Origin of the sequence: Xenorhabdus griffiniae (genome assembly GCF_001028135.1) — a bacterium.
In the GTDB taxonomy this organism is placed as follows: domain Bacteria; phylum Pseudomonadota; class Gammaproteobacteria; order Enterobacterales; family Enterobacteriaceae; genus Xenorhabdus; species Xenorhabdus bakwenae.
In genome coordinates, this window is record NZ_LDNM01000016.1 from 1 (window position 1) to 57,671 (window position 57,671).

Below are 57,671 nucleotides of genomic sequence, written 5' to 3' on the forward strand. Positions count from 1 at the left end.
ACAGCTCTTTACTCGAAGCAACCTGTTTATTTTTGACTAAAAAACATTCGTGATCTTGCCCTGATGTGTTTCCCATTGTTGAAGGCAGTGAAAATTTAAAGAGTCATGGAAAATCGATCGCCGTAGAGGGGATGCACACAGCGTGTGGTGCCAAACTGATCGCCAGCCAAAAAGAGTTTCTCGCTTAATAAAACCATACTGACGCACTGCGCTTGTCTTCTCCATGTTATCGGGCTAATACATTAGCCGATAACATGGAGAGCTGAAAAAAACAGGTGGTGATGAGTCCGTCATGTTTTAACTTGGTTAATCAACGGCTGAAATTCTTCACATTACCCCATCGCGTTTAAATCATCATGTACAAGAGCAACGGTACAAGGCACTTTCAGGACTGTCGCCTCAAGTACATCAGGAGTGGCTGCTATGACGTGATTGATCTCATCCATAAACTCCAGCAATTCTGGCTCCAGATCAGTTAGGGCAACCCCTTGTTGCAGTTGTTTTTCAACCAATTCGCAAATGGCTTTCAGTTTAGGAACACCGTTATAGCAACAACTGCCGTGCAGTTGGTGGACATGGTGCTGAAAGTGTTTGCGGATTGCTTCACCATCGGTGGTTAAAGCCTGTTTAATCATTCCCTTCATGTCGGGCAATGATTTTACCAGCATTTCCAGCATCTCCCGCGCCAATGATTCTTTGCCGGCGGTTTGCTTTAATGCCATCTCCCAGTCAATAGCGTGTAGTTTTTTCCGGGGGCAATATTGATTCAGCAATGCTTTCAGGCAGTTTTCATCCAAGGGCTTGGAAAGACAGTCAATAAACGGTGCATTCTTCGCCTCGTGGCAGGCAAAGGCTGTAACCGCCACAATCGGCGTCTCTTTATGCGGGGGCAATTGTCGGATCTGCTCAGAGGTTTGGATACCATCCATATCTGCCATCTGAATATCCATCAAAATCAGATCCAGCGAATGCTGTTTCGCTATTTCCAGCGCCTCCATGCCATTACTGCACAGAAAGGTATTTTCAACCAGTTCATGCAGCAGTGTACCGATCAATTTCAGGTTAGCGGAATTATCGTCTACTGCCATAACGGTCATGGGTAAACGCGATGATGCAGAACAGATTGGCCGATGTTCTGGCAATGACCCGAATGAATACGCCTCTTTTTCCAGCCAGATATCAAAGTAAAATACCGTTCCTTTAGCGACTTCACTGGTAAAGTCAATGTCTCCTTTCATTTCACTGACCAGTCGCTTAGTGATGCTTAATCCCAGTCCGGTTCCCCCATAATGGCGGGTAATGCTGGCATCTGCTTGATTGAAGGCCTGGAACAGAATCGGACGGTATTCGGGTTTGATACCGATACCTGTATCAGTCACGGTAAAATCGATCTGGACAAGATGGTGGTGGTGCTGGCGTAATTTGATATCCAGCGTGACACAGCCTTTATCCGTGAATTTAATGGCATTACCAATCAGGTTAGTCAGTATTTGCTGTAAGCGAATAGGATCGCCAATCATCAAATTGGGTAACTTCTCATCAATATGGTAATGCAGGGGAAGATTTTTCGCGTTGGCAGCCGGTGTTAGCAGTTCGATAACTTCATTGACGGTATCCCTTAGCAGAAAAGGGACTTGATCCAATACCAGTTTATTGGATTCCAGCCGTGAGAAATCCAGAATATCATTGATGATTTTCAGTAGGTTATTGGCTGATCTATCAATGACATACAGATACTCCATCTGCTGTGGTGTAATGGGAGTTTTTAACATCTGGCGGGTAAAGCCAATGACGCCATTAAGCGGCGTGCGTAATTCGTGGGACATATTGGCCAGAAATTCCGTTTTGATCCTGACCGCCTCTTGGGCGCGTTTTTTAGCGATAGTCAGTTCAACATTCTGAATTTCTAACTGTTCCATCGTAATTTGCAGGTCGGAAGTGGCTTGATCGATATGAAGCTGCATCTCATCTTTGTATTTCGAGAGCGATTCTGCCACGGTGTTGATACCATTCTGGAGTGCGGATAACTCCCCAGGCATGGCGCCTGTTACACGGCTGTTCAGTTGTCCCTGCCGGATACGATCAACGGCTTCAACCATGCAGTTCAGGGGCTGGGTGACTTTGCGCACCAGCACATGGGCAAACAGTGCTGTTCCTCCAAGACACAGAATCAGTAGAACGATGGAGGTAGCAATCTCCTTGTATTGCTGGAGCTGGGCGGCGCGTAAGTCTAAATCAATAGCGATATAGCCAACCGGCAGCGCATCGCTGGTGGAAGTGTTCCAGGGGTTAGGGGAGGCGGTTTCTGAGGTAATTGGCATCTTCAGGATGATACTGTTGCCGTATTCCGTTTTGGACAAGGTTGTGGGCATGGCTTCGTTGGCTGTGAGCCTCAAGCGATTGACATCATACTTGTCATTCGAAATATCGAATAACTTGTTATGCTTATCAAAGATCGCAATTGCCCTGACAATTTCAGAGTTTCGGCGGTGCAGGCTGTTTATCAGTGCGTCAACTTGCTGGCAATTGTCCAGATTAATGCCAACCTCGCTGGCGATGGATAAGGGTTCAATAATGCTGATCCCACTGCGAACTATCAGGCTCTTTAACTCGTAATAGCGGTATGAGATAAATGATATACTCACAAGCGTTCCGACCAGTAAAACAGGAACCAATATCAGGCTCATCATACGGGTGCGTAGGCTATATTTGGTCATAAGCGTCCATTGTGGGAAAATCAGAACTCAATTTTTCAACGTCAGTCAGAATCATGGTGCAATTTTACTCCCCAAATCGTCGTTCCGTAAACCGGGGCATTATTTCCGTTACCGCAGATAACCTTGATGCACAAGGGCAAGGCATTGCTCGTCATCAGGGAAAAACTATTTTTATTGCAGGATTATTGCCGGGTGAGCAGGCACAAATCCAACTGACAGAAGAAAAACGGCAATTTGCTAAAGCTAAGGTCGTGAAAAGGCTCTCAGATAGCCCGCAGCGCGTAGCACCTCACTGCCCACATTTTAAAGTGTGCGGCGGGTGCCAACAACAACACGTTGCCACTGAGCTGCAAGTTAAAACTAAAGCCAGTGTACTGGAACACCTGATCCAACGGGAAACCGGAATTAGCATCAGTGCCGAATCCATCATTCGCAGCCCGGAATATGGCTACCGGCGCAGGGCCAGGCTCGGCCTGCAATATCACGCCAAACAACAGACATTGTTGATGGGATTTCGCCAGCGTCAGACCAACGATTTGGTGAATATTAAACGCTGTCCTGTTATGCGTCCTGAATTAGAACAATTATTGCAGCCGCTGTACCTGTGCCTGAATAGCCTGTATGCAGTAAAACGCTTAGGGCATGTGGAATTGGTTCTGGCTGAGAGTGGGCCACTCGTCGTGTTGCGCCATCTTGATCCACTTAAGCAGGAAGATCAGGAAACACTGCGCATTTTTTCGGCGCAGTACAATGTCGCTATTTATCTGCTTGGTGATGAAAAATCCCTTGAACCCTTGATGGAAGGGCAAACCGCACCGTGGTATCAGGTGAATGGATTGAAATTGGTGTTCAGCCCGCAAGATTTTATTCAGGTGAATGATGCCGTTAACCAACAAATGGTTGCACAGGCGTTGGCGTGGCTGGATTTACAATCAACAGACAGGGTATTGGATCTGTTTTGTGGCATGGGAAATTTTACCCTGCCGATCGCCACGAAAGTACAGGCAACCGTGGGTGTGGAAGGGGTTGCTGAACTGGTGGTGAGCGGGCAATATAACGCCCGGCTCAATAAACTTAATAACGTCGATTTTTTTCATGAAAATCTGGAATCGGATATTCACCAACAGCCCTGGGCCGCACAAGGGTTCAATAAAGTGCTGCTGGACCCTGCCCGCGCTGGTGCGGCGGGTGTTATGGCACATATTGTAAAATTGGTCCCTGAAAAAGTGGTTTACGTTTCCTGTAACCCCACAACACTCGCGCGGGATAGCAAGGTCTTGTTGGCGGCGGGTTATCATCTTGTCAGTGTGCGGATGCTGGATATGTTTCCACACACCGGCCATCTAGAGTCTATGGCGCTGTTCAGCAGTGAGCCAATAGATATCGAGTAGGGAGAAATTATGGTTGCGGTAAGAAGTGCGCATCTCACACCGGCAGGTGAATTTGCGGTCAATAAGTGGATCGCGAGTTTAAACATTACTAACCCACAATCCAGTGAAAAGTTGGTTGAAACCTGGCGATATTGTCACGAAAAAGTCCAGGGTCACCCTAATGCGGAACTGTTGCTATGGCGCGGTGTGGAAATGGTGGAGATCCTGTCCACATTGAGCATGGATAATGACAGTATGCGTGCTGCGCTGCTTTTTCCCATCCTTAATGCCGGACTACTCGATAGCGAAACCGTGACAGAAACATTTGGCAAGGGCATCACGAATCTGGTGCATGGTGTATTGGACATGGATGCCATTCGCCAACTGAAAGCCACTCATACCGATGCGACTTGCTCGGTACAGGTCGATAATGTTCGCCGGATGCTGCTGGCGATGGTGGAAGATTTTCGTTGTGTGATTATCAAGCTGGCGGAACGCATTGCCCATTTGCGGGAAGTGAAAGAGGCCAGTGAAGATGAGCGGGTGCTGGCTGCCAAAGAGTGTTCCAATATCTATGCTCCGCTTGCCAACCGGCTGGGAATTGGGCAGCTCAAATGGGAGCTGGAAGATTTCTGTTTCCGCTACTTGCATCCCGATGAATATAAGAAAATTGCTAAGTTACTGCATGAGCGCCGAATTGATCGTGAACAGTATATCGAGAAATTTGTAACGACTTTGCGTAAATATATGCTGAAAGAGGGCGTCCGTGCTGAAATATACGGGCGTCCGAAGCACATTTACAGCATTTGGCGCAAAATGCAGAAAAAATCCCTCGCCTTTGATGAACTATTTGACGTGCGCGCTGTGCGGATTGTTGTCGAGCGTTTGCAGGATTGCTACGGAGCGCTGGGAATAGTGCACACTCACTATCGTCACTTGCCGGATGAATTCGACGATTACGTTGCCAACCCGAAACCGAATGGTTATCAATCGATTCATACCGTCGTCTTGGGACCGAATGGTAAAACGCTTGAGATCCAGATCCGTACTCGTCAGATGCATGATGATGCAGAACTTGGCGTCGCGGCGCATTGGAAATACAAAGAAGGCACTGCGATTGGTGGTAAATCCGATAGTTATGAAAGCCGTATTGCCTGGCTGCGGAAACTGATCGCATGGCAGGAAGAGATGGCGGATAGCGGCGAAATGCTGGATGAAGTGCGCAGTCAGGTGTTTGACGATCGCGTTTATGTCTTTACGCCAAAAGGAGATGTGATTGATTTGCCAATTGGCTCCACGCCGTTGGATTTTGCCTATCACATTCACAGTGATGTCGGCCATCGCTGCATTGGGGCAAAAATTGGCGGACGTATCGTACCATTCAGCTATCAGCTTCAGATGGGTGATCAGATTGAAATCATTACCCAGAAACAACCAAATCCAAGCCGTGACTGGTTAAACCCTAACCTTGGCTATGTGACGACCAGCCGTGGGCGCGCCAAAATCCACAATTGGTTCCGTAAGCAAGATCGTGACAAAAACATCATTGCCGGCCGCCAGATGCTGGACAATGAACTGGCCCATCAGGGGATCACGGTCAAGGAAGCAGAGAAAGAGCTGATTGCCCGTTATAATGTCCACACGTTGGAAGAAGTATTGGCGGGCATTGGCGTTGGTGATATCCGCATTCACCAGTTAGTGAATTTCCTGCAAAGCAAATTCAATAAAATTACGGCGGAAGAAGAAGATCGCGAAGCGCTTCGCAATCTGGAGAACAAAACTTATACGCCCCGTAATACCAGCAAAAATAATGGCCGTATTGTCGTGGAAGGGGTAGGCAACTTAATGCATCACATTGCCCGTTGTTGCCAGCCTATCCCCGGTGATGAAATTATTGGATTTATTACACGCGGGCGAGGGATCTCCATCCACCGTGCTGATTGTGATCAGTTGGCGGAACTCGAAGCCAGTTCACCGGAAAGGATAGTCGATGCCGTGTGGGGGGAGAGTTATTCCAGCGGCTATTCACTGGTGGTACGCGTTGTTGCCAATGACCGCAGTGGATTATTGCGTGACATCACGACCATCCTCGCCAATGAGAAAATTAATGTGTTGGGCGTCAGCAGCCGTAGTGATGTTAAGCAACAGCTTGCCACCATTGATATGAACATTGAAATTTATAACTTGCAAGTGCTTGGGCGGGTATTGGCGAAGCTCAATCAGTTGTCTGATGTGATTGAAGCCAGACGCTTGCACGGTCATTGATTAAGACATGGATTAAGATGAAACCGAACGCTATTGAACGACTGAAGGGAATAATGGCGCAGTTGCGCCATCCCCAGGATGGCTGTCCTTGGGACAAAGTACAAACCTCAGCCACGATTGCCCCTTATACTCTGGAAGAAACCTATGAAGTGCTTGATGCGATTGAGCGCAATGATGTCAGCGCCCTAAAAGAAGAGCTGGGGGATCTGCTGTTTCATATCGTATTTTATGCCCAGATGGCGCAGGAACAGCAACAGTTCGAGTTTGACGATATCTGTGAGGCGGTGTGTGACAAACTGGAGCGCCGCCATCCCCATATTTTCAATCAACAAGCAGGTATCAGCGGCGAAGAGGCGATAGGCAGTTGGGAACAACGCAAAGCCGCAGAACGGGCTGAAAAAGATCAGCATTCGGTGCTGGATGATATTCCCGTCAGTCTGCCGGCCTTGATGAAGGCGTATAAAATCCAGAAACGCTGCGCTTCGGTCGGGTTTGATTGGGATACTCTTGGTCCCGTGCTGGACAAAGTTTATGAAGAAATTGATGAAGTCATGGACGAAGCGAAGCAGGCGGTGGTTGATAAAGATCGACTGGAAGAAGAGTTGGGAGATTTACTGTTTTCGGTGGTTAATTTATCCCGTCATTTGGGGCATAAGCCGGAGATTGCACTACAAAAAGCCTGCCGGAAATTCGAAAACCGTTTCCGTCATGTCGAAAAATTGATCCTCGACAAAGGATTGTCACTGGAAACGGCTACATTAGATGAAATGGAAGCGATGTGGCAGCGAGTGAAAAGTCAGAAGGGATAGCAATCACAAAAAAGGTGGAAATAGCGAAAAGGATGTCGCTTAAACAACTGAATAACCTGAGTCGGATGAAAAAATTTTACACCAATAACTTAATGAATTTAAAGAGAAAGAAGGGTGTTTTTTTCGCCGTGCTGCTGTTTATGTGGCACCTTACCCCGTTTAGATGGTTTGTAGCGAAATTAAGGTTAGGGTATACTGCTTTCCCGTCCTGTTATATTCATCATCCTTTTAAACCTAAACTTTCAGGTTCAGCATGAAAACTAATTATATTTTTGTGACCGGCGGGGTCGTATCCTCTCTGGGTAAAGGCATTGCCGCAGCCTCTTTGGCGGCTATACTCGAAGCCCGTGGACTCAATGTCACCATTATGAAACTGGACCCGTATATCAACGTCGATCCAGGCACAATGAGTCCAACCCAACACGGGGAAGTTTTCGTTACCGAAGACGGCGCTGAAACTGATCTTGATTTAGGTCATTACGAACGTTTCATCCGAACCAAAATGACACGCCGCAATAACTTCACAACAGGCCGTGTCTATTCTGAAGTGCTGCGCAAAGAACGCCGTGGCGATTATTTGGGGGCAACCATTCAGGTTATTCCTCACATCACCAATGAAATCAAAGACCGTATCATCCGTGGCGCAGAAGGCCATGATGTTGTGTTGGTGGAAATCGGTGGTACTGTCGGTGATATCGAATCCTTGCCATTCCTTGAAGCTATTCGTCAGATGGCGGTGGAGGTCGGTCGTGAAAACACGCTGTTCATGCACCTGACGCTGGTGCCTTATATGGCCGCCGCGGGTGAAGTGAAAACGAAGCCGACCCAGCATTCCGTGAAAGAATTACTGTCGATTGGTATCCAACCGGACGTATTAATCTGCCGTTCAGACCGCGTTATTCCGGCCAATGAGCGTGCAAAAATTGCGCTGTTCTGTAACGTTCCAGAGAAAGCGGTTATCTCTTTAAAAGATGTTGATTCCATTTATAAAATTCCAGCCCTCTTGAAATCTCAGGGCTTAGATGATTATATTTGTAAACGATTCAGCCTCGAATGCCAGGAAGCGGATCTGTCCGAATGGGAACAGGTCATTTATGAAGAAGCCAACCCATCGGGTGAAGTGACCATTGGGATGGTGGGCAAATACGTTGAACTGCCTGATGCGTATAAATCAGTGATTGAAGCGCTGAAACATGGTGGGCTGAAAAATCGCCTGACAGTCAATATCAAGCTGATCGATTCACAGGATGTTGAAACGCGCGGTGTTGGCGTATTGAAAGGTCTGGATGCGATTTTGGTCCCCGGTGGCTTTGGTGGCCGTGGTATCGAAGGTAAGATCATGACCGCACGTTATGCCCGTGAAAACAAAATTCCCTATCTGGGCATCTGTTTGGGTATGCAAGTGGCTCTGATTGAATTCGCTCGCAATGTTGCGGGAATGGCAGGGGCTAACTCCACTGAATTCGATCCTGAATGTAAGTTACCGGTTGTTGCTCTGATCACCGAATGGCGTGATGAGAACGGCAACGTAGAAGTACGTAGCGAAGAGAGCGATCTCGGCGGGACGATGCGCGTTGGTGGCCAATTGTGCCGTCTGACTGAAAACAGTCTGGTACATAAACTTTATGGTCAGAATGACATTGTTGAACGTCATCGCCATCGTTATGAAGTGAATAATTTGCTGTTGAAACGCATTGAAGATGCAGGTTTGCGCATTGCTGGCCATTCAATCGACAACAAACTGGTGGAAATCATCGAGAACCCAGCGCATCCGTGGTTCGTGGCGTGTCAGTTCCATCCGGAATTCACTTCAACGCCCCGCGATGGTCATCCGCTATTTGCCGGCTTTGTCGAAGCTGCCGGCAAATATCAGAAAGGCCAGTTGAAATAAGATATGGGGCAATGGATTGAAATTAAGCTAATTTGCTTTTAAGGGCATCACTATTTAAGGAAATAGTTTTATTTTTAATCCGTTGCCCGTAATTTAACTTGTACTGAGGAAAACCTAATGTCCAAAATCGTTAAAGTGCTTGGCCGTGAAATCATCGACTCCCGTGGTAACCCAACGGTAGAAGCAGAAGTACACCTGGAAGGGGGCTTTGTTGGTCTGGCTGCTGCGCCATCAGGTGCATCAACCGGTTCCCGCGAAGCGCTGGAGCTGCGTGATGGCGATAAATCTCGTTTCATGGGGAAAGGTGTACTAAAAGCCGTTTCTGCGGTTAACGGCCCAATTGCACAGGCTCTGGTTGGTCAGGATGCGAAAGATCAGGTTAACATCGACAAGATCATGATCGAGCTGGATGGTACTGAAAACAAATCTAACTTCGGTGCTAACGCGATTTTGGCTGTTTCTCTTGCGAACTCCAAAGCCGCAGCCGCAGCGAAAGGTATGCCTCTCTACGAGCACATCGCTGAGTTGAACGGCACTCCGGGGAAATTCTCCATGCCTCTGCCAATGATGAATATCATCAACGGTGGTGAGCACGCAGATAATAACGTCGATATTCAAGAATTCATGATCCAGCCGATTGGCGCAAGCACACTGAAAGAAGCTGTACGTATGGGTTCCGAAGTATTCCACAATCTGGCAAAAGTGCTGAAAGCTAAAGGCATGAACACTGCGGTGGGTGATGAAGGTGGCTATGCGCCAAACCTGGAATCTAACGCCGCAGCGCTGGCGGCAATCAAAGAAGCGATTGAGAAAGCGGGTTACGTACTGGGTAAAGATATTACGCTGGCGATGGACTGTGCAGCTTCTGAATTCTATAACGAAGAAACGGGTAACTATGAACTGAAAGGCGAAGGCAAGACTTTTACCTCTCAGGAATTCACCCATTATCTGGAAGGATTGACCAAAGAGTACCCAATTGTTTCCATCGAAGATGGCCTGAACGAATCTGATTGGGAAGGTTTTGCTTACCAGACTAAAGTGTTGGGTGACAAAATCCAGTTGGTTGGTGACGATCTGTTCGTAACTAACACCAAGATCCTGAAAGAAGGTATCGAAAAAGGTATTGCAAACTCCATCCTGATCAAGTTCAACCAGATCGGTTCGTTGACTGAAACTCTGGCTGCCATCAAGATGGCAAAAGAGGCAGGTTACACTGCGGTCATTTCTCACCGTTCCGGTGAAACTGAAGATGCAACTATTGCTGATCTGGCGGTGGGTACTGCTGCGGGTCAAATCAAAACGGGTTCTATGAGCCGTTCTGACCGTGTTGCTAAATACAACCAGTTGATCCGTATCGAAGAAGCACTGGGTAATCGTGCTCCTTTCAACGGTCTGAAAGAAGTGAAAGGCCAGGCATAATTGTCGGTTTTTTCCTTTAAAAAATAAAAATTATTTATGTTTTGGCGGAAGGGAGTCGTCTCTTTCGCCTTCTTATTGAAAGAAAATTTTATTTTTTATGCCGGTACTTATCTTAAGTGCAGGATGAAAGTGTGATATAACAACAGAAATTCAGTTCTTTTTTTGAACAATAATGCAGTGGCCAGACAAATCCCGCGTAGCAGATCCCAAAATTATACAACTCGTATTTTATTCCTTGTTAATACTCCTTATTATTTCATTTGTAATGTAATTCTTTAACATTTGTGACAATGATTCATCAATTATTCTTTTTACATTACAGAGTTATGTTTCATTGTTTTATGGAGTCTTCATGGACGCTTCTGAATCTTTAACCCCAGCGATTGGGCCTACACCCTCAAATAAAAGAGGCTTAATTATTCTCGCGCTGGACATCATTTTGCTTGTGATATTGCTTAAGTTTTTGCCCTATGGGGAAAAAGCAAATACGGGCTTGGCATTAATGGTATTTGTTGGCGTGTTATGGTTAACGGAAGCCATTCATGTCACCATTACTGCGCTGTGTATTCCTATTCTGGCGGTCGGCATGGGATTGATGAATACCGGCGATGCACTGAAATCTTTTGCCAACCCGATAATCTTTTTGTTCTTCGGTGGCTTTGCACTGGCAACAGCGCTACATATCCAAGGCTTGGACAGATTAATCGCTAATCGTCTGTTGATGATTGCCCGTGGGCGTTTATCTGTGGCGGTATTGCTGATATTTGGTATTACTGCCCTGCTTTCTATGTGGATAAGCAACACGGCAACTGCTGCCATGATGTTACCACTGATCCTCGGTATTCTGGCGAATCTGGATGTACGTACTGAGCGCAATACCTTTGTTTTTGTGCTGCTTGGTGTTGCCTATAGCGCCAGCATCGGTGGCTTGGGGACATTGGTAGGTAGCCCACCCAATGCTATCGCTGCCGCCCAATTAGGTATGGATTTCTTTACATGGATGAAATACGGCGTACCAATGGTCATTGTTCTTATGCCAGTCATGATTGGGGTGATGTACCTCATGTTACGCCCAAATTTGAACCACAAATTTGATCTGGAATTGGAGCACCTGGAATGGAATGGTAAGCGTGTTATTGCCATGGGCATTTTCCTGCTAACCGTAGTGTGCTGGATTTTCAGTTCATTGATTAGTGATGCACTCGGCGGTGTCAAAGATCTGGATACGATTATTGCAGTGAGTGCCGCTATCCTGATTGGTATCACTGGGGTATCAACATGGTCGCAGATTCAAAATAACACTGAATGGGGCGTATTGATGCTGTTCGGTGGTGGTCTGACGTTGAGTGCCGTTTTGAAAAATTCCGGTGCCAGTGAAGTTATGGCAAATGGGATGGCGGAGGCTTTCGGTGCCAGCCCTTGGTTTGTGATCATCATTGCGATTGCTACGTTTATTATCTTCCTGACAGAATTTACCAGTAATACTGCAAGCGCCGCGCTACTTGTACCTATTTTTGCCACAGTTGCAGAAGCGCTGGGAATGCCGATTATGGTTTTGACCATGATAATTGGTATCGGGGCATCCTGTGCATTTATGCTACCTGTTGCAACACCTCCTAACGCGATTGTTTATGGCACCGGCTATATCAAACAAGTTGAAATGGTCAGAGTAGGCATAGTGCTGAATTTGGTATGTATTGCCATTATTTCTGCGATTGCCTGGTTTTTCTGGTTGTAATTCCTTCTGACTCTTAATGTTTAAATAAGCCATGCTCAAAATCGCCACCCTTGCAGGTGGCGATTGTGTTACTCTTCTTTGGTGCTGATATAGATATTTTTCACTTCTGTATAAGCATCCAGCATCATCTTGTGGGTTTCACGCCCAAGTCCTGATTTCTTATAACCACCGAAAGGAGTGTGAGCGGGCAATTCATGATAGGTGTTGATCCACATACGGCCTGTTTTTATTGCTTTGGCGATGTGCAAGGCACGGTTAATATCCTGCGTCCATACGGCACCTGCCAGGCCATAGTCGGAATCATTGGCCATTTCGATAACGTTTTCTTCGTTACTGAACGGAATGACGCATAGTACAGGCCCGAAAATTTCTTCTTGCGCCACCCGCATCTTATTGGTGACATTGGTCAGGATCGTCGGCTGGATAAAGAAGCCATCATCATATCCTGCCCCGGTTATACGTTTTCCGCCAGTCAAAACGGTTGCACCTTCCTGTTTTGCGAGGTCGATGTAACCTAAAATAGTGTTCATCTGTTCTTCACTGACCTGGCAGCCCATTTCTGTTTCTGCCAGCATCGGGTCGCCCACTTTGATTGATTCAAACACTGTTTTCAGTGAATTCAGGAATTCATCATGAATATCTTTATGCAGGAACAGACGGGCACCGGATTCACAGGCTTGCCCTTGGTTCAGCAAAATTGCATTGGCTGCATATTTGATGGCCTTTTTCATGTTGGCATCAGGGAAAACGATATTAGCCGATTTACCTCCCAATTCCAGCGTGGCCGGAATAAGCCTTTTCGCCGCAGCTGCGGCAACGTTGTAACCGACTTCTGTTGATCCAGTAAAGGCGACTTTGTTAATGCCGTCATGATCGAGGATTGCCTGGCCTACCACTGAGCCACGCCCTGTAACAATATTGACAACACCTGCTGGTAAAACTTGATTCATGATACGCCCCAATTCAAGCAGCGTGATTGGAGTCAGGCTGGCAGGATTGATAACAATAGTATTACCGGCAGCAAGGGCAGGCGCGAGTTTCCAGGCAGCCATTAATAGCGGGAAATTCCACGGAATAATTTGCCCGACTACGCCAATGGGTTCTCTGATGACTAAGCTCAGTGTGTCATTATCGATGACATCAGTCGTATCAGAATGAGCACGGATAACGCCGGCAAAGTAGCGGAAATGATCAACAGAAAAAGGAATATCGAAATGACGACATAGCGCCTGGGTTTTACCCCCATCCAATGTTTCAAGGACAATAAAACGTTCGGCTTCGGCTTCCAGCAAGTCGGCAATTTTCAGTAATAACGATTGCCTCTCCGTTGCGGATGTTTTGCTCCATGCTGGCAGCGCTTTTTGGGCAGCCTTGACGGCAAGTTCAACATCTTCGGCATTTCCTGCTGCGTATTCTGTCAACAATTCACCGGTTGCAGGGTTGTAGCTTTGTATCGTATTTTTTGAAACGCTATCACGCCACTCACCATTAATCAGCATCTTATAAGATGTACAAGGCAACAATGTTTTTTCGATATCATGTAGTTTTTTCATTATATTCTCCGGGTACTTTGGTTTGAGGTATGCTAGGATATATATTCTCAACTTATTATCAGACTAATTCTTAATTTTGAGCAAAGCTGAACTGAAATATAAAAGAGCTATATCAATAAATATAAACCTTGATAGTTAAATGCGCGACATATGAAAACTGCATAGAATATGATTTTCTAGTGGAATATATTTTTTGAGAGTAATAACGGTATGTTATATCTTCTTGTTTTATTCTAACGTTAGATTGAAGTTTATCGAGTATATACTAATCCAACTTCAAGATGTGTTTTGCGGATTGCAACTTGAAGTTTATCGAGTATATATGGGGAGTAATAGGAATAACGCGGACAGAAAACGTTTTATGGGTAATGAATATTAAACATGGTTTATCCTTTTATAGGAAGTGATATCAGGAATAGCAGATTGATATTTCAATATTTCAGCAAATGAATTCGATATGTATATTGATTATCTTCAATTACATAAAGTAATCAATAATAAAGTTATAAATATTCCTAATTTGATAATAAAAATTTTTCTTAAAACGATTTATATGTTCACATTCTTGCTATGATTACTTTAATCGGTAATCGCGGGGTTGATCATGAGAAAATTGTTAACGATTTGTTTATTAGGATTTGCATTGACTGGGTGTGATAATCAACTCAAAATTGATGGAACAAATGACATCGCTGTAAAAACATCCATTGAGAAAATCAGAGATACTTTACCAGAAGATAAAAGATTACAATTTGATGACGCATTAAATGTTGTCATGATCAATAATATCGACTTTGATGATCTGTTCAAGGATAACAAGAATGGAAATATCAAACATGCAGATATACAAAAATTGGAACAGAAATTTTTTCAATCCCTTCATGGGAAAACAGCCGATCAAGTTATTGACGATGCAGAGAAAATTAAAGCGGCCAGCATGCACAAAAAATGAGTATATATCTTATTAAGTTGCCTCCAACAGAACAACGAGAATTAAGTGAATGCCTTACTGCACACAGAATGTACGGGTAATACTAACGGATTTTATTACGGCTGAATACCGTACTTTTAATCATAAAAAAACCCGCAGTATTTGCGGGCTTCATAGGTTAGCAAAGCCTTTATTTCAAGCCTGCCGCAGAGCGCAGAATTTCAGCTTTATCTGTTGCTTCCCACGGGAATTGTTCACGACCGAAATGACCGTAAGCCGCAGTATCGCGATAAATGGGGTGTAACAGATTCAGCATCTTGATCAGGCCATAAGGACGCAGATCAAAAAATTCACGGACTAGTTGAATCAGTGTGGAAGTTGGGACTTTCTCCGTACCGAACGTTTCCACCATGATAGATGTTGGCTCTGCAACACCGATGGCATAAGAAACCTGGATTTCACAGCGATCAGCCAGACCTGCCGCAACGATGTTTTTGGCAACGTAACGCGCGGCATAGGCTGCCGAACGGTCAACTTTGGAAGGATCTTTACCAGAAAATGCGCCACCACCGTGACGAGCCATACCACCATAGGTATCAACAATGATCTTACGGCCAGTCAGACCACAGTCACCCATTGGCCCTCCGATGACAAAACGACCTGTTGGGTTGATGAAATATTTGGTCATCGGGGTAAGCCATTCAGCAGGTAATACCGGTTTGATGATCTCATCCATCACGGCTTCATGCAGTGCTTTTTGAGCAATATCTTCGCTGTGTTGGGTTGAAAGGACAACAGCATCAATACCAACAATCTTGTTGTTTTCGTACTGGAAAGTGACCTGACTTTTTGCATCAGGGCGCAACCACGGCAGGGTGCCGTTTTTACGAACTTCGGCCTGACGCTCAACCAAACGGTGTGCATAAGTGATAGGTGCTGGCATAAGAACATCAGTTTCATTGGTCGCATAACCAAACATCAAGCCCTGATCTCCTGCACCTTGTTCCAGAGGATCTGTGCGGTCAACACCCTGGTTGATATCTGGAGATTGTTTACCAATGGCGCTGATAACGGCACATGAGTTGGCATCAAACCCCATATCTGAGCTGGTATAGCCGATTTCACGTACTGTACTGCGGGTAATTTCTTCTATATCAACCCAAGCGCTGGTCGTGATTTCACCACCAACCATGACCATGCCTGTTTTAACATAAGTTTCGCAGGCCACGCGAGCTTTAGGATCCTGTTTTAAAATTGCATCAAGGACGGCATCGGAAATCTGATCGGCAATTTTGTCTGGATGTCCTTCTGAGACAGACTCAGAAGTAAAAAGATGTGTAGTCATTATATTTTATTACCTTAAATATAATCTTGGATTAATGGCGGATGTTTTACCGTCTAGACGGCTATTTTAAGTCACTCTTGCTAAGGTTACCAGTTTTTTTAATTCTAATTATCTTCCATTGTGTGACATTTTAGCTTCACCATCTAAAAAGTATGAGGGGTGTTCGGCCTTATTTAGGTAAATTGCATTTTGCAATTTTGCTGGATTACAGGTATAAACTGCGCGCGTAGCATAAGTCATTTTTTTGCACTTGAAGTTACGGGCGCTTGCAGGAAATGTACACATGTCCTGCTTCTCAATTGAGAAACGGCTTGCGGTGGGTAAGCCATGTGGAGGTGAATGGGGTTATGAACCATTATCTGCTGATTATTAACGGCCAACAGCCACATTATGCCATTGATGTATCCACATCTTGTTCCTTCCTTTTCAATATGCAGTCATTTCGATGTTACCCGCAGCATAGTTACTTGCAGTATATAAGCAGCAGGTAAAATTGAGTTGGTATCATTATGAGTCACAGTAAATATATTGTTTAGTCCTCTCTAAACGTTCCTATAATCTAAGAGCATGCTGTTCCCTGACATTTTTTAATGCGCAAGATACGCACGATAAAATAGTGTCTTGGGTTATTGACCTTACAGGCGAAGGCAAATCTCGACTCCATGAAGGAGACTGCCATGAATGATAATATCGCTCGCAAAATGCGACAGACCTATAACATCGCATACTGGGGCGGCGGCTATTACTATGTCAATGATCTGGGTAATGTCAGTGTTTGCCCAAACCCTGACTTACCGGGAGCTAAAATTGAACTCGCCACTCTGGTGAAGAAAGTTCAGGAAGAAAAAGAACAATTGCGGTTGCCGGCATTGTTTTGTTTTCCCCAGATTTTGCAACATCGCTTGCGTTCGATTAATGCCGCGTTTAAACGGGCACGTGAATCTTATGGGTATAAAGGAGATTACTTCCTTGTTTATCCGATTAAGGTCAATCAGCATCGCCGCGTTATTGAGACATTGGCAAATGCTGATGAACCGATTGGATTAGAGGCAGGCTCCAAAGCGGAATTAATGGCCGTGTTGGCTCATGCCGGCATGACAGGTACGGTGATTGTTTGTAATGGTTATAAGGATCGCGAATACGTCCGTCTGGCATTGATCGGTGAAAAACTGGGACACAAGGTGTATCTGGTTATCGAGAAGATGTCTGAAATTGAGATGGTACTGGAAGAAGCCAAGCGCCTGAATGTGATCCCACGTTTGGGCGTTCGGGCCCGTCTGGCATCTCAGGGTTCTGGTAAATGGCAGGCCAGTGGCGGTGAAAAATCGAAGTTTGGATTGGCTGCCGCGCAGGTATTGCAATTAGTTGAAAGGTTGCGTGCAGCTGGGCGGTTGGATAGCTTGCAATTGCTGCATTTCCACTTGGGTTCCCAATTGGCGAATATCCGTGATGTGGCAACGGGGGTGCGTGAATCTGCCCGTTTTTATGTCGAATTGTCTAAACTGGGCGTCAAGATCCAGTGCTTTGACGTTGGTGGTGGTCTAGGTGTCGATTATGAAGGAACACGCTCCCAGTCTGAATGCTCGGTTAATTACGGTTTGAATGAATATGCGAATAACGTTATTTGGGGCATTGGGGATGCGTGTGAAGAACATGGCCTGCCTCACCCAACAGTGATTACGGAGTCCGGCCGGGCATTGACCGCCCATCATACCGTTTTGGTCTCCAATGTTATTGGGGTAGAGCACAATGAATTTACTCAAACTACGCCGCCGGCAGAAGGTGCGACGCGCCCTCTGACCAGTTTGTGGGAAACCTGGCTGGAGATGCAATCTGACAGTAGCCGCCGTTCCCTGCGTGAATCGCTGCATGACAGCCAGTTTGATCTGCATGATGTCCATACCCAGTATGCTCACGGTATGTTGGATCTGTCAGAACGTGCGTGGGCGGAAGAACTGTATTTAAATATCTGTCGCCACATTCAGCAAGACCTTGACCCAAGCAACCGTGCCCATCGTCCGATCATTGATGAATTACAGGAACGCATGGCAGATAAATTCTACGTGAATTTCTCGCTGTTCCAGTCAATGCCGGATGCGTGGGGGATTGATCAACTTTTCCCTGTTTTGCCAATTGAAGGTCTGGATAAACCGCTGGATCGTCGTGCTGTTTTGTTGGATATCACCTGCGATTCTGACGGTACAATTGATCACTATGTTGATGGTGATGGTGTGGCAACAACGATGCCAATGCCCGCTTATGATCCAGAAAACCCGCCCCTGATTGGTTTCTTTATGGTTGGAGCTTATCAGGAAATTTTGGGTAACATGCATAACTTGTTTGGTGATACGGCTGCCATTGATGTTTATGTTGCAGAAAATGGCGTAGTGACTTATAAGCAGAGCGAGGAAGGTGATTCTGTCGCCAATATGCTTCAATATGTCAAACTGGATCCGCAGGTATTATTGACCCGTTTCCGTGATCAAGTGAAATCGACTGATCTGGATGACAATTTGCAGGAACAATTCTTGCAAGAGTTTGAAAGTGGCCTGTATGGCTACACCTATTTGGAAGATGAGTAATCCTGATTAGCCATTAATCTGTATCAATAGTCATTCCTGATCATGTGTTTTGTATAATAACTCGATAAACTTCAGGTTGCCATCCGCAAAACGCCGCGAGGCCTTATATTTCCCCGTTGTGCGGGGAAATATAACACGCATCTGAAGTTGGATGGGTATAGTGTAAATAAGCCCTTGTGTTACTTGTTACTGCCAATTATTGGAGATTGGTAATAAGCCAGTATGGGACTTTTGAGGATATATCATGAGTATTAGCTCCTTAGGAAACCAAATTGATAACTCTTTGGTTTCAAATGCCTTTGGCTTCCTGCGTTTTCCGTTGAACTTTCAACCCTATTCCAGTGATGCGGAATGGGTGATTACCGGCATTCCTTTTGATATGGCAACATCGGGACGCGCGGGTAGCCGCCACGGGCCGGCTGCCATTCGTCAGGTATCGACTAATCTGGCATGGGAAAGCAGCCGTTGGCCGTGGAACTTCAGCTTACGCAAGCGCCTGAATGTGGTGGATTGCGGGGATCTGGTATTTAGCTTCGGTGATGCCCAGGATATGAGTGATAAGTTGCAGGCACATGCTGAAAAAGTGCTGGCATCGGGTAAGCATATGCTGTCATTTGGTGGTGATCACTTTATCACTTTGCCACTGTTACGTGCCCATGCAAAACACTTTGGCAAAATGGCGCTGATCCATTTTGATGCCCATACAGATACTTATCCAAATGGCAGTCAATTTGATCATGGTACGATGTTTTACCATGCGCCAAATGAAGGGCTGATAGATCCTCACCATTCAGTACAAATAGGTATTCGTACTGAACATGATACGGATAATGGTTTTACTGTACTGGATGCTGGTCAGGTTAATGATCGCAGTGTTGATGATCTTGCTGGGCAGATTAAAACGGTGGTTGGTGACTTGCCGATTTATCTGACGTTCGATATTGATTGCCTTGATCCGGCATTTGCACCAGGGACAGGAACGCCGGTGATTGGTGGATTGACGTCAGATCGGGCATTGAAAATAGTGCGTGCCTTACAACCATTGAATATTGTTGGAATGGATGTGGTGGAAGTGGCACCGGCTTATGACCAATCTGAAATTACGGCATTGGCGGCCGCCACAATTGGGCTGGAGTTGCTGTATTTACAGGCATCAAAGAAAGCTCTTTAATGCATTAATCTTATAAATTGATTTTATACCAATCCAGCTTCAAGATGCGTGTTATATTTCCCCGCGCAGCGGGGAAATATAAGGCTTCGCGCCGTCTGGCGGATGGCAACTTGAAGTTTATCGCGTATAAAGGCTCATCTAAAGGTGAGCCTTTAATTTGAGTGTGTCTCTAGAAATGTAGTTTTTTCTCAGTCTGAACCCATAAAGGTTTCAACAGGAACGTTAAAGAATTTGGCAAAGCCTTTTACTTGCCCAATGTTCATAGAACGTTTTCCATGCAGTATCTCTGATATGACGCTCTGGTTTGCAATGTCACGCAGATCAAGCTGCCTTATGCCTCTTTCTTTCATCAAGTAACTCAATGCTTCACGTGGAGTAACATTGGGGACTTGGCGATTTTTAGCTTCGTACTCATAGACACGATCGGTGATAAAATCAGCGAACTTTGCTGCGGTATGTTCGGTATTTTCAGCATATGAGTATAACTCATCAATCAGTGCCATGCGGGCACTCAGATCTTCATCATTTTCTACAGGCTCAATACAGGCTGAGAACAAAAGTGCCAGCGGGCTGATTTGCTCAGATATTGACTGCATCATTTGGGGTAAAATTTCGATGAGTCCATCAATCCTTTTATCAGTAACGAGTGATGTTTTTCTCATGCTTCACCTTTTTGATCGTTTTGATTTAGTCTGCTTACGCCACCATTTATCATATTCGGTATGGGGGCAAACATCTTTAATGTAAAAAGTGCCTGATCTGGGATTAAGCCATGTGATAATGCGGCATTTATTTTTATGGATATCAAATAGATAAATATCTAACGGCCCTTTTTTGCTTCCTGCCTCCAGTAATTCGTGAGGTATACGATCAACATTCCATGTCGATGTTTTAAGCCATAACTCACGGATTTGAGCATAAGATTCAAACCGTAAAGATACTTTATCAAAAACATCCAACCAGAGCTTTAACCCAACTTTCCATTGAGCATGTTTTTGCATCGCTTCGATGATGACTTTTGCCGTGATAACTCGCATATCACTTCCTTATGATATCGCAATTTGCGATATTTACAATGTTTGAAAAAATTTAGGCTTCGCTTTTTTTCAAATAAAGCATATCACTGCACAATATACGTCAACACTTGCTGCTGCGGCATTAAGGCAAAATTTCCGTGGAATTGCGAACCCGCTCGATACTCATCAGATAATGTTTGCAGTAGTTTTATGCTTATGGCGTAATCGCTGCAATTAATTGACGTAATTTCAGCCGCATGGAAATCAAAGAAGCGTTTTACGTGGGGATAAAGTGCCTTAAATAGACTTTCTTTGATGGAGAACGCAAGCGTGAATGCCTGTGCAAAAGGGAATGGACACTCTGTCAGTAATTTCACTTCATTGTCAGTGATGATGCTGGATGAAACACTTTTGATGGTATCTGACTTAATCTCCTGCTCGATATCTACGCCCATTATTCGGTATTGATTACAAGAAGCCGCTAAGGCAATAGCACAGCTGGCTGAATGAGAAATCGAACCACAAATATTGTCAGGCCAGATTGGGGAGCGATCTTGAGCATTGGTGACCTGAAAGCCAGAGTAACCCAAACGGTTTAAAACCTGTTGAGTGCAATAACGGGCAGCCAGATATTCCGCACGTCGTTTATTCACTGCATTCTGTAATTGGCTTGGGTAGGTAATGCCATATTCGTCAAATAGTGCATCCCGATAGCAAGACGGGTCAAAATAAGTTTTTATGACATGAAGATCGGGGTGTTCTGACAGCGTACCTGCCTGTACGTCTGTAAAAAAAGGATCATTTATGGCAGTAGATTGAGCAGAGGTAAGGAAAGGAGTAAAAGTCATTTTTTTCATCATGGTTTTTTATTATCGGCTGCGATTATTAGAAAGCGGATCAATTAAAAATGTTTATGGTCTGATTTTGCCATATCTTAATTTTAGTTCACTAACGTACTCACTCTTTTTATACTCCTCGTTATTACCATTTTTGAAAAGAGGTTGTTGTGGAAATATTAGTAACCGGCGGGATAGGATATATCGGTAGCCATACTTGTGTTCAGATGATTGAAGCTGGAATGACGCCGATCATCATCGATAACCTGTGCAATGCCAATCATGAAGTTCTGGTGCGCATTGAGGCATTGACGGGGGTGCAGCCACTGTTTTATGAAGGGGATATTCGTGATGAATCATGCCTTGATGCTATTTTCTCCCGCCACCAAATCCAGTCAGTTATTCATTTTGCCGGCTTGAAAGCGGTTGGGGAATCCGTCGCCAAGCCTATCGAATATTATGACAATAATGTCAATGGAACGCTGGTACTGGTGCGTAGTATGCGTAAAGCGGGGGTAAAAAGCATTATCTTTAGCTCATCCGCGACGGTATATGGTGATCCGGAGGTTGTGCCTATTACTGAACAGTCTGCGGTAGGTAATACCACTAACCCTTATGGCACCAGTAAGTTTATGGTTGAACGCTGTCTGTCTGATTTCCATCATGCAGAAAACGATTGGTCTGTGGTGTTATTACGCTACTTCAATCCAGTTGGTGCCCATCCTTCCGGCACGATGGGGGAAGATCCTCAGGGAATTCCCAACAATTTGATGCCTTATATTGCCCAGGTTGCGGTAGGCCGTCGGGAGAAACTGTCCGTGTATGGCAATGATTATTCAACAGCCGATGGCACTGGCGTTCGCGATTATATCCATGTTATGGATTTGGCTGACGGGCATATCGCGGCCCTCAATGCCGTTGGTAAGAAAGCGGGATTGCATATCTACAATTTGGGTACTGGAAAAGGCACCAGCGTACTGGAAATGGTAGACGCGTTCAGTAGTGCTTGCGGCAAGCCAGTTCCTTATGAAATGTGTCCACGCCGTCCGGGAGATATTGCCGAATGTTGGTCAAGCCCGGAGAAAGCCGAGCGAGAGCTGGGCTGGAAAGCGAATCGAACTATCGTGGAAATGACGGCGGATGCCTGGCGTTGGCAGTCTCAAAATCCCAATGGCTATAAAGCGAAGTAAGAAACAGCAAAAAACGTTTGGCTTTCTGTAAGCGTTGTGTGGTGAAAACAAGGGGTATCCAATAGGTCAAAGATACGATTCAATTCTGTTGATTGTCCACACAGGCGATACAATCCTTTGACGGATAAATGGATTATTGTTTCACCACACCGAACAGAACGACCGTGGAGTGGCATTGATGAAAAACCTCTCCACGTTACCTTGCCAGGTTACGATGAACACTATTTTTTATGCCCCCTTTTGGGGTGCAGGTTGACTGACAGAGGTTGGTGTTCGGGCTGACTGGCACGCTTTGCGCTCACCGGGTTCGCGCTCTTGAATAATTTTTGCGGTTTCATCTATGGCGGGAAGAGGAAAGCCCATATCGTCATAGGCACCAAAACCCATTAAACGATAACTGTTTAGCGGGGTATTTATTGGAACGCGAAATTCTTTCTTTTCCCCCGGTGCCAATGGTTCAAATGGGTATACGGTCAGTGTACCTGGCTCACATTTTGCGTTAAGGGGTAAAATAGCCAGATAACCTCCCGCCACAGGTTGGTCGCCTTGATTTTGCAGTGTGCCGCCTACAAAGAATGTACCGTTGGCTCCCAGTCCCATGTGGAATAACAAGTGAGCTTCCCCTTTTGCCCATAATAATGCAGGGGAAAACAGGCTACTTGCCATTAATACTGCACTGTATGTATAACCACGCCATTTCATCTTTATGCTCCTTTGTTGATGATGAGTTCCTAACTATAAATTAATGCAAGAATCGATATCACCGTATTTTGTCACTCTTTTGAATACATCCAAATCTAATCTGGCAATGTAGTTGATTAAATAGTGGCTACATAACGGCCCATCTGAAATAGCTAAATTGGTTTGAGGCTTAAACTCGTTGATATAGTCCAATGAGGCATATCCCAGGACTTTAGGAGGCAGATGAGGTATGACGTCATCGATATAGTTGAACACCGCAAAATTGCTAAAGTTTTGGGTAACGAGTTTGGCGAATTCTCGGTTTCCTGGTCTTGGGCAGGCAAATAAACAGGCTGAATGATTGGGGGCTATCGAGCCTATTTCATACATAAGGTAAGACGCAATTGCTGCCCCCAGACTGTGACCAGCTATAGTGAACTGACCATTTACCCCGATAAGCCGGGCAATCGCTTCCGCCAATTTAAGATTGCTGTAAACACGGTGAGACTCAGGCTCAGTGGGAATCAGCTTCATTGAGTCATAGACACTAAAAAACCCCTGGCTGACTGCTAACTTGGAGAAACGAGTCCACGGTGAGGTAAAAGCAATCAGTCCATCATGGACATCTTCCAGCAAAATTGTGGGATCGGTTCCCCGTATAGCAATAATATATTCCCCTGGAGAATGGTTTTTTTCTGCCACTTTTTTTGCCACATAACCATAACAGACATGTTCGGGCAATTCGCCTTTTCTGGGCGTTACGGAGAAAGACAGGTCATCTGCTGAGATATACGCGATAACTTTCCATCCACTCTCTTCAATTCGAGGGTCGGCTGGGGGAGTGGGATTATTGTAGTACTGTTCATTCATTTTCGCTGCATATAACACGAATGTCGCAAAATTGGCGGCTTCTCTGTATGTATACATAGGTGCCTCTTTTTATCAGGTTGAATGATGATGTTTAGATTGTAATGAGATTTTCGTTATGAGGAACTTATTTTCATCAAGCCCTATTATTAGGATTTATTTATTATTAAATGATAAAAAAAATAATGAGTTGTATACCCGATAAACTTCAAGCTGCAATCCGTAAGACGACACGAGGCCTTATATTTCCCCGCTGCGCGGAGAAATATAACACGCATCTTGAAGTTGGATGGGTATAGACATGTTTTAATTTATCAATATCGAATTAATTAATTCTCTTTTGTTATATGTAGTTTTCATTTGTTCTTTCAAATTGATTACCATGCAGCGTTATTCTTTCCCAGTCTGAAAGTTTTGTTTGCAAATTTTACCGATTATCAAGAGGCAAATATGGCAGCACCACGCTCAGTTCTTGAACTTATAGGGAATACACCGCTATTGGAATTGACTCATCTGGATACAGGCCCTTGCCAGCTATTCATTAAGTTAGAGAATCAGAATCCGGGCGGTTCGATTAAAGATCGTGTTGCACTTTCAATGATTGAGCAGGCGGAAAAACAGGGGGTGTTGCAGCCCGGGGGCACCATCATTGAAGCCACGGCAGGTAATACGGGGATTGGGTTGGCGTTGGTTGCCGCCATGAAGGGCTATAAACTGATTTTAGTTGTACCTGATAAGATGAGCCGCGAAAAAATTTATCACCTGCGGGCGCTGGGTACGGATGTTCGCCTGACACGCTCTGATGTTGGAAAAGGGCATCCAGAATACTATCAGGACTATGCTCTGCGCCTGTCGAAAGAAATCAGTGGAGCTTATTATATTGATCAATTCAATAATCCGGCGAACTCAGCCGCCCATCTTGCTACCACGGGGCCGGAGATTTGGCAGCAGATGGAGCAGAATGTCGATGCTGTGGTCGTGGGGGTCGGTTCTGGCGGGACTCTGGGTGGCTTGAGCCAGTATTTTAAGGAAATTTCCCCTCATACGGAATTTATCCTCGCAGATCCTAAAGGTTCTATTCTTGCCGATTATGTTGAGCATGGTCACTATGACGAAGCGGGAAGTTGGTTTGTGGAAGGTATTGGAGAAGATTTTGTCCCGCCTCTTGGGGATTTTTCTCAGGTTCACCATGCTTATCGCATTACTGATGCAGAAGCGTTTGCCTGCGCCCGCGATTTACTATTGACAGAAGGGATCTTGGCTGGCTCTTCTTCAGGAACATTGTTAGCGGCGGCGCTACGTTATTGCCGTGCACAGACAACGGCGAAACGTGTGGTGACGTTGGCGTGTGACAGCGGTAATAAATATCTGTCGAAAATGTTTAATGATTACTGGTTATTGGAACAAGGGCTGCGTTCACAACCACAAGAAAATAATTTGAGCGATTATATTACTTATCGTTATCAGGATGGTGCGACGGTTTCAGTTTCTCCGCAGGATACCTTGCAGATCGCTTATAGCCGTATGCGTCTGTATGATATTTCACAGTTACCTGTGATCGAAAACGATCAAATTGTCGGGCTTATTGATGAGTGGGATCTCATGCATACCATTCAGGCCAATTCACTTCATTTCTCATTGTCTGTGACTGAGGCGATGACCAATCAGGTTCATACGCTCAATAAGAAAGCGTCATTGGCGCAGTTAATGGCGACTTTTGATGTTGGTCATGTGGCCCTGATTGTTGATGATAATAATCGTTTTCTGGGGCTTGTTACTCGTACTGATGTTCTGAACGCATGGCGTCAACAACTCAATTGATCTCTTTCAGGAATAAATTAATGGCTAAGTTTGATAAGACTCAATTTAATCGGATTAAATTTGATACACAAAGCGTTCATGCAGGCTATGTACCTGATCACACGGGGGCAGTGATGCCCGCAATTTATGCCACATCGACTTATGCTCAACCCGCACCCGGCCAGCATACGGGATATGAATATTCCCGTAGCGGGAACCCAACGCGTGATGTCTTAGAACGTGCGATTGCTGAATTGGAAAATGGCACGCGGGGTTATGCTTTCGGCTCTGGTCTGGCAGCCAGTTCAACTATTTTGGAGTTACTTGATAAAGACAGCCACATCATTGCGGTAGATGATCTCTATGGCGGGACTTACCGATTGCTGGAAAAAGTGCGTCGCCGGACGGCGGGTCTGAGAGTCACTTATGTTGAGGCAGGGGATACTACAGCACTGGAAGCGGCAATTCAGCCCGACACTAAAATGATTTGGGTGGAAACGCCCACTAACCCACTACTGAAATTGGCTGATTTAGCGGCGATTGCACAAATTGCCAGGCGGCATAATATTATCAGCGTGGCAGATAACACTTTTGCTTCCCCCTATATTCAGCGTCCGCTTGATTTGGGGTTTGATATTGTTGTGCACTCTGCAACTAAGTACCTGAATGGTCATTCTGATGTTGTTGCTGGCCTTGCCGTGGTGGGAAATAATGCAGAGTTGGCCGAGCAAGTTGCCTTCTTGCAAAATTCCATTGGCGGCATTCTTGATCCGTTCAGTAGTTTCCTTGTCCTGCGTGGTATCCGGACATTAGCCCTGCGTATGGAGCGCCATATTGACAGTGCTGAGAAGATTGCGCATTGGCTTGAACAGCAGCCACAAGTTGAGAAAGTGTATTATCCCGGTCTTGCTTCTCATCCTCAGCATGAATTGGCAAAACGTCAGATGCAAGGTTTTGGTGGCATGATCTCCATCGTACTGAAAGGGGATGAAGATTATGCGCGTCGCGTCATTAAAGCGCTGCAACTGTTTACATTGGCGGAAAGTTTAGGTGGCGTGGAGAGCTTGATTGGTCAGCCGTTTTCCATGACTCATGCTTCCATTCCGTTGGAGAAGCGTCTGGCTGCCGGAATTACCCCACAATTGATCCGAATTTCTGTTGGTATTGAAAATGCAGATGATTTGATAACGGATTTGTCTCAGGCATTTGAAACTGTTTGATTTTAAACTGAAAGACAAATAGCGTATTCAGGTTTTCTGCCAATTGAGGGTTACAAGAAGAAATGGCGAGCCAATAACGGCGCAGTAAAGTTTTTTTTCAAATAAAAACCTCTGGGCAACGTCATAATTGGCTGGCCGTATTCTCCTATTGCGTCTGTCAGTGCTCGGCTATTGGCGGCCTTGGGGCGCAATTGCAGTACTTCACCATGACGGGCAGTAATGCTTTCGACCTTTCCTAATACAATAAGATCCATCAGTTCTTCCCAATCGCGTCGCAGCAACTCTTCTTCAATCACATTCGGACTCCAAAGCAGCGGAGAGCCTACACGGCGTTCAGATAATGGAATATTTCTTTCCCCCTCAACCGGTATCCACAGGACGCGGGACAATTTACGCCTGACGTGGCAGTTTGCCCAGGTAATGCCGCTATTACCTGTTAAAGGAGCAACACAGACAAAGGTTGTTTCTAATGGATAACCTTTGCTATCCACAGGGATAGTTTTCAACTCGACACCAATATGTTCAAAATCTTGTTCAGGTTTACTGCCCGCATTTGCGCCTAAATAGTATTCAAGCAACATACCGACCCAACCTTTATCACGTTTTAAATTGGGGGGAATGGAGAGCCTGGCCAACGCAGCAAGTTCACCCATAGATAAGCCAGCCAGGGAATGGGCACGATTGAAGAGTTGTTGTTCATTTTCAGGCGGTGCTGGCGGTGTAAAGTACATGTTATAGAGTATACTTTTTGTTGGTTAAAAAATGTTCACATGAATTTTTGAAAACCATTATTAATTTATCGTTAGCATGATCATTTTGATAATAGCATGATATAAAAGATTTTTTCATTGATGTTTGCTGTATTAAAAATAGACTCATTATGATTGTTCACCTATTTACAGTGATAATAAACAGGATCTTACACCATGTTATCCACAGATTTATGGGATAAGTGATAAAAAGTGAGATCACTGGTTTGATTTACAGCGCTAATGAAGGATATTTTCTACAAAAATAGGCGATTTTTGTTTAACTAAAAGGCATATCCTGTGGATAAATTCACCTGTGGCTAATATTTGCTCATTGCGAGGAAAGCTAAAAATTTTTATCAGTAATAGGTAATGTTAAAAGGGGTGTAAAATGCATTAACGTAATGAAAAATAATGATTATTTATTTTGTGCTATAGAGAGTGTAAAAATATGTAATAAAAGTATACCCGTTTTACCCCGCTCTTTTTCACATACATATCCACAGAAAAAGTGAATAAAATGGTTCTGGCCAGACAATAAATGTTTATAACTTTAGCTTTTCCTGTGAATTAACGCTTCTGGAAGCGTAATCTACGCAGATTTAAAATCAAGCCAGCCAAAAGTGTTCATTTTTACTCATCTTATGCTGCGTTTACCTCTGATTTGTTGAGTATTGGTCTTTTTTACCAGCCAGTAAGCTATCTTACTGGCCTTTTTCAATGCCTATATTTCCCTTTGGTTAGATTTTTCTAAACTTCTTCGGTGATATAGCGTGCTATGATATCGCCCATTGCATTGGTGCTGACCGCTTTGTCATTGCCCGCGAGATCGGCGGTACGATAACCTTGTTCCAAAGCGTGATTGATCGCCCGTTCAATAGCATCAGCGGCATCAAGGTGTCCAAGGCTGTAACGCAGCAACAGTGCTGTGGATAATATTTGAGCAATTGGGTTGGCGATATTTTTACCTGCAATATCAGGGGCTGAACCGCCAGCAGGTTCATATAAGCCAAAACCTTTTTCGTTCAGGCTGGCAGAAGGTAACATGCCCATCGAACCCGTGATCATTGCGCATTCATCGGATAAAATATCGCCAAAAATATTGGAGCACAATAGAACGTCAAATTGAGCGGGATCTTTAATAAGCTGCATAGTGGCGTTATCAATATACATATGCCCGATTGCAACGTCAGGATATTCTTTGGCGATTTTGCTAACGACTTCACGCCATAACACGGAGCTTTGCAAAACATTCGCTTTATCAATCGAAGTCACCTTATGGCGACGTTTGCGCGCAGATTCAAATGCAATACGTGCTATCCGCTCTATCTCGAAACGATGATAAACCTCAGTGTCAAAAGCACGCTCATATTTTCCTTCACCTTCGCGTCCTTTGGGTTGTCCAAAATAAATTCCGCCTGTCAGCTCACGGACGCATAAAATATCAAAGCCTTTGGCGGCGATATCATGGCGAAGAGGACAGAATGATTCTAAGCCTGTATATAAGCGCGCCTGTCGTAAGTTGCTGAATAATTTAAAGTGTTTTCGCAGTGGTAATAATGCCCCCCGTTCTGGCTGTTCGGCGGGCGGTAGATGTTCCCATTGCGGGCCACCTACGGAGCCAAATAGGATCGCGTCAGCTTTTTCGCAGCCAGCTATCGTTTCTTGAGGTAAAGGTGTGCCATGACGATCAATGGCAATCCCCCCCACATCATATTCGCTGGTTGTGATACGGATATTAAAACGTTGACGGATGGCATCTAACACTTTGTAGGCTTGCTTCATCACTTCAGGGCCAATGCCATCACCCGGCAAAACAGCAATGTGGCAATGCCTGGTTTCTTGCTTGCCCTGAGTCGCGTCATTTGAAATAGATTGGCTTGAGGTCATGATTGTGCAGTTTCCTTTTTGTTGTGCTGGTGATTGCTTTGAATATTGCTGTCTTGGTTACTGCTTTGGGAGATGCGTTGCTTCTCTTTTTCTACTTGCTCTGCCTGCCAGATATTGTTCAGAACATGGATCATCGCTTTGGCAGAGGATTCAATGATGTCCGTTTCCAAACCCATGCCGTGGAAACGGCGGCCAAAACATTCCACGATAATATCAACCTGACCGAGCGCATCTTTACCATGTCCTTTACCGGATAATTGATAGGAAATTAACTCCAGAGGGTAACCTGTCATGCGGTTGATGGCCTGATAGATGGCATCAACAGTACCATTGCCCGTTGAGGCTTCAGATTTGATTTCATCTCCACAGGCCAGACTAACAGTTGCAGTAGGTATGACATTGGAGCCTGACTGGATACTGAAATAGTCCAGACGGAAATGTTCATGTTCTTGCTGTTGTTGATTGATAAACACCAAGGCTTCTAAATCGTAATCAAACACCTGTCCTTTTTTATCTGCCAATTTCAAGAATGCTTGATACAGTACATCCAAATTGTAGTCACTCTCTTGATAGCCCATTTCTGTCATACGATGTTTTACTGCGGCACGTCCAGAACGTGAGGTCAGGTTCAACTGGATATCTTTCAAGCCGATAGATTCTGGCGTCATGATTTCGTAAGTTTCACGATTTTTCAGCACACCATCCTGATGAATGCCGGATGAATGGGAAAACGCATTACTGCCAACAACGGCTTTATGAGCGGGGATCGGTGTACTGCTAATTTGGCTAACTAACTGACTGGTACGATAAATTTCTTGATGGTTGATATTGGTATGTACTCCCAACATTTGCTGGCGCGTTTTGATAGTCATAATCACTTCTTCCAGCGAGCAGTTACCTGCACGTTCTCCTAATCCATTGATCGTGCCTTCGATTTGACGGGCACCTTCCTGGATGGCGGTAATGGAGTTAGCGACGGACATACCTAAATCGTCGTGGCAGTGGACTGAAATAATCGCTTTATCAATATTGGGTACGCGGTTAAATAATGTGCGTATAATACCGCCAAATTGGTAAGGCGTGGTATAACCTACCGTGTCTGGAATGTTGACGGTGGTTGCGCCCGCTTTGATGGCCTGCTCGACAATTTTGCACAAATTATCGATATCGGTACGGCCTGCATCTTCGCAGGAGAACTCGACATCGTCGGTATAGTTGCGCGCTCGTTTGATGGAGCGAACCGCCATTTCCACAACATCATCAAAGGTTCTTTTTAATTTATGCTCGACGTGCAAATTTGAGGTAGCCAGTACCATATGCAGGCGGAAGGCTTCAGCGACTTTCAGGGCTTCAGCGGCGACATCGATATCTTTGTCAACACAGCGGGATAAGGCACAGATACGGCTATTTTTGATTTCACGGGCGATGGTTTGGACTGATTCAAAATCACCCGGAGAAGAAACGGGAAAACCGGCTTCAATGACATCAACTCCCAGCCTTTCCAATGCATAAGCGATTTGCAGTTTCTCTTTCACACTCAGGCTGGCTTGTAACGCCTGTTCTCCATCACGTAACGTTGTATCGAAAATAATAACTTGCTGGCTCATGTTGTACTCCTGTTAAATAGATTAACTCGTTAATTTCGTTAGATAACTTAGTTCTGTAACTGGGTTTTATTTTTGATTCTGAGCGCCGGCAGGTAAAAAAAACCCGCGCATGGCGCGGGTTTTTTGTGTCTGATGGAGGTTAACTTATCCTTGTTTTTCACCCACCAACATACCACGCGCATTATTAAAAGCGATAATTAGTAGGCTTAGTAGAAGAATAGGGTGAATCATGTGAGCTAACCTTTGTGAATTTGTTAACTTAATTTTAATTGTCAATGTATTTTATAGATACGTTATCTAAAAAATAATGTCAAGCAGTATAAGTATGAATTTAACGTGGGTTGCCCACATTTTCGGTTTTTTATTGAGCAATTGTTGAGTTTGGTGACTATTTTTTACATTTTTAGCGATGTTTTTATCTATTTTTCATATCTATATATGGAGTAAAATCCTGTTCTGATGGATAAGGAACAAGGATAGATGGATGTTAACCACCGTGTTTTAGGTTAAGAAGTCATAACCATACAGAATATTAATAAATTATATTTTGATAGATTGGTATTTCATTATTGGCTAATTGTTTTTGATAAAAGTCATTAGTGTAAATTGAGTTATTGCCATTCATATATAATACATTAATATTCATACCTATAAAAATATTACGGTTACGTAGATAAGAATATATTGGTTATGTGTGTTTTATTTTTTTTGTACAAGAATGAATCTCAATATATTTTTTAATAAATTGGGGTAATTGATCTTATTAATTTCCATATTTAATGAGAACGCTGCTATAAATTTAGTGGAGTGAAATAATGACAGAATACAACTCAATAACGACAGAAAAAAAAGAATCATGCGATATTCAATTGCGTAGTGTGGATCTTAATTTGCTGACTGTTTTTGATACTGTAATGCAAATGCAGAATATTACACGTGCAGCCCAGGCATTGGGAATGTCACAACCGGCTGTCAGTAATGCAGTGGCTCGTTTGAAAACCATGTTTGGTGATGAATTATTTGTGCGTTATGGTCGGGGTATTCAGCCAACGGCGAGAGCAAAACAGCTTTTTGGGCCACTCAGACAGGCACTGCAAATTGTCCATAATGAACTGCCTGGAGTGGGATTTGATCCCAATAAGAGTACGAGAGTATTTCATCTCTCTATTTGTAGTCCTCTTGATATTCGTTTAGCTGCTCAAATTGTTGGGCAGGTAAAAAAACATGATTCTAATATCGAAGTTGTCATTAAAACACAAATTAATGATGGTGTTGAGAAAAAATTAAAATATCAGGAAATAGAATTTGTTATCAGCTATAATCAATTGGAATGTTCTAATTTCCATAATTATTCTCTGTTTAATGATGAATTGGTTTTGGCTGTTTCTAAACATCACCCCAGAATTAGTAAGCGAATTACTCAGCAACAATTGCAGGAAGAAAGACATGCCATCGTTGCGTTGGATAACATAGATTCATTTAGTAAGATTTACTATGAAAATAATGAGTTATTGCGTTCTGTTTCTTATCAGGGAACGGATTTAAATAGCGTTCTTAATATTGTCTCCCAGACTTATTTAGTTGCCATAGTGCCAAAATGGATGGTTGAGCACTATTCCGAGCAGTTAAATATCTGTTCAGTCTCTTTGCCCAATGGTCCGATTTTTCGTCCTTGTTATTTGATATGGCATGGTGCAACAGAGCGTGATCAAGGTCATCAGTGGATGAAATCATTGTTAAGTCATCTTGGTAAGCAAGAATAGATCACGCTCAAGCAGAATATACGCGATAAACGTCAAGTTGCAATCCGCAAGACGACGCGAGGCCTTATATTTCCCCGCTGTGCGGGGAAATATAACACGCATCTTGAAGTTGGATTGGTATAGATGAAATAAGAGTCTATCCCTATGTTGTATACAAGATAGCTGTATACAGGGATAGCGCTCTATCAAAAATGGACTTCCCCCTTTTACTAGGAATAGGTAGACTGCGCGCAAATAGCTAACATCTGTAAGCTGAAAGTAGAGAATACACTCAGACGCTGAATGAAATATTTATACAGGAATATATTGTGATAACAGATCCTCTGCACGCCTATCACTTGGTGAATCGCTTGCAGCAACAATTCAATGAATATCCAGAAAAAATTGCCTTTCGGCAATGGTCACCATCAGAACAGTTGGAAATGAATTGGCGGCAGGTTGAATGTACAACGAGATCCGTGGCAAACGCATTATTGTCATTGGGAATAGAAGTGCAGGGGAAAGTGGGTATTTTTGCCCAGAATGGTATGGCATGGTCATTGGCTGACTTAGCCATTCTTCAGCTTCGGGCTGTGACAGTGCCATTATACGCGACTAATACGGGTGATCAGGCTGCCTTTATTCTTAATGATGCAGGCGTGCAGGTGTTATTTGTTGGCGGGCAGGAGCAATATGACATTGCAGTATCACTGGTTGAACTGTGTCCTCAACTTGCTCATCTCATTGTTATGGATGAATCTGTCGACTTGAAAGGATGCCCGCAGGCATTGTATTTATCCGCTTTTATTGACAATGATTATTCGCAATATCAGGCAGAACTTAATCGCCGTATTGCGGATCAGGATTTGAATGACCTTTTCACGTTAATGTATACCTCTGGCACAACGGGAGAGCCAAAAGGGGTGATGCTGGATTATCGGAATATGGCGGCACAGCTTTATCTGCATGACCAGAGATTAACATTGACCAACCAGGATGTATCGCTCTGCTTTTTGCCGCTGTCCCATATTTTTGAGCGGGCGTGGAGTTATTATGTAATGCACACGGGTGCCCTGAACGTCTATTTAACAGATACGAATCTGGTGCGTGAAGCTATGTCTGATGTGCACCCGACAGTGATGTGTTCTGTCCCCCGTTTTTATGAAAAAGTTCATAGCGCGATCTTAGAAAAAGTTTCCCGTGCGCCTTTTTGGCGTAGGATGATTTTTAATTGGGCCTTGAAACGGGGAGAAGCGCACTGGATGCGTCAGCAGGAGAATAAAAAAGGTTGCCCATTCACGCGCGGTAGTTATCAATTGGCTGACAAATTGGTGTTGAATAAGCTCCGTGGTCTTTTAGGCGGGCGAGTGCGTTTCTTGCCCGTGGCGGGAGCACGCCTCGACGATGCCATTACCCGTTTTTTTCTGTCCGTTGGCTTGGATATCAAATATGGGTACGGCATGACAGAAACGTGTGCCACGGTATCTTGCTGGGAAGAAAAAAATTATCTGTTGGGTTCAATTGGTACGCCATTACCTGATATTGATGTTCGCATTAGTGCGGAAGGGGAGATCCAGGTGCGTGGCTCTATTGTCATGAAAGGGTATTTCAACCGCCCGGAGGAAACGGTCCATGCCTTTACGGAGGATGGCTGGTTGCGGACAGGCGATGCCGGAAGACTGGACGCTAATGGTAATCTGTATATTACCGAGCGCCTGAAAGATCTGATGAAAACGTCAACAGGCAAATATATTGCGCCGCAAATGATTGAAGGGATGTTAGGACAAGATCGTTTTATTGAACATATTGCCGTCATTGCTGATGCCCGCCAATTCGTTTCTGCGTTGATTGTGCCCAGTTATGACGCGCTGGAAGAATACGCGAAATCTATCAACCTCCATTACCGTGATCGTCTTGAGTTGCTGCGCAATCACCAGGTTGTCGCGTTGTTTGAACGACGCCTAAAGGAAATGCAAAAAAATATTGTTAAATTCCATCAGGTCAAACGATTTATTCTTTTGCCGGAAGCTTTCTCAATGGAAAAAGGAGAATTAACGCCGACATTGAAATTGCGCCGTAAGGTTATTGTTGAGCGTTATCAGCGCGAAATTGAATCTATGTATCTGGATTGAAAATAGGCAAAAGTTCGGCTCTTCTTCAACGAATGTTTTCAAGATGTAAATTGATGTTTGCTAACACTTGTATCTAACGTTATGTTAGTTAGCTTAGTGTTATGGAATATATAAGAAATGGAATAAATAAGGTAACTTTTTCGCTACCTTATGAAATTACGACGATTAACTTGCAAACAGAGCCTGGAGGCAAACTCGATGGAGATGTTGTCAGGAGCCGAAATGGTTGTCAGATCGCTAATCGATCAGGGCGTTGAACACGTGTTCGGTTATCCGGGCGGGGCGGTACTGGATATTTATGATGCCCTGCATACGATTGGGGGAATCGAACACATTTTAGTGCGCCATGAACAGGGTGCTGTTCATATGGCGGATGGCTATGCGCGTTGTACGGGAAAAGTCGGGGTTGTTTTAGTCACTTCCGGGCCGGGGGCAACCAATGCTGTTACGGGCATTGCAACGGCATACATGGATTCAATTCCTATGGTCGTGTTATCTGGTCAGGTTGCTAGTTCCCTGATAGGTAATGATGCTTTTCAAGAGTGCGACATGGTGGGAATTTCCCGCCCCATTGTGAAGCATAGTTTCCTGATAAAAAAAGCAGAAGATATCCCAGATACGATTAAAAAAGCTTTTTATCTGGCCGCAAGTGGCCGGCCAGGGCCTGTTGTTATCGATTTTCCTAAAGATACCGTCAATCCTGCATTGAAATTCCCGTATGTGTATCCTGAAAAAATTAACCTGCGTTCTTATAACCCGACGGTACAGGGACACAAGGGGCAAATTAAACGTGCATTGAAGGCGCTGGTGGCAGCAAAAAAACCGGTGATTTATGTCGGGGGGGGAACCATAAATTCAGCATGTACCACTGAATTGTTGAAGTTGGTTGAATATTTGCACATTCCGGTCGTCAGTTCGTTGATGGGATTGGGCGCATTTCCTGCAACGCATCGCCAAAGTCTGGGCATGCTGGGTATGCATGGGACTTTCGAAGCGAATAAAGCGATGCACAACTCGGATGTCATTTTTGCCGTGGGGGTACGTTTTGACGATAGAACAACTAATAACCTGGAAAAATATTGCCCGGAAGCGACTGTATTACATATTGATATCGATCCCACCTCGATTTCCAAAACGGTAACGGCGGATATCCCGATTGTTGGCGATGCTAAACAGGTACTTGGTCAGATGCTGGAATTATTGGATTCCATAGAAGATACCCAAGATCCAGATGCCCTGAAAGATTGGTGGCTTGCCATTGAACAGTGGCGCAGCCGCAAGTGCCTTGATTACGATCACACGACAGTGAAAATCAAGCCACAGGCCGTTATTGAAACCCTTTATCGTCTAACCAAAGGGGAAGCCTATATTGCGTCAGATGTGGGTCAGCATCAAATGTTTGCTGCTCTGCATTATCCATTTGATAAACCGAGACGGTGGATCAATTCCGGTGGTTTAGGAACGATGGGGTTTGGTTTGCCGGCGGCGCTTGGTGTGAAGTTGGCAAAACCGGAAGCCACGGTCGTGTGTGTAACAGGGGATGGCAGTATCCAGATGAATATTCAAGAATTATCTACTGCCCTGCAATATGGTCTGCCTGTTCTGGTACTGAATCTGAATAACCGTTTCTTGGGTATGGTGAAACAATGGCAGGATATGATATACGCGGGGCGTCATTCTCAATCCTACATGGAATCCCTGCCTGATTTCGTCAAATTGGCAGAATCTTATGGGCATATAGGTATCTCCATCCAAACTTACGATGAGTTGGAGGCTAAATTGGCCCGGGCACTGCATGAAGTGACTGAAAATCAACGTCTGGTTTTTGTGGATGTTACCGTTGATGAGACAGAACATGTTTATCCCATGCAGATCCGAGGCGGAGCAATGGATGAAATGTGGTTAAGCAAAACAGAGAGGACCTGATCATGCGCTGGATTTTGTCTGTATTACTTGAAAACGAATCGGGAGCCTTATCCCGCGTAGTTGGCTTGTTTTCCCAACGGGGTTATAACATCGAAAGTTTGACCGTTGCTCCTACTGACGATCCCACGTTGTCACGCATGACCATTCAAACCAAAGGTGATGCTAAGGTATTGGAGCAAATTGAAAAGCAATTGCATAAGTTGGTGGATGTATTGCGAGTCAACGAATTAACCGCAGGGCCTCATGTTGAGCGTGAAATCATGCTGGTTAAATTACAAGCCAGTGGATATGGACGGGAAGAGATTAAGCGCAGCACCGATATTTTTCGCGGGCAGATTGTTGATGTGACTTCAACACTCTATACCGTCCAATTAGTGGGAACGAGTGAAAAACTGGACGCTTTTCTTGATTCCGTCAGAGACGTGGCAGAGATTGTCGAAGTCGCGCGATCGGGTATAGTTGGTGTCTCGCGCGGAGATAAAATTATGCGATGAAAAATCGTAATCTGCGGGTTAAAATACAGATATTTATTGAGCCCTACTGTAAAGTAGGGCTTTTTCATCATCTTACTGAGGGGTTAATGTGAAACTGGATGAGATCGCCCGCTTAGCAGGTGTTTCACGTACTACGGCCAGTTATGTCATCAATGGTAAAGCCAGGCAGTATCGGGTCAGCGATAAGACAGTAGAAAAAGTGATGGCAGTGGTCAGGGAGCATAATTATCATCCCAATGCTGTCGCTGCTGGCCTTCGGGCGGGGCGAACCCGTTCAATTGGTTTAGTCATACCCGACTTGGAAAATACCAGTTACACACGTATTGCCAATTATCTTGAACGCCAGGCACGGGAGCGTGGCTACCAGTTATTGATCGCATGTTCTGAAGATCAGCCTGATAATGAAATGCGCTGTGTTGAACATCTTTTGCAACGTCAGGTCGATGCTATCATTGTTTCCACCGCTTTGCCGCCTGAGCATCCTTTCTACCAGCGCTGGGCTAATCGCACATTGCCAATCATCGCACTTGACCGTGCTTTGGATCGTGAACACTTTATCAGTGTGGTTGGCGATGATCTCGAAGATGCGAAGATGTTAGCACAGGAGTTGCGTCAATTCCCGGCTGAATCTGTCCTTTATTTGGGGGCATTGCCTGAATTATCGGTCAGTTTCTTGCGTGAGCAAGGTTTCCGCGAAGCATGGGAGCATGATCCACGAGAAGTTAACTACCTTTATGCCAATAGCTATGAACGTGAAGCTGCGGCTGAAATATTTGCGTCATGGTTGGAGGCAAACCCTGTTCCTCAGGCCTTGTATACCACTTCATTTGCATTACTTCAGGGCGTCATGGATACACTCCTCAAGCGCAGTGGTCGTTTACCAAATCCATTGGTTATTGCCACATTTGGTGATCATGAGTTGCTTGATTTCCTTGAATGTCCGGTATTGTCGGTGGCACAACGCCATCGTGATGTCGCTGAACGTGCCCTTGAACTGGTATTAGCCAGTTTGGATGAAAAGCAGCGTCCAACTCCTGGAATAACCCGAATGCGTCGTCATCTATGCCGTCGCGGCAAGTTAAGCCGAAAAGCCTAATTGAGCACCCTCATTAAAGATGAGGGTGCTGTTTGCCTGCCTAAAATCATCAAAATACGCGTGTTGAGGTAATTTTGAGATTATTCTTACTAAAATTCTGCTAAACGGATTTTTATGACCGCGAAAATCGATAATGTGTTATTTAAATTCACAGGATAAATAATTTTGTAACAAAGCATTATTGTTTATGTATGTTATTTGTTATCTGGATATTATTTTTTTACTTGATTGATATGTAGTCATTTTATATTTTAAGATAAATACAAGATTTCAATACATTACTATTTTTTATGCTATTGTAACCTAAATATATAGTTATTATTAATACGTTTATGATGATTAACAATTAGTCAACAATGAGATATGAGTTACATAAATTAATTTAAGTGGTAATTAATTACACTAAATTCCATCCCGAATAAGGCTCTCTACAGATTTATTAAATTATTCAAAATTATCATAGTGTTATCTATTATTAATATAGCCAAAACTAAAAAATCCTTCTTTTTCTCTTCCGAATCTTTCTGTAAATCTAGCTAAAGCGCACTGGCTCTGGCTTGACAAGGTTTTCATACCATCCGTAAACTCTTAATTGTGGTGATTTGTGGGATAATGTGGCGATTTGGGCCATCAAGGGGTAACCTGAGTATGTTTCGTGGAGCAACACTGGTTAATCTCGATAGCAAAGGGCGGCTCACTGTACCAGCCCGATATAGAGAAATGCTGAATGAAGTATCAACAGGCCAAATGGTTTGTACTATTGATCTTCATCAGCCGTGCTTGTTGCTTTATACATTACCCGAATGGGAAATCATCGAAAAAAAATTATCTCGCTTATCCAGCATGAATCCAGCCGAACGTCGAGTTCAACGTTTGTTATTGGGACACGCCAGTGAATGTCAAATGGACAGTGCAGGACGTCTTTTATTAGCCAGCACACTGCGTCAGCACGCAGGGCTAACAAAAGAGGTCATGCTGGTTGGGCAATTTAATAAATTTGAATTGTGGGATGAACAAGTCTGGTATCAACAGGTACAAGATGATATTGCGGTTGAACAATCCACACAAGAACCTCTATCAGCAAGACTACAGGATTTATCACTATAAACATGGCAAAGAGTCATTTTGAACATACCAGTGTACTGCTGGATGAAGCTGTCAATGGATTGAATATTCAAGAAGATGGAATTTATATCGATGGAACATTTGGACGTGGGGGGCATTCTCGCCTGATTTTGTCGAAATTGGGTCCTAATGGACGTCTGATGGCGATCGATCGTGATCCACAAGCTATAGAAGCGTCAAAGGCCATTACTGACAAGCGTTTTTCTATTACTCATGGGCCATTTTCAGAATTGGCAACGTATGTAGAAGACGCGGGTCTGGTTGGAAAAATTAATGGCGTATTACTGGATTTAGGGGTTTCTTCCCCACAGCTGGATGATCCTGAACGTGGTTTTTCATTTATGCGTGACGGGCCGTTGGATATGCGCATGGATACCACACGGGGGCAGTCTGCCGCAGAGTGGTTGATGAAGGCTGAAGCAGAGGATATCGCATGGGTGCTGAAAACATTTGGCGAAGAACGTTTTGCCAAGCGTATAGCGAAGGCCATTGTGGCACGCAATCAGGAACAGCCTCTTACGCGTACCCGCGAGCTGGCAGCGTTAATTGCTCAGGCAAGCCCGGTTAAAGAAAAGCATAAGCATCCGGCAACACGCAGCTTTCAGGCTATCAGGATTTACATTAACAGTGAACTGGAAGAGATAGAACGTGCATTGGATGGCGCACTGCGCATTCTGGCACCACAAGGGCGATTATCTGTCATCAGTTTCCATTCGTTGGAAGATCGCATAGTGAAACGCTTTATCCGACAACACAGTCAGGGACCGCAGGTTCCAGTCGGTTTGCCTCTCACGGAAGCGCAGTTAAAAACGCTGGGGGGAAGAAGTCTGAAATCCATTGGCAAAATGAAACCCTCAGAAGGTGAAGTCGGCACAAACCCAAGAGCGCGAAGCTCGGTTTTACGGTTTGCTGAAAAGGCGGGTGAATGATGGCTGCTGAGCGTCATGGGTTAGTTGGAGTGATGGGTAATGATTTAATTCGTCATGCCAAACTTCCACTGATTTTACTGGTGGCAGTTGTCGTTTCAGCCATCGGTGTTGTGACGGTCGCACATCAAACCCGCTTATTGACTGCGGAAAAAGAGCTTCATGTGATCGAGCTTGATGTTCGGGATATTGAGTGGCGTAACCTGCTCCTTGAAGAGAACGCATTGGGTGATCACAGTCGGGTTGAACGGATCGCAACTGAAAAATTGCAGATGCAACACGTTGATCCAAGTAAAGAGAATATTGTGATTACTCAATAAGTCCAGTTGACAACCAAAAGGTGGGCGATGAAAGCTGCACGCTCTTTAAAGTTGAAAAAGCAAGAAGATAAAGCAAGTTTTGTAAGCTGGCGTTTTGCCTTGCTGTGTGGAGGCATTGGGGTTGCTTTAATCGGGCTTTTGATTCGTGTTGCCTATTTGCAGATTATCAATCCTGATCGTTTGGTAAAAGAAGGTGATTCGCGTTCCCTGCGCATCCAATCTATCCCGACTGCCCGTGGCATGATTAATGATCGCAATGGGCGCCCACTGGCGGTGAGTGTGCCTGTTGATGCGGTCTGGGCAGATCCCAAGGAAGTGTTTGAAAAAGGTGGCATCATAAATGACACCCGTTGGCAGGCTTTGGCTGATGCTCTTTCTATCCCTCTTGAACAGTTAACCAGCAAAATTAGCGAATATCCCAAGGGGCGTTTTGTTTACCTTGCCCGCCAGGTGAACACTTCTATCGGCGATTATGTCGAGAAATTAAAGCTACCCGGTATTTATTTGCGTCAGGAATCCCGGCGTTATTATCCGGCAGGGCAAGTGACCGCACATATTATTGGGGTGACTAACATTGATGGCAAAGGTATTGAGGGCGTTGAAAAGAGTTTTGATAACTGGCTGACAGGTATGCCGGGAAGCCGAACCGTTCGTAAAGATCGTACCGGGCGTGTCATCGAAGATATCTCCTCTACCGATAGCAGGGCGGCCCACGATCTGACGCTCAGTATTGATGAGCGTCTTCAGACGTTGGTGTATCGAGAATTGACGAAAGCGGTTGCACTGAATAAAGCCGAATCAGGTACAGCGGTACTGGTTGATGTCAACACCGGCGAAGTTTTGGCGATGGCAAACAGTCCGTCTTATAACCCCAATAATTTGGCTGGAACACCGAAAGATGCGATGCGTAACCGCGCCATCACCGACATTTTTGAGCCTGGCTCCACGGTGAAACCGCTGGTGGTGATGAGTGCACTGAATAGTGGCATTGTCAAAGAAAATACGGTGTTAGATACCCGGCCATACCGCTTAACCTACGGTTCGCGGGGGCATGAAATCAAAGACGTTGCGCCCCGTCCTGAGTTAACTATCACCGGGATCTTACAGAAGTCGAGTAACGTGGGTGTTTCCAAGCTGGCGTTAGCGATGCCTGCCTCAGAGGTGGTGGATGTTTATTCACGCTTTGGGATGGGAAAACCGACCAATTTGGGGCTGGTCGGAGAAAGTAGTGGCTTATTTCCAACCAATAAACAACGGTGGTCAGATCTTGACAGGGCCACCTTTTCTTTCGGCTACGGGCTAATGGTAACACCGTTACAGTTAGCGCGAGTCTACGCAACGATAGGCAGTTTGGGTATTTATCGCCCGTTGTCAATTACTAAAGTCGATCCACCCGTTCCGGGCGCCCGGGTATTCCCTGAATCTGTTATGCGAACAGTGGTACACATGATGGAGAGTGTGGCATTACCGGGAGGAGGAGGGGTACGGGCTGCGATAAAAGGTTATCGCATTGCGATTAAAACGGGGACGGCAAAAAAAGTCGGGCCGGATGGTAAGTACGTCAATAAGTATATTTCTTACACCGCAGGGGTTGCACCTGCGAGTCATCCACGGTTTTCATTGGTTGTGATCATTAATGATCCACAGGCAGGCAAATATTATGGTGGTGCAGTTTCAGCGCCTATCTTCGGTGCCATCATGAGTGTGGTTCTGCGTACCATGAATGTTGAACCAGACGCATTGCCTGTTGGCGATAAAAACGAATTTGTAATTAACAATAAAGAGGATAAAAGTGGCAGATCGTAATTTGCGCGATTTATTGGCTCCTTGGGGTGTTGATACACCGGAGCTTCCGCTGCGTGAAATGACATTGGATAGCCGTAAGGCGGCTGCCGGAGATCTGTTTGTTGCGGTTCAGGGGCATCAGACAGATGGTCGGAAATATATTCCTCAAGCCATCGCTCAAGGTGTCGCGGCGGTAATTGCAGAAGCAAAAGGGGCAGCGGATAACGGCACAGTGCAGAAAATGCACGGCGTGCCTGTTATCTATCTGGATGATTTAAATGATAAATTATCCGAACTGGCGGGTGAGTTTTACCAACATCCCGGCAATAAACTGAAATTGGTTGGCGTTACCGGCACCAACGGGAAAACCACAACAACACAACTGTTGGCGCAATGGAGCCAGGGGCTTGGCGAAACCAGTGCCGTGATGGGAACAGTAGGAAATGGTTTGTTGGGCATGATAGTCCCCAGCGAAAATACGACTGGTTCTGCGGTTGATATTCAGCTTGATTTACAGCAACTTGCTCATCAAAATGCCACTTTTGTGGCGATGGAAGTCTCTTCACATGGTTTGGTTCAGGGACGCGTGGCCGCATTGCCATTTCAGGCTGCTATTTTTACTAATTTAAGCCGTGATCACCTTGATTATCATGGCGATATGGAAAGTTACGAAGAGGCCAAATGGCGACTGTTTAGTCACCATAATGTGAAGCAGAAAATCATCAATGCTGATGATGCGGTTGGGCAGAAGTGGTTGTCCCGTCTGCCGGACGCCGTTGCGGTCTCAATGGAAAGTAATTTGCCGGAAAATTGGCAGGGGCGTTGGCTATCAGCCAGTGAGGTGCATTATCACGATAAAGGTGCATCCATCACATTTAATTCCAGTTGGGGAAATGGAACGCTCAATAGCCCTTTGATGGGCGCGTTCAATGTCAGCAACTTACTTCTGGCGCTTGCCACTTTGTTGTCTCTGGATTATCCCCTGGATAAATTGTTATCGATGGCTTCTTGTCTGAAACCTGTTTGTGGACGTATGGAAGTTTTTTCTGCTGCTGATCGCCCGACAGTTGTCGTTGATTATGCCCACACGCCTGATGCGTTGGAAAAAGCATTGTCTGCGGCTCGCCTGCACTGTAAGGGGCAACTCTGGTGTGTATTTGGTTGTGGGGGTGATCGCGACAAAGGTAAACGTCCATTAATGGGCGGCGTTGCAGAGCAGGGTGCTGATCGTGTGGTTGTCACGGATGATAATCCTCGCAGTGAAGAGCCTCGGGCAATTGTGGCTGATATCCTGCAAGGGTTCATCGATCCGGGGCAGGCGATGGCGATTCATGGGCGTGTTGAGGCCGTCACCAGTGCCATTATGCAGGCAAGCGAAGAAGATGTTGTTCTGGTGGCAGGCAAAGGCCATGAAGATTACCAACTGGTCGGCAATCGTCGTCTGGATTACTCAGATCGCCTGACTGTTGCGCGTTTGTTGGGGGTAATTGCATGATCCCTCTGACCCTACAACAATTGGCACAGTTGACGGATGGTTTGTTATATCGCGTTACCGAGCAGCAAGCTGAAACTTTGCCAATTCATACTGTGGAAACGGATAGCCGTAACATCGTGCATGGCGGTTTGTTTATTGCCTTAAAAGGGGAAAAATTTGATGCCCACGATTTCGCCGCTGATGTAGTGCAGCAGGGTGCCGGTGTTTTATTGGTCAGCCGTCGTCTGGATATTGATTGCCCGCAGGTTGTGGTCAAGGACACGCGTCTGGCAATGGGAAAACTCGCGGGCTGGGTTCGTCAGCAAAGTAAAGCGCGAATTGTGGCTTTAACCGGCTCGTCGGGGAAAACATCCGTAAAAGAGATGACAGCGGCAATCTTGCGTCAGTGTGGAAATACCCTTTATACCGCAGGCAATTTCAATAATGACATTGGGGTGCCATTGACCCTGTTCAGACTGACTGATGAGCATCAGTTTGCTGTTATTGAACTGGGTGCCAACCATATTGGTGAGATTGCTTACACCACGGAAATGACGCATCCTGAAAGCACATTAGTCAATAACCTCTTTTCTGCCCATTTGGCAGGATTTGGCTCTTTAGCGGGGGTGGCAAAGGCTAAAGGTGAAATCTTTGCCGGTCTTGCTCCGACCGGAACCGCCATAATCAATCTGGATAGCCATGATTGGGAACATTGGCAGCACAGCATTAGCGAGCAGCAAACCGTATGGCGCTTTTCCGCCTCATCAACGACGGGAGCGGATTTTTACGCGACGGACATTTTAGAACAACCGTTGTCTACGCATTTTTGTCTCCATAGCCCAATTGGCAGCGTTGAACTGACATTGCCATTGCCGGGCAAACACAATGTTGCCAATGCATTGGCAGCCAGTGCGCTGGCAATTTCTGTTGGTGCATCACTGGATGATATTCGTACCGGATTATCGGGGTTGAAAGCGGTTGCAGGACGTTTGTTTCCTATCCCTCTGACTGAGGGAAAAGTGATATTAGACGACACCTATAATGCGAATCCCGGCTCCATGATTGCGGCGGCGAATGTGCTGGCGAAGATGTCCGGTTATCGGATCATGGTTGTTGGTGACATGGGCGAGCTGGGGGAGCAGGCGATTGAGTGCCATCGTGAGGTGGGTGAAGCCGTGGCATCGACAAATATAGATAAGGTTCTCAGCGTCGGGGCTTTCAGTGCCCATATTAGTGACGCGAGTGGTCGGGGGCAGCATTTTGCGAACAAGGCTGAATTAGTTGCAGCGCTGCTTCCTTTATTGGAACAACAAGAAATGATTTCCCTATTAATTAAAGGTTCACGCAGTGCCGCGATGGAAGAGGTAGTGAACGTACTGAAGGAGAACTTCCAATGTTAGTTTGGCTGGCCGAATATTTGGTTAAGTATCACACGGGCTTTAACGTCTTCTCTTATTTGACGTTCAGAGCCATCGTCGGCTTGCTTACTGCATTATTCATCGCGCTATGGATGGGACCAACTTTGATCGCTTATCTGCAAAAATTGCAGATAGGTCAAGTTGTACGCGACAACGGCCCTGAATCCCATTTTAGCAAGCGTGGGACACCGACAATGGGAGGGTTGTTGATTTTATTCTCCATCACGAGTTCTGTGCTGCTGTGGGCTCGTCTGGATAATCCTTATGTCTGGTGTGTCTTACTTGTTTTAGTCGGTTATGGCGTCGTCGGGTTTGTGGATGACTACCGCAAAGTAGTGCGTAAGGATACCAAGGGGCTAATTGCGCGTTGGAAATATTTCTGGCAATCCGTTATTGCATTGGGTGTTGCGTTTGCTATGTACAGCATCGGCAAAGAGACAGCGGCAACACAACTAGTCGTACCATTCTTCAAAGAGGTTATGCCACAACTGGGCTTGCTTTACATTCTGCTGACTTATTTTGTGATTGTCGGAACCAGTAACGCGGTGAACCTGACGGATGGATTAGATGGTCTCGCCATTATGCCGACAGTACTTGTTGCAGCAGGGTTTGCTTTGGTGGCATGGGCGACAGGTAACGTGAATTTTGCGAACTACCTGCATATCCCTTATTTGAGCCATGCAGGTGAACTGGTGATTGTCTGTACTGCGATTGTCGGCGCCGGGCTGGGTTTCTTGTGGTTCAACACTTATCCGGCGCAAGTGTTTATGGGCGATGTTGGTTCATTGGCTCTGGGTGGAGCATTGGGAACCATTGCCGTATTACTGCGCCAGGAGTTCCTGCTGATCATCATGGGCGGGGTTTTTGTGGTGGAAACGTTGTCGGTCATTTTGCAGGTTGGATCATTCAAACTGCGTGGACAGCGCATTTTCCGTATGGCACCGATTCACCATCACTATGAATTGAAAGGTTGGCCGGAGCCACGCGTTATCGTGCGCTTTTGGATTATTTCCTTGATGCTGGTGTTGATTGGTCTGGCAACGCTGAAGGTACGTTAATCATGACAGAATACAAGGGTAAAAAAGTCGTCATCGTTGGGTTAGGGCTGACAGGTCTGTCCTGCATTGACTTTTTTATTACACGTGGCGTGATCCCGCGTGTGATGGATACCCGTATAGTGCCACCGGGCAGCGATAAGCTGCCTGATAGCGTCGAATGTCACACAGGCAGCCTGAACAAACAAGGGTTGATGGAGGCCGATTTAATCGTTGCCAGCCCGGGCATTGCCCTGGCAACGCCTGAATTGCAAGCGGCGGCTGATGCGGGTGTTGAAATTATCGGCGATATTGAGCTGTTTTGCCGCGAAGCGACTGCGCCGATCGTTGCCATTACAGGTTCAAATGGTAAAAGCACCGTGACCACTCTGGTTGGCGAAATGGCGAAAGCGGCGGGGTGGCAGGTTGGTGTGGGGGGCAACATTGGTGTCCCGGCACTGGAATTGCTGAAACAGCCTTGTCAGCTCTATGTATTGGAGCTGTCCAGTTTCCAGCTTGAAACAACATATAGCTTGAAAGCTGCGGCAGCGACGGTACTGAATGTAACCGAAGATCACATGGTTCGTTATCCCAAAGGGTTGGCACAGTATCGGGCAGCGAAGTTGCACATTTACAATCAGGCAAAAACGTGTGTGGTCAATGAACAGGATGCGCTGACATTACCAGAAACAGGCAAAGATAGCCGTTGTATCAGCTTTGGTGTGGATAGCGGTGATTATCGGCTTGATAGTGAACAGCAACAACTGGTGGTCAATCAACATCCGGTGCTGGCAACCCGTGAAATGCAGTTGGCCGGGCTACATAACTATACCAATGGCTTGGCAGCGTTAGCACTGGCAGATGCTGTAGGCATTCCTCGTGCGGCCAGCCTTCAGGCTTTACGTACCTGTGCCGGGCTGGAACACCGTTTTCAGGTGATTCACATGAGAAAGGGGGTTCGTTGGGTGAATGATTCTAAGGCGACCAACGTCGGCAGCACCCAGGCGGCACTTAGTGGATTGAGGCCGGAAGGGACACTCTATCTTTTATTGGGGGGAGATGGAAAAGCGGCAGATTTTACCCCACTGAAACCCTATATATCAGGGGAACATATTCGCCTTTACTGTTTTGGTCGTGATGGCGGGCAGCTAGCACAATTGCGCCCGGAAATTGCAACACTGACGGAAACAATGGAACAGGCGATGAGAGAAATTGCCCCCAAGCTGGTTTCTGGCGACATGGTATTGCTGTCACCCGCTTGTGCGAGCTTCGATCAATTCAATGGTTTTGAACATCGTGGTCATGAATTTGCCCGTTTGGCAGAGGAGTTAGGCTGATGACCATTCCGGGCCTTGGTAAATTTAAAACTTGGTTGACGGGAAATGTGGAAGCCGATGCCACAGATACCGTTATGTATGATCGTACCCTGGTCTGGATGATATTAGGGTTGGCTGTGATTGGCTTTGTCATGGTGACGTCGGCATCAATGCCCGTTGGACAGCGCCTTGCCCAGGATCCTTTTATCTTTGCACGACGTGATGCCATTTATTTGTCACTGTGTTTTTTCTTGTCCCTGATTACGTTGCGCATTCCGATGGATTTCTGGCAGCGTTACAGCAACGTCATGTTATTAGTAACAATCATGATGCTGGTTGTGGTGCTGTTTGTGGGAAGTTCAGTCAATGGGGCGTCACGTTGGGTAGCGATAGGCCCGTTACGTATTCAGCCAGCGGAATTGTCGAAACTATCACTCTTTTGTTATCTCTCCAGCTATTTGGTTAGAAAAGTTGAGGAAGTCAGAAACAACTTCTGGGGATTTTTCAAACCGATGGGTGTCATGGTTGCATTGGCGATATTGTTGCTGGCACAGCCTGATTTGGGGACCGTGGTTGTGTTATTTGTGACAACTTTGGCACTGCTATTTCTGGCCGGCGCGAAATTGTGGCAGTTCCTTGCCATTATTGGTTGCGGAATATTTGCCGTGTGCGTACTGATTGTTGCTGAACCTTACCGTATACGCAGGGTGACCTCTTTCCTGGATCCGTGGGAAGATCCTTTTGGCAGTGGTTATCAGTTAACCCAATCGTTAATGGCATTTGGTCGTGGCGACTTTTTTGGGCAAGGGCTGGGAAATTCAGTCCAAAAACTTGAATATCTGCCGGAAGCCCACACTGACTTTATTTTCTCCATTCTGGCCGAAGAATTGGGTTATTTCGGTGTGGTTTTAGTGCTGGCAATGGTATTCTTCGTCGCTTTCCGCGCAATGATGATCGGTCGTCGGGCATTGCAACTTAATCAACGGTTTTCTGGCTTTTTGGCTTGTGCCATCGGCATATGGTTCAGCTTTCAGGCGTTCATTAACGTTGGTGCGGCGGCAGGTATGCTGCCAACCAAAGGATTAACATTACCTTTAGTCAGTTACGGTGGCTCTAGTTTGATCGTGATGTCAACGGCCATCGTCTTGTTGTTGCGCATTGATTATGAAGTCCGTCTGGCAAAAGCACAGGCGTTTGTAAGGAGCCCTAAATGAGTGGCAATAACCGGCGTTTAATGGTGATGGCGGGTGGTACGGGCGGCCATGTGTTCCCCGGGCTGGCCGTTGCCCACCATTTAAAAGAGCAGGGGTGGGATATTCGCTGGTTGGGAACTGCGGATCGCATGGAAGCTGATTTAGTGCCGAAGCATGGCATTGATATCGAATTTATTCAGATTTCAGGTTTGCGGGGCAAGGGGATCAAAGCGTTGCTTGCGGCCCCAATGCGAATTTTTAAGGCCATTCGACAGGCAAAAGCCATTATGCGTCGTTATCAGCCTGATGTTGTGCTGGGGATGGGTGGCTATGTCTCTGGGCCTGGTGGTATAGCGGCCTGGTTGTGTGGCATTCCGGTTGTACTGCATGAGCAGAATGGTATTGCGGGGCTGACGAATCGCTGGTTAGCCAAAATTGCCAAAACAGTTTTACAGGCATTTCCAGGGGCATTCCCTGATGCGCCGGTTGTTGGCAATCCTGTAAGGGAGGATGTATTGGCATTGCCAGAGCCGATACAGCGTTTGGCCGGGCGTAAAGGGCCTGTCCGGGTACTGGTTATTGGCGGTAGTCAGGGAGCAAGAGTCCTGAACCAAACTATGCCGGAAGTCGCTGCTCGCTTAGGCGATAAAATCACTTTATGGCATCAGGCAGGCAAGGGTGCCAGGGAAGAGACGCAGAAACAATATGACAATTCGGTTAAATCTGAATTCAAAGTGACTGAATTTATTGATGATATGGCGCAGGCCTATGCGTGGGCTGATATTGTCGTATGTCGTTCTGGTGCACTCACGGTCAGTGAGGTTTCCGCCGCAGGCTTACCGGCGATTTTTGTTCCTTTCCAGCATAAAGATCGCCAGCAATATTGGAATGCCTTGCCACTGGAAAAAGCGGGAGCTGCAAAGATACTCGAACAGCCCGAATTTACGGTTGATGCTGTCGTAGGCTTATTAATTCAGTGGCAACGCCCACAATTGCTGGAAATGGCAGAAAAAGCACGCTCAGTAGCCATCATTAATGCAACTGAGCGTGTAGCAGCAGCGTTGAACGATGCTGTAGAGAATCCTTCAGGCCGTTCCAGGTAGAACGGTGATGTAAACATAACGAGTGAAGATTAAAACGTGAATACACAACAGTTGGCGAAATTAAGAGCTTCAGTGCCTGAAATGAGAAAAGTCAGGCATATCCACTTTGTTGGCATTGGCGGTGCTGGCATGGGTGGTATCGCCGAGGTGTTGGCTAATGAAGGTTATCAGATAAGTGGTTCTGATCTGGCCCCCAATCCTGTCACACAGCAATTGATCGCACTGGGTGCAACTATTTATTTCAATCACCGTCCAGAAAATGTGCGGGACGCCAGTGTCGTCGTGGCATCCACGGCCATTTCGGCAGAAAACCCCGAAATTGTGGCGGCGCGTGAAGCGAGGATCCCCGTGATCCGCCGTGCGGAAATGCTTGCAGAGCTTATGCGTTATCGCCACGGTATTGCGATTGCGGGAACGCATGGAAAAACCACGACGACGGCGATGATTGCTGGCATTTATGCGCAGGCGGGGCTTGATCCTACCTTTGTGAATGGTGGGTTAGTCAAAGCGGCGGGTACACATGCTCGGTTAGGTAGCAGCCGCTATCTGATTGCAGAAGCAGATGAAAGTGATGCTTCATTCTTGCACTTGCAACCCATGATGGCGGTTGTCACTAATATTGAAGCTGACCACATGGATACCTATCAGGGTGATTTTGAAAACCTAAAGCAAACGTTCGTTAATTTCCTGCATAACCTGCCATTTTATGGGCGTGCGGTTATGTGTATTGACGATCCTGTCGTGAAAGAACTGGTTCCCCGAATTGGGCGTTATATCACGACCTACGGTTTCAGTGAGGAAGCAGACGTTCGTATTACTCACTATGAGCAAAAAGGGGCTCAGGGATTTTTCACCATCAGCCGAACTGATTTGCCGGATTTGCATGTGATCTTAAATGCCCCCGGCCGCCACAATGCGCTGAATGCAACTGCCGCAGTTGCCGTGGCAACAGAAGAAGGCATTGATGATACCGCTATTCTGGCGTCACTGGCTGAGTTTCAGGGAACCGGACGCCGTTTTGATTTTCTGGGGAATTTTCCTCTTAAACATATCAATGGCAAAGAAGGGAGAGTGATGCTAGTTGATGATTATGGTCATCATCCAACAGAAGTTGATGCCACGATTAAAGCGGCACGAGCGGGTTGGGGGGATAAGCGTATTGTCATGGTATTCCAGCCACACCGTTATACCAGAACGCGTGATTTATATGATGATTTTGCCAATGTTCTGAGTCAGGTAGATGTTCTATTAATGTTGGATGTGTATGCCGCTGGTGAAACGCCGATCCCAGGCGCGGATAGCCGTTCTTTATGCCGTACTATCCGCAGTCGTGGCAAGTTGGACCCGATTTTTGTATCAGAACCTGAACAAGTTTCAACCATTCTGTCACAGGTGATAGAAAACAATGACTTAGTTTTGGTACAGGGTGCCGGCAATATCGGTAAAATAGCGCGCAATTTGGCTGAAACAAAATTGCAGCCATCTTTTTATGAGGGAGGACATCATGGCTGATAAAGTTGCTGTTCTGTTGGGCGGAACTTCCGCTGAACGCGAAGTTTCATTGCAATCAGGACATGCGGTTGTGGCAGGGCTGAAGGAAGCAGGCATTAATGCTTATTCAATTGATACAAAAGACTTTGATGTGACTAAACTCAAAGAGGAAGGATTCAATAAAGTCTTTATCGCACTGCATGGTCGCGGTGGTGAAGATGGTACGTTGCAAGGTTTGTTGGAGTTTTTGCAAATTTCTTATACCGGCAGCGGAGTGATGGCATCAGCCTTGTCAATGGATAAATTGCGCACAAAACAACTCTGGCTGGGCGCAAAACTGCCTATTGCACCTTATGTCGTCATTAATTCTCTAAAATTTGAACAACTTAATGATTTTCAACTCAAAGAGTATGTTCAAGAATTAGGTCTGCCATTAATGATTAAACCGAATCTGGAAGGCTCCAGCGTAGGGATGACTAAGGTGAGTGAATATGCCGAATTGCGTAGCGCATTGGCGCTGGCATTTCAATACGATACTGATGTGTTGGTTGAAAAATGGCTTTTTGGCCCTGAATATACCGTCGGATTTTTAGGGGATGAAGCTCTTCCTTCTATCCGTATTCAGGCTCCAGATACATTTTATGATTATGATGCGAAATATATTTCCAACCAAACACAATATTTTTGTCCAAGCGGCTTGAGTGCAGAAAAAGAACAAGAGCTATTAGATATCGCCTCAAAGGCGTATAAAGCGCTGGGATGTCATGGCTGGGGGCGAGTCGATATCATGGACGATGGGAATGGTAATTTCTACCTGTTGGAAGCGAATACGTCCCCGGGCATGACCAGCCATAGCCTTGTGCCAACTGCTGCGCGTCAGGCTGGATTAAGTTTTTCTCAACTCGTCGTGAGAATTTTGGAGTTGGCTGATTAATATGTCGCAGGCAGCCCGGAATGGCCGGGAGCGGGAGGGTGAAATACAGCGATTTCGTCCTAGTAATGGTTACTACCTGGCAGGGATTATCTTTTTCTTGATGGTCGTCGGCATCATCATATGGGGGGGCTGGATGACACTGGACTGGATGAAAGATCCTAGCAGATTACCACTCTCAAAGCTGGTACTGACTGGTGAGCGCCATTACACCACGAATGATGACGTAAGACAGACTATTTTATCCCTGGGTTCTCCCGGGACATTTATGACTCAGGATGTCAACGTCATTCAGGAAAAGATTGAACAATTGCCATGGATCCGGCAGGTCACTGTTCGCAAACAATGGCCTGATGAACTTAAAATACATCTGGTAGAATACGTACCTTATGCGCGCTGGAATGATACCCGACTGTTGGATGCCGAAGGCCGGGTATTTAGCTTACCTATAGAGCGCAGTGCAAATGACCAGTATCCGATGTTGTATGGGCCAGAAGGCAAAGAAAAAGACGCATTGAATGAGTACCACACAATGGCGACTTTTCTTGAAAAACACCAGATGAAACTGAAAGCAGTGATCATGACAGCGCGTAATTCCTGGCAACTGATATTGGATAACGATATCCGTTTAGAGCTAGGAAATCGAGAGAAAATAGAACGAATGAAACGTTTTGTTGAACTTTATCCTGTGTTGTTGAGAAACACTGAAAAACGTGTGGCCTATGTTGACCTACGTTATGACAGTGGTGCTGCGGTAGGTTGGGCGCCTTTATTAACTGATACGCCGGTTTCAATGAGCAGGCAAGAAAACAAACAGTGACTGGTAATAATACAGAGACAGGCAGAATAACGATGATCAAATCAACGGACAGAAAATTAGTAGTTGGCCTTGAAATCGGTACAGCAAAGGTATCTGCCCTGGTTGGTGAAATTCTGCCCGATGGTATGGTTAATATTATCGGAGTAGGAAGTTGCCCATCCCGCGGCATGGACAAAGGCGGTGTCAACGATCTTGAGTCGGTTGTTAAGTGCGTACAGCGTGCCATTGATCAGGCTGAACTCATGGCGGATTGCCAGATATCTTCAATCTATCTGGCGCTTTCCGGCAAACATATTAGTTGCCAGAACGAAATTGGTATGGTGCCGGTTTCAGAAGAAGAAGTTACACAGGATGATGTGGACAGTGTTGTCCATACAGCTAAGTCAGTTCGTGTTCGTGATGAACACCGTATTTTGCATGTGATCCCACAGGAATACGCGATTGACTATCAGGAAGGGATCAAAAATCCGGTTGGACTCTCTGGTGTGCGTATGCAGGCAAAAGTCCACTTGATTACCTGCCATAACGACATGGCGAAAAACATTGTAAAAGCTGTTGAACGTTGTGGATTGAAAGTTGATCAACTTATTTTTGCAGGATTGGCAGCAAGTTATGCTGTGTTAACAGAAGATGAACGTGAATTGGGCGTCTGTGTCGTTGATATCGGCGGCGGGACGATGGATATCGCTGTATATACTGGCGGTGCATTGCGTCATACCAAGGTGATTCCTTATGCAGGCAATGTGGTGACCAGTGATATCGCTTATGCGTTTGGTACTCCTCCCAGTGATGCTGAAACCATCAAGGTTCGTCACGGCTGCGCATTGGGTTCGATAGTAAGTAAGGATGAAAGTGTAGAAGTTCCAAGCGTGGGAGGACGCCCTCCTCGTAGCTTGCAACGTCAAACACTGGCTGAAGTTATCGAACCCCGTTATACCGAACTGCTGAATTTAGTTAATGATGAAATATTGCGATTGCAGGAGCAATTGCGGCAGCAGGGAGTGAAACACCACCTGGCGGCAGGGATTGTCCTGACTGGGGGAGGAGCCCAAATTGATGGTCTGGCCGAATGCGCTCAACGGGTATTTCATACCCAGGTTCGCATTGGCCGCCCTCTGAACATCACTGGATTGACAGATTATGTGCAGGAGCCTTGCTACTCAACAGCGGTTGGACTTCTGCATTATGGCAAAGAATCCCACCTTGGCGGAGATTCCGATGCCGATAAAAGAACGTCAGTGAGTGGCTGGTTTAAGAAAGTCAGCCACTGGCTGAAAAAAGAATTTTGATTTTTTATACAGAGACCATGACAAAGTCGCAGGTCTCGTTATAAAGGCACAAAACGGAGAGAAATTATGTTTGAACCACTGGAATTAACCAACGACGCGGTGATTAAAGTCATCGGCGTCGGCGGCGGCGGCGGTAATGCTGTGGAGCACATGGTGCGTGAGCGCATTGAAGGTGTTGACTTCTTTGCTGTTAACACGGACGCTCAGGCACTGCGTAAGACGGCTGTTGGTCAGACTATCCAGATTGGCAACGGCATTACAAAAGGATTAGGCGCTGGTGCGAACCCGGAAGTTGGTCGTACTGCGGCGGAAGAAGACCGCGAATCACTGCGTACAGCACTGGAAGGTGCAGACATGGTGTTTATTGCCGCTGGTATGGGAGGTGGCACGGGAACGGGTGCTGCCCCTGTTGTAGCCGAAATTGCCAAAGAGCTTGGCATTTTGACCGTTGCCGTTGTCACTAAGCCATTTAATTTCGAAGGCAAAAAACGGATGGCCTTCGCGGAACAAGGGATCACTGAACTGTCCAAGCATGTGGACTCACTGATCACGATTCCAAATGACAAATTATTGAAAGTCCTGGGACGAGGTATTTCTCTGTTGGATGCATTCGGTGCAGCCAATGATGTTCTGAAAGGCGCGGTTCAGGGGATTGCCGAACTGATCACCCGCCCAGGACTGATGAACGTTGACTTCGCTGACGTTCGTACCGTGATGTCGGAAATGGGTTATGCCATGATGGGTTCAGGTATTGCACAAGGTGAAGATCGTGCGGAAGAAGCCGCAGAGATGGCTATCTCCAGCCCACTGCTGGAAGATATTGATCTTTCTGGTGCCCGTGGCGTTTTGGTTAACATCACAGCGGGCTTTGACCTGCGTTTGGATGAGTTTGAAACCGTTGGTAACACAATCCGTGCATTTGCTTCTGATAATGCAACGGTGGTTATCGGGACATCACTGGATCCAGATATGAATGATGAGCTGCGTGTAACCGTTGTGGCAACAGGCATTGGCATGGACAAACGCCCAGAAATCACCCTGGTGACCAATAATAAAGCTCCTCAGACAAATCCGATGGAGCGCCGTTACCAGCAGATATCTGGCGGAATCTCTTCATTGTCTGATGAGAACAAAACGGTAGCAAAAGTCGTCAATGACCAAAATGCACATACGGGCAAAGAGCCTGATTATCTGGACATTCCTGCATTTTTGCGTAAGCAGGCTGATTAATTGCTAAAAAATTGGCTTCTCCGCTTTTTGTGTTAAACTATCCTGCCAGTCATACATTATAGTGATTGGCGGGATAAGTAACATTGCGAGATATAAACGATGATCAAACAAAGGACACTAAAACGTATTGTTCAAGCGACCGGCGTCGGTTTGCACACCGGTAAAAAAGTCACGCTGACAATGCGTCCAGCGCCGGCTAATACCGGGGTCATCTATCGTCGTACTGACTTGAATCCTCCGGTTGATTTTCCGGCAGATGCCAAATCTGTGCGTGATACTATGCTCTGTACTTGTCTGGTAAATGAGCATAATGTGCGTATTTCAACAGTTGAACATTTGAATGCAGCGTTGGCAGGTTTAGGGATCGATAATATTGTTATTGAAGTCGATGCACCAGAGATCCCGATTATGGATGGCAGCGCTAGCCCGTTTGTTTTCCTGTTATTGGATGCGGGTATTGAAGAGCTGAATGTCGCGAAGAAATTCGTGCGAATGAAAGAAAGCGTCCGTGTGGAAGACGGTGATAAATGGGCTGAATTGGCGCCTTATCATGGTTTCAGTCTGGATTTTACCATCGACTTTAATCATCCGGCGATTGATGCGGGTACCCAGCGCTATGGGTTGGAGTTCTCTGCGGATTCATTTGTTCGCCAGATTAGTCGTGCGCGTACTTTCGGGTTTATGCGTGATATTGAGTATTTGCAATCTAAAGGCTTGTGTCTCGGTGGCAGCTTTGATTGTGCGATTGTCGTTGATGACTACCGCGTACTCAATGAAGATGGTTTGCGTTTTAAAGATGAATTCGTCCGCCATAAAATGTTGGACGCCATCGGTGATCTATTCATGTGTGGGTATAATATCATTGGTGCCTTTACTGCGTTTAAATCAGGCCATGCACTAAACAACAAGTTACTGCAAACTGTTTTAGCACAGGAAAGCGCTTGGGAATTTGTCACATTTGAAGATGAAGCTGAAATGCCATTGGCTTTCCGTGCACCATCACTGGTGTTGGCATAATGGCTGACATGTGGATTGATAAAGAATGTTGAGAACATTCCTATGATGCCCCAATGGGTTATGTTATCTATCACGCTGCTTTCCCTGATGTTTTTTATTCAGCGTTAACGCTTCTTTTTGGCTGTACTGGTACTCTCTCCGGCCAGCGCAGCCAACCGCTCT

The 57,671-nt window shown here is 45.6% G+C and carries 47 protein-coding genes and 1 pseudogene (1 of these 48 running past the window's edge); 36 read left to right on the plus strand and 12 right to left on the minus strand.

Annotated elements, in window-relative coordinates; all coding sequences use genetic code 11:
• Positions 1-65 precede the first annotated feature (65 nt).
• Positions 66-188: a PAAR domain-containing protein gene (locus AAY47_RS20440; RefSeq protein WP_083446694.1), complete on the plus strand. Its 123-nt coding sequence runs from the start codon at positions 66-68 to the stop codon at positions 186-188.
• Positions 189-332: 144 nt separating this feature from the next.
• Here the strand turns inward: AAY47_RS20440 and AAY47_RS05250 are convergent, their stop codons facing one another.
• A complete protein-coding gene (locus tag AAY47_RS05250) occupies positions 333-2,717 on the minus strand; it encodes an ATP-binding protein (protein WP_047767600.1) in 2,385 nt (794 codons plus the stop codon).
• A gap of 53 nt (positions 2,718-2,770) precedes the next feature.
• On the opposite strand from AAY47_RS05250, the gene rlmD reads away from it, so the two are divergent.
• From rlmD to AAY47_RS05285, 7 genes are all read left to right on the plus strand, one after another.
• Positions 2,771-4,108 (plus strand): 23S rRNA (uracil(1939)-C(5))-methyltransferase RlmD, encoded by a 1,338-nt coding sequence (gene rlmD, locus AAY47_RS05255; RefSeq protein ID WP_047767828.1) that lies wholly within the window; start codon positions 2,771-2,773, stop codon positions 4,106-4,108.
• Between the two features lie 9 nt (positions 4,109-4,117).
• A complete protein-coding gene (gene relA, locus AAY47_RS05260; protein ID WP_047767602.1) occupies positions 4,118-6,352 on the plus strand; it encodes a GTP diphosphokinase in 2,235 nt (744 codons plus the stop codon).
• Between the two features lie 17 nt (positions 6,353-6,369).
• A complete protein-coding gene (mazG, locus tag AAY47_RS05265) occupies positions 6,370-7,161 on the plus strand; it encodes a nucleoside triphosphate pyrophosphohydrolase (protein ID WP_047767604.1) in 792 nt (263 codons plus the stop codon).
• Positions 7,131-7,418, plus strand: a complete 288-nt coding sequence (locus AAY47_RS05270) for a hypothetical protein (RefSeq protein ID WP_047767611.1) — start codon at positions 7,131-7,133, stop codon at positions 7,416-7,418. The genes mazG and AAY47_RS05270 overlap by 31 nt, the downstream gene beginning before the upstream one ends.
• On the plus strand, positions 7,415-9,052 hold the full coding sequence (gene pyrG / locus AAY47_RS05275) for a glutamine hydrolyzing CTP synthase (RefSeq protein ID WP_047767613.1): 1,638 nt from the start codon (positions 7,415-7,417) through the stop codon (positions 9,050-9,052). The genes AAY47_RS05270 and pyrG overlap by 4 nt, the downstream gene beginning before the upstream one ends.
• Positions 9,053-9,169: 117 nt before the next feature.
• A complete protein-coding gene (gene eno / locus AAY47_RS05280; protein WP_047767615.1) occupies positions 9,170-10,471 on the plus strand; it encodes a phosphopyruvate hydratase in 1,302 nt (433 codons plus the stop codon).
• Positions 10,472-10,823: 352 nt separating this feature from the next.
• On the plus strand, positions 10,824-12,209 hold the full coding sequence (locus tag AAY47_RS05285) for an SLC13 family permease (protein WP_047767617.1): 1,386 nt from the start codon (positions 10,824-10,826) through the stop codon (positions 12,207-12,209).
• A gap of 68 nt (positions 12,210-12,277) precedes the next feature.
• Here the strand turns inward: AAY47_RS05285 and AAY47_RS05290 are convergent, their stop codons facing one another.
• Positions 12,278-13,762 (minus strand): aldehyde dehydrogenase family protein, encoded by a 1,485-nt coding sequence (locus tag AAY47_RS05290; RefSeq protein ID WP_047767620.1) that lies wholly within the window; start codon positions 13,760-13,762, stop codon positions 12,278-12,280.
• Between the two features lie 604 nt (positions 13,763-14,366).
• On the opposite strand from AAY47_RS05290, the gene AAY47_RS05295 reads away from it, so the two are divergent.
• Positions 14,367-14,714, plus strand: coding sequence for a DUF6694 family lipoprotein (locus AAY47_RS05295; RefSeq protein WP_047767621.1), 348 nt, complete (start codon positions 14,367-14,369; stop codon positions 14,712-14,714).
• A 169-nt stretch (positions 14,715-14,883) separates the two neighbouring features.
• Here the strand turns inward: AAY47_RS05295 and metK are convergent, their stop codons facing one another.
• On the minus strand, positions 14,884-16,038 hold the full coding sequence (metK, locus tag AAY47_RS05300; RefSeq protein ID WP_047767623.1) for a methionine adenosyltransferase: 1,155 nt from the start codon (positions 16,036-16,038) through the stop codon (positions 14,884-14,886).
• A gap of 677 nt (positions 16,039-16,715) precedes the next feature.
• On the opposite strand from metK, the gene speA reads away from it, so the two are divergent.
• Both speA and speB read left to right on the plus strand, forming a co-directional pair.
• A complete protein-coding gene (speA, locus tag AAY47_RS05305) occupies positions 16,716-18,620 on the plus strand; it encodes a biosynthetic arginine decarboxylase (RefSeq protein ID WP_047767626.1) in 1,905 nt (634 codons plus the stop codon).
• 244 nt (positions 18,621-18,864) lie between these two features.
• Entirely contained in the window at positions 18,865-19,791 is a 927-nt protein-coding gene (gene speB, locus AAY47_RS05310; protein ID WP_047767628.1) for an agmatinase, read from the plus strand.
• Between the two features lie 188 nt (positions 19,792-19,979).
• Here speB and AAY47_RS05315 read toward each other — a convergent pair whose 3' ends face one another.
• From AAY47_RS05315 to AAY47_RS05325, 3 genes are all read right to left on the minus strand, one after another.
• Positions 19,980-20,453, minus strand: a complete 474-nt coding sequence (locus AAY47_RS05315; protein WP_053014209.1) for a helix-turn-helix domain-containing protein — start codon at positions 20,451-20,453, stop codon at positions 19,980-19,982.
• A 3-nt stretch (positions 20,454-20,456) separates the two neighbouring features.
• Complete coding sequence (locus tag AAY47_RS05320; protein ID WP_047767630.1) at positions 20,457-20,828, minus strand: type II toxin-antitoxin system HigB family toxin; 372 nt, start codon at positions 20,826-20,828, stop codon at positions 20,457-20,459.
• An 83-nt stretch (positions 20,829-20,911) separates the two neighbouring features.
• Positions 20,912-21,655 (minus strand): 4'-phosphopantetheinyl transferase family protein, encoded by a 744-nt coding sequence (locus tag AAY47_RS05325; protein ID WP_235428291.1) that lies wholly within the window; start codon positions 21,653-21,655, stop codon positions 20,912-20,914.
• 158 nt (positions 21,656-21,813) lie between these two features.
• On the opposite strand from AAY47_RS05325, the gene galE reads away from it, so the two are divergent.
• Both galE and AAY47_RS20445 read left to right on the plus strand, forming a co-directional pair.
• The gene (gene galE, locus AAY47_RS05330; protein WP_047767632.1) at positions 21,814-22,833 is read left to right on the plus strand and encodes a UDP-glucose 4-epimerase GalE; all 1,020 of its coding nucleotides are present in this window, start codon (positions 21,814-21,816) and stop codon (positions 22,831-22,833) included.
• Positions 22,834-22,905: 72 nt separating this feature from the next.
• A pseudogene (locus AAY47_RS20445) lies at positions 22,906-23,070 on the plus strand (galactose-1-phosphate uridylyltransferase); the annotation flags it as partial.
• On the opposite strand, the gene AAY47_RS05335 reads toward AAY47_RS20445, so the two are convergent.
• The gene (locus tag AAY47_RS05335) at positions 23,062-23,535 is read right to left on the minus strand and encodes a membrane-associated Zn-dependent protease 1 (RefSeq protein WP_047767634.1); all 474 of its coding nucleotides are present in this window, start codon (positions 23,533-23,535) and stop codon (positions 23,062-23,064) included. The pseudogene AAY47_RS20445 and the gene AAY47_RS05335 sit on opposite strands and share 9 nt — an antisense overlap.
• Before the next feature lie 33 nt (positions 23,536-23,568).
• Positions 23,569-24,441: a lipase family protein gene (locus AAY47_RS05340; RefSeq protein ID WP_047767636.1), complete on the minus strand. Its 873-nt coding sequence runs from the start codon at positions 24,439-24,441 to the stop codon at positions 23,569-23,571.
• Positions 24,442-24,831: 390 nt separating this feature from the next.
• Here AAY47_RS05340 and AAY47_RS05345 point away from each other — a divergent pair, with 390 nt between their 5' ends.
• Positions 24,832-26,202, plus strand: a complete 1,371-nt coding sequence (locus AAY47_RS05345; protein ID WP_047767834.1) for a pyridoxal-phosphate dependent enzyme — start codon at positions 24,832-24,834, stop codon at positions 26,200-26,202.
• A 20-nt stretch (positions 26,203-26,222) separates the two neighbouring features.
• Positions 26,223-27,401, plus strand: a complete 1,179-nt coding sequence (locus tag AAY47_RS05350; RefSeq protein WP_047767638.1) for a trans-sulfuration enzyme family protein — start codon at positions 26,223-26,225, stop codon at positions 27,399-27,401.
• A 50-nt stretch (positions 27,402-27,451) separates the two neighbouring features.
• Here AAY47_RS05350 and mutH read toward each other — a convergent pair whose 3' ends face one another.
• The 3 genes from mutH to leuA all read right to left on the minus strand — a co-directional run bounded on the left by mutH (position 27,452) and on the right by leuA (position 31,647).
• Complete coding sequence (mutH, locus tag AAY47_RS05355) at positions 27,452-28,132, minus strand: DNA mismatch repair endonuclease MutH (protein WP_047767640.1); 681 nt, start codon at positions 28,130-28,132, stop codon at positions 27,452-27,454.
• 768 nt (positions 28,133-28,900) lie between these two features.
• Complete coding sequence (gene leuB / locus AAY47_RS05360; RefSeq protein WP_047767642.1) at positions 28,901-30,040, minus strand: 3-isopropylmalate dehydrogenase; 1,140 nt, start codon at positions 30,038-30,040, stop codon at positions 28,901-28,903.
• On the minus strand, positions 30,037-31,647 hold the full coding sequence (leuA, locus tag AAY47_RS05365) for a 2-isopropylmalate synthase (protein ID WP_047767644.1): 1,611 nt from the start codon (positions 31,645-31,647) through the stop codon (positions 30,037-30,039). The genes leuB and leuA overlap by 4 nt, the downstream gene beginning before the upstream one ends.
• A gap of 815 nt (positions 31,648-32,462) precedes the next feature.
• On the opposite strand from leuA, the gene leuO reads away from it, so the two are divergent.
• From leuO to lpxC, 21 genes are all read left to right on the plus strand, one after another.
• Positions 32,463-33,410, plus strand: coding sequence for a transcriptional regulator LeuO (gene leuO, locus AAY47_RS05370; protein WP_047767646.1), 948 nt, complete (start codon positions 32,463-32,465; stop codon positions 33,408-33,410).
• A 311-nt stretch (positions 33,411-33,721) separates the two neighbouring features.
• Positions 33,722-35,521 carry an AMP-dependent synthetase/ligase gene (locus tag AAY47_RS05375; RefSeq protein ID WP_369813281.1) on the plus strand — a complete coding sequence of 600 codons (1,800 nt, stop codon included), beginning with the start codon at positions 33,722-33,724 and terminating at the stop codon, positions 35,519-35,521.
• 198 nt (positions 35,522-35,719) lie between these two features.
• Complete coding sequence (gene ilvI, locus AAY47_RS05380) at positions 35,720-37,447, plus strand: acetolactate synthase 3 large subunit (RefSeq protein ID WP_047767649.1); 1,728 nt, start codon at positions 35,720-35,722, stop codon at positions 37,445-37,447.
• Between the two features lie 2 nt (positions 37,448-37,449).
• Positions 37,450-37,941: an acetolactate synthase small subunit gene (ilvN, locus tag AAY47_RS05385; RefSeq protein ID WP_047767651.1), complete on the plus strand. Its 492-nt coding sequence runs from the start codon at positions 37,450-37,452 to the stop codon at positions 37,939-37,941.
• Positions 37,942-38,029: 88 nt separating this feature from the next.
• The gene (gene cra / locus AAY47_RS05390; RefSeq protein ID WP_047767653.1) at positions 38,030-39,037 is read left to right on the plus strand and encodes a catabolite repressor/activator; all 1,008 of its coding nucleotides are present in this window, start codon (positions 38,030-38,032) and stop codon (positions 39,035-39,037) included.
• Positions 39,038-39,685: 648 nt separating this feature from the next.
• Entirely contained in the window at positions 39,686-40,144 is a 459-nt protein-coding gene (gene mraZ, locus AAY47_RS05395; RefSeq protein ID WP_047767655.1) for a division/cell wall cluster transcriptional repressor MraZ, read from the plus strand.
• Positions 40,145-40,146: 2 nt separating this feature from the next.
• On the plus strand, positions 40,147-41,091 hold the full coding sequence (gene rsmH, locus AAY47_RS05400; RefSeq protein ID WP_047767657.1) for a 16S rRNA (cytosine(1402)-N(4))-methyltransferase RsmH: 945 nt from the start codon (positions 40,147-40,149) through the stop codon (positions 41,089-41,091).
• Entirely contained in the window at positions 41,088-41,408 is a 321-nt protein-coding gene (gene ftsL, locus AAY47_RS05405) for a cell division protein FtsL (protein WP_047767659.1), read from the plus strand. Before rsmH ends, ftsL begins: the two co-directional genes overlap by 4 nt.
• A 27-nt stretch (positions 41,409-41,435) precedes the next feature.
• The gene (locus AAY47_RS05410) at positions 41,436-43,214 is read left to right on the plus strand and encodes a peptidoglycan glycosyltransferase FtsI (protein ID WP_047767661.1); all 1,779 of its coding nucleotides are present in this window, start codon (positions 41,436-41,438) and stop codon (positions 43,212-43,214) included.
• A complete protein-coding gene (gene murE / locus AAY47_RS05415) occupies positions 43,201-44,688 on the plus strand; it encodes a UDP-N-acetylmuramoyl-L-alanyl-D-glutamate--2,6-diaminopimelate ligase (RefSeq protein WP_047767663.1) in 1,488 nt (495 codons plus the stop codon). Before AAY47_RS05410 ends, murE begins: the two co-directional genes overlap by 14 nt.
• Positions 44,685-46,067: a UDP-N-acetylmuramoyl-tripeptide--D-alanyl-D-alanine ligase gene (gene murF / locus AAY47_RS05420; protein WP_047767664.1), complete on the plus strand. Its 1,383-nt coding sequence runs from the start codon at positions 44,685-44,687 to the stop codon at positions 46,065-46,067. The genes murE and murF overlap by 4 nt, the downstream gene beginning before the upstream one ends.
• A complete protein-coding gene (gene mraY / locus AAY47_RS05425) occupies positions 46,061-47,143 on the plus strand; it encodes a phospho-N-acetylmuramoyl-pentapeptide-transferase (protein ID WP_047767666.1) in 1,083 nt (360 codons plus the stop codon). The genes murF and mraY overlap by 7 nt, the downstream gene beginning before the upstream one ends.
• A gap of 2 nt (positions 47,144-47,145) precedes the next feature.
• A complete protein-coding gene (gene murD / locus AAY47_RS05430; RefSeq protein ID WP_047767668.1) occupies positions 47,146-48,456 on the plus strand; it encodes a UDP-N-acetylmuramoyl-L-alanine--D-glutamate ligase in 1,311 nt (436 codons plus the stop codon).
• On the plus strand, positions 48,456-49,649 hold the full coding sequence (gene ftsW, locus AAY47_RS05435) for a cell division protein FtsW (RefSeq protein ID WP_047767669.1): 1,194 nt from the start codon (positions 48,456-48,458) through the stop codon (positions 49,647-49,649). Before murD ends, ftsW begins: the two co-directional genes overlap by 1 nt.
• Positions 49,646-50,731, plus strand: a complete 1,086-nt coding sequence (gene murG / locus AAY47_RS05440) for an undecaprenyldiphospho-muramoylpentapeptide beta-N-acetylglucosaminyltransferase (protein WP_047767670.1) — start codon at positions 49,646-49,648, stop codon at positions 50,729-50,731. Before ftsW ends, murG begins: the two co-directional genes overlap by 4 nt.
• A gap of 36 nt (positions 50,732-50,767) precedes the next feature.
• Complete coding sequence (murC, locus tag AAY47_RS05445) at positions 50,768-52,243, plus strand: UDP-N-acetylmuramate--L-alanine ligase (RefSeq protein ID WP_047767671.1); 1,476 nt, start codon at positions 50,768-50,770, stop codon at positions 52,241-52,243.
• Entirely contained in the window at positions 52,236-53,156 is a 921-nt protein-coding gene (locus AAY47_RS05450) for a D-alanine--D-alanine ligase (RefSeq protein WP_047767672.1), read from the plus strand. The genes murC and AAY47_RS05450 overlap by 8 nt, the downstream gene beginning before the upstream one ends.
• Position 53,157: 1 nt before the next feature.
• Positions 53,158-53,973, plus strand: coding sequence for a cell division protein FtsQ (gene ftsQ / locus AAY47_RS05455; protein ID WP_047767673.1), 816 nt, complete (start codon positions 53,158-53,160; stop codon positions 53,971-53,973).
• Between the two features lie 32 nt (positions 53,974-54,005).
• A complete protein-coding gene (ftsA, locus tag AAY47_RS05460; protein ID WP_047767675.1) occupies positions 54,006-55,262 on the plus strand; it encodes a cell division protein FtsA in 1,257 nt (418 codons plus the stop codon).
• A 66-nt stretch (positions 55,263-55,328) separates the two neighbouring features.
• Entirely contained in the window at positions 55,329-56,492 is a 1,164-nt protein-coding gene (gene ftsZ, locus AAY47_RS05465) for a cell division protein FtsZ (RefSeq protein ID WP_047767678.1), read from the plus strand.
• Positions 56,493-56,591: 99 nt separating this feature from the next.
• On the plus strand, positions 56,592-57,509 hold the full coding sequence (gene lpxC / locus AAY47_RS05470) for a UDP-3-O-acyl-N-acetylglucosamine deacetylase (protein WP_047767679.1): 918 nt from the start codon (positions 56,592-56,594) through the stop codon (positions 57,507-57,509).
• Between the two features lie 104 nt (positions 57,510-57,613).
• Here lpxC and AAY47_RS05475 read toward each other — a convergent pair whose 3' ends face one another.
• Positions 57,614-57,671: the 3' portion of a DUF721 domain-containing protein gene (locus AAY47_RS05475; RefSeq protein WP_047767682.1), read on the minus strand. 479 nt of this gene lie beyond the right edge of the window; 58 of the gene's 537 nt are visible here — the last part of the coding sequence; the start codon falls outside the window, past its right edge; its stop codon occupies positions 57,614-57,616.

Excerpts from the sequence above, each read along its gene's own strand:
- mraZ (WP_047767655.1), top strand. The coding sequence starts at position 39,686 with ATGTTTCGTGGAGCAACACTGGTTAATCTCGATAGCAAAGGGCGGCTC.
- AAY47_RS05410 (WP_047767661.1), top strand. The coding sequence starts at position 41,436 with ATGAAAGCTGCACGCTCTTTAAAGTTGAAAAAGCAAGAAGATAAAGCA.
- speA (WP_047767626.1), top strand. The coding sequence starts at position 16,716 with ATGAATGATAATATCGCTCGCAAAATGCGACAGACCTATAACATCGCA.
- rlmD (WP_047767828.1), top strand. The coding sequence starts at position 2,771 with ATGGTGCAATTTTACTCCCCAAATCGTCGTTCCGTAAACCGGGGCATT.
- murG (WP_047767670.1), top strand. The coding sequence starts at position 49,646 with ATGAGTGGCAATAACCGGCGTTTAATGGTGATGGCGGGTGGTACGGGC.
- rsmH (WP_047767657.1), top strand. The coding sequence starts at position 40,147 with ATGGCAAAGAGTCATTTTGAACATACCAGTGTACTGCTGGATGAAGCT.
- ftsW (WP_047767669.1), top strand. The coding sequence starts at position 48,456 with ATGACCATTCCGGGCCTTGGTAAATTTAAAACTTGGTTGACGGGAAAT.
- AAY47_RS05325 (WP_235428291.1), bottom strand. The coding sequence starts at position 21,655 with ATGACTTTTACTCCTTTCCTTACCTCTGCTCAATCTACTGCCATAAAT.
- AAY47_RS05340 (WP_047767636.1), bottom strand. The coding sequence starts at position 24,441 with ATGTATACATACAGAGAAGCCGCCAATTTTGCGACATTCGTGTTATAT.
- metK (WP_047767623.1), bottom strand. The coding sequence starts at position 16,038 with ATGACTACACATCTTTTTACTTCTGAGTCTGTCTCAGAAGGACATCCA.
- murD (WP_047767668.1), top strand. The coding sequence starts at position 47,146 with ATGACAGAATACAAGGGTAAAAAAGTCGTCATCGTTGGGTTAGGGCTG.
- ilvI (WP_047767649.1), top strand. The coding sequence starts at position 35,720 with ATGGAGATGTTGTCAGGAGCCGAAATGGTTGTCAGATCGCTAATCGAT.
- mraY (WP_047767666.1), top strand. The coding sequence starts at position 46,061 with ATGTTAGTTTGGCTGGCCGAATATTTGGTTAAGTATCACACGGGCTTT.
- ftsQ (WP_047767673.1), top strand. The coding sequence starts at position 53,158 with ATGTCGCAGGCAGCCCGGAATGGCCGGGAGCGGGAGGGTGAAATACAG.
- mazG (WP_047767604.1), top strand. The coding sequence starts at position 6,370 with ATGAAACCGAACGCTATTGAACGACTGAAGGGAATAATGGCGCAGTTG.
- eno (WP_047767615.1), top strand. The coding sequence starts at position 9,170 with ATGTCCAAAATCGTTAAAGTGCTTGGCCGTGAAATCATCGACTCCCGT.
- leuO (WP_047767646.1), top strand. The coding sequence starts at position 32,463 with ATGACAGAATACAACTCAATAACGACAGAAAAAAAAGAATCATGCGAT.
- AAY47_RS05345 (WP_047767834.1), top strand. The coding sequence starts at position 24,832 with ATGGCAGCACCACGCTCAGTTCTTGAACTTATAGGGAATACACCGCTA.
- speB (WP_047767628.1), top strand. The coding sequence starts at position 18,865 with ATGAGTATTAGCTCCTTAGGAAACCAAATTGATAACTCTTTGGTTTCA.
- AAY47_RS05450 (WP_047767672.1), top strand. The coding sequence starts at position 52,236 with ATGGCTGATAAAGTTGCTGTTCTGTTGGGCGGAACTTCCGCTGAACGC.
- relA (WP_047767602.1), top strand. The coding sequence starts at position 4,118 with ATGGTTGCGGTAAGAAGTGCGCATCTCACACCGGCAGGTGAATTTGCG.
- ftsA (WP_047767675.1), top strand. The coding sequence starts at position 54,006 with ATGATCAAATCAACGGACAGAAAATTAGTAGTTGGCCTTGAAATCGGT.
- AAY47_RS05315 (WP_053014209.1), bottom strand. The coding sequence starts at position 20,453 with ATGAGAAAAACATCACTCGTTACTGATAAAAGGATTGATGGACTCATC.
- AAY47_RS05350 (WP_047767638.1), top strand. The coding sequence starts at position 26,223 with ATGGCTAAGTTTGATAAGACTCAATTTAATCGGATTAAATTTGATACA.
- ftsZ (WP_047767678.1), top strand. The coding sequence starts at position 55,329 with ATGTTTGAACCACTGGAATTAACCAACGACGCGGTGATTAAAGTCATC.
- AAY47_RS05295 (WP_047767621.1), top strand. The coding sequence starts at position 14,367 with ATGAGAAAATTGTTAACGATTTGTTTATTAGGATTTGCATTGACTGGG.
- AAY47_RS05320 (WP_047767630.1), bottom strand. The coding sequence starts at position 20,828 with ATGCGAGTTATCACGGCAAAAGTCATCATCGAAGCGATGCAAAAACAT.
- ilvN (WP_047767651.1), top strand. The coding sequence starts at position 37,450 with ATGCGCTGGATTTTGTCTGTATTACTTGAAAACGAATCGGGAGCCTTA.
- murF (WP_047767664.1), top strand. The coding sequence starts at position 44,685 with ATGATCCCTCTGACCCTACAACAATTGGCACAGTTGACGGATGGTTTG.
- AAY47_RS05285 (WP_047767617.1), top strand. The coding sequence starts at position 10,824 with ATGGACGCTTCTGAATCTTTAACCCCAGCGATTGGGCCTACACCCTCA.
- mutH (WP_047767640.1), bottom strand. The coding sequence starts at position 28,132 with ATGTACTTTACACCGCCAGCACCGCCTGAAAATGAACAACAACTCTTC.
- pyrG (WP_047767613.1), top strand. The coding sequence starts at position 7,415 with ATGAAAACTAATTATATTTTTGTGACCGGCGGGGTCGTATCCTCTCTG.
- lpxC (WP_047767679.1), top strand. The coding sequence starts at position 56,592 with ATGATCAAACAAAGGACACTAAAACGTATTGTTCAAGCGACCGGCGTC.
- ftsL (WP_047767659.1), top strand. The coding sequence starts at position 41,088 with ATGATGGCTGCTGAGCGTCATGGGTTAGTTGGAGTGATGGGTAATGAT.
- AAY47_RS05250 (WP_047767600.1), bottom strand. The coding sequence starts at position 2,717 with ATGACCAAATATAGCCTACGCACCCGTATGATGAGCCTGATATTGGTT.
- leuA (WP_047767644.1), bottom strand. The coding sequence starts at position 31,647 with ATGAGCCAGCAAGTTATTATTTTCGATACAACGTTACGTGATGGAGAA.
- AAY47_RS05290 (WP_047767620.1), bottom strand. The coding sequence starts at position 13,762 with ATGAAAAAACTACATGATATCGAAAAAACATTGTTGCCTTGTACATCT.
- leuB (WP_047767642.1), bottom strand. The coding sequence starts at position 30,040 with ATGACCTCAAGCCAATCTATTTCAAATGACGCGACTCAGGGCAAGCAA.
- AAY47_RS05335 (WP_047767634.1), bottom strand. The coding sequence starts at position 23,535 with ATGAAATGGCGTGGTTATACATACAGTGCAGTATTAATGGCAAGTAGC.